48 protein-coding genes and 1 pseudogene (2 of these 49 running past the window's edge) are annotated in these 57,671 nt (G+C 71.2%); 22 read left to right on the top strand and 27 right to left on the bottom strand.

Annotation, left to right across the window (positions count from 1 at the left end; genetic code table 11):
- A protein-coding gene (gene hemE, locus ACFVT5_RS18940) for a uroporphyrinogen decarboxylase (protein WP_389888633.1) crosses the window boundary here: on the top strand, window positions 1–690 show its 3' portion. 387 nt of this gene lie to the left of the window's left edge; 690 of the gene's 1,077 nt are visible here — the last part of the coding sequence; the start codon falls outside the window, past its left edge; its stop codon occupies window positions 688–690.
- 162 nt (window positions 691–852) lie between these two features.
- Here the strand turns inward: hemE and ACFVT5_RS18935 are convergent, their stop codons facing one another.
- Window positions 853–2,253 (bottom strand): FAD-dependent oxidoreductase, encoded by a 1,401-nt coding sequence (locus ACFVT5_RS18935; protein WP_389888631.1) that lies wholly within the window; start codon window positions 2,251–2,253, stop codon window positions 853–855.
- Window positions 2,254–2,280: 27 nt separating this feature from the next.
- Window positions 2,281–3,405: a DUF4349 domain-containing protein gene (locus ACFVT5_RS18930; protein ID WP_389888628.1), complete on the bottom strand. Its 1,125-nt coding sequence runs from the start codon at window positions 3,403–3,405 to the stop codon at window positions 2,281–2,283.
- A 163-nt stretch (window positions 3,406–3,568) separates the two neighbouring features.
- Between ACFVT5_RS18930 and hemG the strand changes: the two genes are divergently transcribed.
- Both hemG and hemQ read left to right on the top strand, forming a co-directional pair.
- Complete coding sequence (gene hemG / locus ACFVT5_RS18925) at window positions 3,569–5,053, top strand: protoporphyrinogen oxidase (RefSeq protein WP_389888626.1); 1,485 nt, start codon at window positions 3,569–3,571, stop codon at window positions 5,051–5,053.
- 49 nt (window positions 5,054–5,102) lie between these two features.
- Window positions 5,103–5,822, top strand: a complete 720-nt coding sequence (gene hemQ / locus ACFVT5_RS18920) for a hydrogen peroxide-dependent heme synthase (RefSeq protein ID WP_389888623.1) — start codon at window positions 5,103–5,105, stop codon at window positions 5,820–5,822.
- Here the strand turns inward: hemQ and ACFVT5_RS18915 are convergent.
- The 5 genes from ACFVT5_RS18915 to ACFVT5_RS18895 all read right to left on the bottom strand — a co-directional run bounded on the left by ACFVT5_RS18915 (window position 5,771) and on the right by ACFVT5_RS18895 (window position 11,775).
- Window positions 5,771–7,405 (bottom strand): alpha/beta hydrolase, encoded by a 1,635-nt coding sequence (locus ACFVT5_RS18915; protein WP_389888620.1) that lies wholly within the window; start codon window positions 7,403–7,405, stop codon window positions 5,771–5,773. The genes hemQ and ACFVT5_RS18915 overlap by 52 nt on opposite strands.
- 102 nt (window positions 7,406–7,507) lie before the next feature.
- A complete protein-coding gene (locus tag ACFVT5_RS18910) occupies window positions 7,508–8,323 on the bottom strand; it encodes a TIGR04222 domain-containing membrane protein (protein ID WP_389888617.1) in 816 nt (271 codons plus the stop codon).
- A 10-nt stretch (window positions 8,324–8,333) separates the two neighbouring features.
- Window positions 8,334–9,770: a DUF692 domain-containing protein gene (locus ACFVT5_RS18905; protein WP_389888614.1), complete on the bottom strand. Its 1,437-nt coding sequence runs from the start codon at window positions 9,768–9,770 to the stop codon at window positions 8,334–8,336.
- A 234-nt stretch (window positions 9,771–10,004) separates the two neighbouring features.
- A complete protein-coding gene (locus ACFVT5_RS18900; protein WP_389889435.1) occupies window positions 10,005–10,769 on the bottom strand; it encodes a DUF4142 domain-containing protein in 765 nt (254 codons plus the stop codon).
- Between the two features lie 322 nt (window positions 10,770–11,091).
- Window positions 11,092–11,775, bottom strand: coding sequence for a hypothetical protein (locus ACFVT5_RS18895; protein ID WP_389888611.1), 684 nt, complete (start codon window positions 11,773–11,775; stop codon window positions 11,092–11,094).
- 228 nt (window positions 11,776–12,003) lie between these two features.
- Between ACFVT5_RS18895 and ACFVT5_RS18890 the strand changes: the two genes are divergently transcribed.
- The gene (locus tag ACFVT5_RS18890) at window positions 12,004–12,780 is read left to right on the top strand and encodes a PIG-L deacetylase family protein (protein WP_389888608.1); all 777 of its coding nucleotides are present in this window, start codon (window positions 12,004–12,006) and stop codon (window positions 12,778–12,780) included.
- A 53-nt stretch (window positions 12,781–12,833) separates the two neighbouring features.
- Here the strand turns inward: ACFVT5_RS18890 and ACFVT5_RS18885 are convergent, their stop codons facing one another.
- The 4 genes from ACFVT5_RS18885 to ACFVT5_RS18870 form a co-directional block, all read right to left on the bottom strand.
- Complete coding sequence (locus ACFVT5_RS18885) at window positions 12,834–13,580, bottom strand: peptidyl-tRNA hydrolase (protein ID WP_389888605.1); 747 nt, start codon at window positions 13,578–13,580, stop codon at window positions 12,834–12,836.
- Between the two features lie 214 nt (window positions 13,581–13,794).
- Window positions 13,795–15,618, bottom strand: coding sequence for a protein kinase (locus ACFVT5_RS18880; RefSeq protein WP_389888602.1), 1,824 nt, complete (start codon window positions 15,616–15,618; stop codon window positions 13,795–13,797).
- Between the two features lie 517 nt (window positions 15,619–16,135).
- Window positions 16,136–17,029 carry a polysaccharide deacetylase family protein gene (locus ACFVT5_RS18875; RefSeq protein ID WP_389888599.1) on the bottom strand — a complete coding sequence of 298 codons (894 nt, stop codon included), beginning with the start codon at window positions 17,027–17,029 and terminating at the stop codon, window positions 16,136–16,138.
- Window positions 17,030–17,129: 100 nt separating this feature from the next.
- A complete protein-coding gene (locus ACFVT5_RS18870) occupies window positions 17,130–17,819 on the bottom strand; it encodes an alpha/beta fold hydrolase (protein ID WP_389888596.1) in 690 nt (229 codons plus the stop codon).
- Between the two features lie 137 nt (window positions 17,820–17,956).
- On the opposite strand from ACFVT5_RS18870, the pseudogene ACFVT5_RS18865 reads away from it, so the two are divergent.
- Window positions 17,957–18,184 (top strand): annotated as a pseudogene (locus ACFVT5_RS18865) (hypothetical protein); the annotation flags it as partial.
- Window positions 18,185–18,356: 172 nt separating this feature from the next.
- Complete coding sequence (locus tag ACFVT5_RS18860) at window positions 18,357–18,851, top strand: DUF4265 domain-containing protein (RefSeq protein ID WP_389888593.1); 495 nt, start codon at window positions 18,357–18,359, stop codon at window positions 18,849–18,851.
- Between the two features lie 44 nt (window positions 18,852–18,895).
- On the opposite strand, the gene ACFVT5_RS18855 is transcribed toward ACFVT5_RS18860, so the two are convergent.
- The 5 genes from ACFVT5_RS18855 to zapE form a co-directional block, all read right to left on the bottom strand.
- Window positions 18,896–19,783, bottom strand: coding sequence for a PPK2 family polyphosphate kinase (locus ACFVT5_RS18855; RefSeq protein ID WP_389888590.1), 888 nt, complete (start codon window positions 19,781–19,783; stop codon window positions 18,896–18,898).
- Between the two features lie 68 nt (window positions 19,784–19,851).
- Window positions 19,852–21,273 carry an alkaline phosphatase PhoX gene (locus ACFVT5_RS18850; protein ID WP_389888588.1) on the bottom strand — a complete coding sequence of 474 codons (1,422 nt, stop codon included), beginning with the start codon at window positions 21,271–21,273 and terminating at the stop codon, window positions 19,852–19,854.
- Window positions 21,274–21,390: 117 nt separating this feature from the next.
- Window positions 21,391–22,992, bottom strand: coding sequence for a SulP family inorganic anion transporter (locus ACFVT5_RS18845; RefSeq protein ID WP_389888586.1), 1,602 nt, complete (start codon window positions 22,990–22,992; stop codon window positions 21,391–21,393).
- A 258-nt stretch (window positions 22,993–23,250) separates the two neighbouring features.
- Window positions 23,251–23,616, bottom strand: coding sequence for a hypothetical protein (locus ACFVT5_RS18840; protein ID WP_389888583.1), 366 nt, complete (start codon window positions 23,614–23,616; stop codon window positions 23,251–23,253).
- Window positions 23,617–23,929: 313 nt separating this feature from the next.
- Window positions 23,930–25,030, bottom strand: coding sequence for a cell division protein ZapE (gene zapE, locus ACFVT5_RS18835; RefSeq protein ID WP_389888580.1), 1,101 nt, complete (start codon window positions 25,028–25,030; stop codon window positions 23,930–23,932).
- Between the two features lie 37 nt (window positions 25,031–25,067).
- Here zapE and ACFVT5_RS18830 point away from each other — a divergent pair, with 37 nt between their 5' ends.
- The 4 genes from ACFVT5_RS18830 (at window position 25,068) to msrB (ending at window position 28,615) form a co-directional block, all read left to right on the top strand.
- On the top strand, window positions 25,068–25,865 hold the full coding sequence (locus tag ACFVT5_RS18830; protein ID WP_389888577.1) for a pyrimidine reductase family protein: 798 nt from the start codon (window positions 25,068–25,070) through the stop codon (window positions 25,863–25,865).
- Window positions 25,866–25,984: 119 nt separating this feature from the next.
- Window positions 25,985–26,458 carry an indole-3-glycerol phosphate synthase gene (locus ACFVT5_RS18825; protein WP_389888575.1) on the top strand — a complete coding sequence of 158 codons (474 nt, stop codon included), beginning with the start codon at window positions 25,985–25,987 and terminating at the stop codon, window positions 26,456–26,458.
- 315 nt (window positions 26,459–26,773) lie between these two features.
- Window positions 26,774–28,162 (top strand): UDP-N-acetylmuramate--L-alanine ligase, encoded by a 1,389-nt coding sequence (gene murC, locus ACFVT5_RS18820; protein ID WP_389888573.1) that lies wholly within the window; start codon window positions 26,774–26,776, stop codon window positions 28,160–28,162.
- A 45-nt stretch (window positions 28,163–28,207) separates the two neighbouring features.
- On the top strand, window positions 28,208–28,615 hold the full coding sequence (gene msrB, locus ACFVT5_RS18815; RefSeq protein WP_389888570.1) for a peptide-methionine (R)-S-oxide reductase MsrB: 408 nt from the start codon (window positions 28,208–28,210) through the stop codon (window positions 28,613–28,615).
- 30 nt (window positions 28,616–28,645) lie between these two features.
- Here msrB and ACFVT5_RS18810 read toward each other — a convergent pair whose 3' ends face one another.
- The 3 genes from ACFVT5_RS18810 to ACFVT5_RS18800 all read right to left on the bottom strand — a co-directional run bounded on the left by ACFVT5_RS18810 (window position 28,646) and on the right by ACFVT5_RS18800 (window position 32,425).
- On the bottom strand, window positions 28,646–29,626 hold the full coding sequence (locus ACFVT5_RS18810; RefSeq protein ID WP_389888567.1) for a lytic polysaccharide monooxygenase: 981 nt from the start codon (window positions 29,624–29,626) through the stop codon (window positions 28,646–28,648).
- A 134-nt stretch (window positions 29,627–29,760) separates the two neighbouring features.
- The gene (locus ACFVT5_RS18805) at window positions 29,761–31,734 is read right to left on the bottom strand and encodes an amino acid transporter (protein WP_389888564.1); all 1,974 of its coding nucleotides are present in this window, start codon (window positions 31,732–31,734) and stop codon (window positions 29,761–29,763) included.
- Window positions 31,735–31,816: 82 nt separating this feature from the next.
- Complete coding sequence (locus ACFVT5_RS18800) at window positions 31,817–32,425, bottom strand: hypothetical protein (protein ID WP_389888561.1); 609 nt, start codon at window positions 32,423–32,425, stop codon at window positions 31,817–31,819.
- 173 nt (window positions 32,426–32,598) lie between these two features.
- Here ACFVT5_RS18800 and ACFVT5_RS18795 point away from each other — a divergent pair, with 173 nt between their 5' ends.
- A complete protein-coding gene (locus tag ACFVT5_RS18795; RefSeq protein ID WP_389888558.1) occupies window positions 32,599–34,854 on the top strand; it encodes a germacradienol/geosmin synthase in 2,256 nt (751 codons plus the stop codon).
- A gap of 172 nt (window positions 34,855–35,026) precedes the next feature.
- Window positions 35,027–35,662 (top strand): PDZ domain-containing protein, encoded by a 636-nt coding sequence (locus ACFVT5_RS18790; RefSeq protein ID WP_389888555.1) that lies wholly within the window; start codon window positions 35,027–35,029, stop codon window positions 35,660–35,662.
- Here ACFVT5_RS18790 and ACFVT5_RS18785 read toward each other — a convergent pair.
- On the bottom strand, window positions 35,655–36,434 hold the full coding sequence (locus ACFVT5_RS18785) for a metallophosphoesterase (RefSeq protein ID WP_389888552.1): 780 nt from the start codon (window positions 36,432–36,434) through the stop codon (window positions 35,655–35,657). The genes ACFVT5_RS18790 and ACFVT5_RS18785 overlap by 8 nt on opposite strands.
- A 181-nt stretch (window positions 36,435–36,615) precedes the next feature.
- Between ACFVT5_RS18785 and ACFVT5_RS18780 the strand changes: the two genes are divergently transcribed.
- The 3 genes from ACFVT5_RS18780 (at window position 36,616) to ACFVT5_RS18770 (ending at window position 39,599) form a co-directional block, all read left to right on the top strand.
- Window positions 36,616–37,236 carry a LysE family translocator gene (locus tag ACFVT5_RS18780; RefSeq protein WP_389888549.1) on the top strand — a complete coding sequence of 207 codons (621 nt, stop codon included), beginning with the start codon at window positions 36,616–36,618 and terminating at the stop codon, window positions 37,234–37,236.
- Window positions 37,237–37,396: 160 nt separating this feature from the next.
- A complete protein-coding gene (locus ACFVT5_RS18775; RefSeq protein WP_389888546.1) occupies window positions 37,397–38,521 on the top strand; it encodes an aminopeptidase P family protein in 1,125 nt (374 codons plus the stop codon).
- Window positions 38,522–38,555: 34 nt separating this feature from the next.
- Window positions 38,556–39,599 (top strand): aminoglycoside phosphotransferase family protein, encoded by a 1,044-nt coding sequence (locus ACFVT5_RS18770; RefSeq protein WP_389888543.1) that lies wholly within the window; start codon window positions 38,556–38,558, stop codon window positions 39,597–39,599.
- Window positions 39,600–39,753: 154 nt separating this feature from the next.
- Here the strand turns inward: ACFVT5_RS18770 and ACFVT5_RS18765 are convergent, their stop codons facing one another.
- The 3 genes from ACFVT5_RS18765 to ACFVT5_RS18755 form a co-directional block, all read right to left on the bottom strand.
- Window positions 39,754–40,770: an aldo/keto reductase gene (locus ACFVT5_RS18765; RefSeq protein WP_389888540.1), complete on the bottom strand. Its 1,017-nt coding sequence runs from the start codon at window positions 40,768–40,770 to the stop codon at window positions 39,754–39,756.
- A 103-nt stretch (window positions 40,771–40,873) separates the two neighbouring features.
- Window positions 40,874–42,646, bottom strand: a complete 1,773-nt coding sequence (treZ, locus tag ACFVT5_RS18760; protein ID WP_389888537.1) for a malto-oligosyltrehalose trehalohydrolase — start codon at window positions 42,644–42,646, stop codon at window positions 40,874–40,876.
- A gap of 59 nt (window positions 42,647–42,705) precedes the next feature.
- Window positions 42,706–43,614, bottom strand: coding sequence for a GNAT family N-acetyltransferase (locus ACFVT5_RS18755; RefSeq protein ID WP_389888534.1), 909 nt, complete (start codon window positions 43,612–43,614; stop codon window positions 42,706–42,708).
- 145 nt (window positions 43,615–43,759) lie between these two features.
- On the opposite strand from ACFVT5_RS18755, the gene ACFVT5_RS18750 reads away from it, so the two are divergent.
- Window positions 43,760–44,311, top strand: a complete 552-nt coding sequence (locus ACFVT5_RS18750; protein ID WP_389888531.1) for an FHA domain-containing protein — start codon at window positions 43,760–43,762, stop codon at window positions 44,309–44,311.
- Between the two features lie 42 nt (window positions 44,312–44,353).
- On the opposite strand, the gene ACFVT5_RS18745 is transcribed toward ACFVT5_RS18750, so the two are convergent.
- The 3 genes from ACFVT5_RS18745 to glgX form a co-directional block, all read right to left on the bottom strand.
- Window positions 44,354–45,634: a M14 family zinc carboxypeptidase gene (locus ACFVT5_RS18745; protein WP_389888528.1), complete on the bottom strand. Its 1,281-nt coding sequence runs from the start codon at window positions 45,632–45,634 to the stop codon at window positions 44,354–44,356.
- Window positions 45,635–45,764: 130 nt separating this feature from the next.
- Window positions 45,765–48,182 (bottom strand): malto-oligosyltrehalose synthase, encoded by a 2,418-nt coding sequence (treY, locus tag ACFVT5_RS18740; protein WP_389888526.1) that lies wholly within the window; start codon window positions 48,180–48,182, stop codon window positions 45,765–45,767.
- A gap of 117 nt (window positions 48,183–48,299) precedes the next feature.
- Entirely contained in the window at window positions 48,300–50,450 is a 2,151-nt protein-coding gene (glgX, locus tag ACFVT5_RS18735) for a glycogen debranching protein GlgX (protein ID WP_389888523.1), read from the bottom strand.
- 160 nt (window positions 50,451–50,610) lie between these two features.
- Here glgX and ACFVT5_RS18730 point away from each other — a divergent pair, with 160 nt between their 5' ends.
- From ACFVT5_RS18730 to ACFVT5_RS18715, 4 genes are all read left to right on the top strand, one after another.
- Window positions 50,611–51,429, top strand: a complete 819-nt coding sequence (locus tag ACFVT5_RS18730) for a Tat pathway signal sequence domain protein (RefSeq protein ID WP_389888520.1) — start codon at window positions 50,611–50,613, stop codon at window positions 51,427–51,429.
- A 151-nt stretch (window positions 51,430–51,580) separates the two neighbouring features.
- A complete protein-coding gene (locus tag ACFVT5_RS18725; protein ID WP_389888517.1) occupies window positions 51,581–52,885 on the top strand; it encodes a copper amine oxidase in 1,305 nt (434 codons plus the stop codon).
- Between the two features lie 103 nt (window positions 52,886–52,988).
- A complete protein-coding gene (locus tag ACFVT5_RS18720) occupies window positions 52,989–54,230 on the top strand; it encodes an SAV2148 family HEPN domain-containing protein (protein WP_389888514.1) in 1,242 nt (413 codons plus the stop codon).
- Window positions 54,231–54,322: 92 nt separating this feature from the next.
- Entirely contained in the window at window positions 54,323–55,057 is a 735-nt protein-coding gene (locus tag ACFVT5_RS18715) for a 3'-5' exonuclease (protein ID WP_389888511.1), read from the top strand.
- 16 nt (window positions 55,058–55,073) lie between these two features.
- On the opposite strand, the gene ACFVT5_RS18710 is transcribed toward ACFVT5_RS18715, so the two are convergent.
- Window positions 55,074–55,943 carry a phosphotransferase enzyme family protein gene (locus tag ACFVT5_RS18710; RefSeq protein ID WP_389888508.1) on the bottom strand — a complete coding sequence of 290 codons (870 nt, stop codon included), beginning with the start codon at window positions 55,941–55,943 and terminating at the stop codon, window positions 55,074–55,076.
- A 187-nt stretch (window positions 55,944–56,130) separates the two neighbouring features.
- Here ACFVT5_RS18710 and ACFVT5_RS18705 point away from each other — a divergent pair, with 187 nt between their 5' ends.
- Both ACFVT5_RS18705 and ACFVT5_RS18700 read left to right on the top strand, forming a co-directional pair.
- Window positions 56,131–57,087, top strand: coding sequence for a carbohydrate ABC transporter permease (locus ACFVT5_RS18705; RefSeq protein ID WP_389888505.1), 957 nt, complete (start codon window positions 56,131–56,133; stop codon window positions 57,085–57,087).
- A protein-coding gene (locus ACFVT5_RS18700) for a carbohydrate ABC transporter permease (protein ID WP_389888502.1) crosses the window boundary here: on the top strand, window positions 57,084–57,671 show its 5' portion. 249 nt of this gene lie beyond the right edge of the window; the window shows 588 of its 837 coding nt (coding positions 1–588); it begins with the start codon at window positions 57,084–57,086; its stop codon lies beyond the right edge, outside the window. The genes ACFVT5_RS18705 and ACFVT5_RS18700 overlap by 4 nt, the downstream gene beginning before the upstream one ends.

Below are 57,671 nucleotides of genomic sequence, written 5' to 3'. Positions count from 1 at the left end.
CCGGACGACGTCTCGTACGTCACCGAGGCGATCGGCATGCTCACCGGTGAGCTGGGCGCCACCCCGCTGATCGGCTTCGCCGGGGCGCCGTTCACCCTGGCGAGCTACCTCGTGGAGGGCGGTCCGTCCCGCAACCACGAGCACACCAAGGCCCTCATGTACGGCGACCCGCAGCTCTGGGCCGACCTCCTGGACCGGCTCGCGGAGATCACCTCGGCGTTCCTGAAGGTGCAGATCGAGGCCGGTGCGAGCGCGGTGCAGCTCTTCGACTCCTGGGTCGGCGCGCTGGCCCCCGCGGACTACCGCAGGTCGGTCATGCCCGCGTCCCGGAAGGTCTTCGACGCGGTCGCCGGGTACGGGGTGCCGCGGATCCACTTCGGCGTCGGGACCGGTGAACTGCTCGGGCTGATGGGGGAGGCCGGGGCGGACGTCGTGGGCGTCGACTGGCGCGTCCCGCTGGACGAGGCCGCCCGCCGGGTCGGACCCGGCCGCACTCTCCAGGGGAACCTGGACCCGGCGGTGCTGTTCGCCACGCCCGAGGCGGTGGCCGCCAAGACGGACGAGGTCCTGGCGGCGGCACGCGACCTGGAGGGCCACATCTTCAACCTCGGCCACGGAGTCCTCCCGGACACCGACCCCGACGCCCTGACCCGCCTGGTCGACCACGTCCACACCCGGACACTCCGCTAATTCACGAGTCGGTTCGCCGGGAGTCCCCCTCCCCGCCCCAGGGACGGCCGCTTCCGCTCCGGCGGAGGCGGGGCCGCCCCTGGTCCGGCAGGACCACGTCCCGCCGATGCCGTGGCGCGCCACGGCGGTGAGGGTTCGGCGGAATGGAAGACGGCCGCTCGCCTACGCGTCGTTCAAAGCCTTTACGGCCTTACGGGCCGCCACCAGGATCGGGTCCCAGACCGGGGAGAACGGGGGCGCGTACCCGAGGTCGAGGGCGGTCATCTGGGCCACGGTGAACCCAGCGGTCAGCGCCACGGCCGCGATGTCGACCCGCTTGGCCGCACTCTCGCGCCCCACGATCTGCACCCCGAGCAACCGTCCGCTGCCGCGCTCCGCGAGCATCTTCACCGTCATCGACTGCGCCCCGGGGTAGTACCCGGCGCGACTCGTGGACTCGATGGTCGCCGTCACGAACTGGAGGCCCGCCGACCGCGCGTCCTTCTCGCGCAGCCCGGTCCGCGCGATCTCCAGATCGCACACCTTGCTGACCGCCGTACCGACCACACCGGGAAACGTCGCGTACCCGCCCCCGACATTGCTGCCGATGATCTGCCCGTGCTTGTTGGCGTGCGTGCCGAGGGCGACATGGCGTTCCCGTCCGGCCACCAGGTCGAGCACCTCGACGCAGTCGCCGCCCGCCCAGATGTTCTCGTGCCCCCGCACCCGCATCGACAGGTCCGTGAGCAGCCCGCCGTGGTCGCCTAGGGGCAGTCCGGCCGCGCGGGCGAGCGTGGTCTCCGGGCGGACGCCGATCCCGAGGACCACCACGTCCGCCGGGTACTCGGCGTCCTCGGTGGCCACGGCCCGTACCCGCCCGTCGTCCCCGGTGAGGATCTTGGTGACCTCGGTGTCGTTGACCATGGTGATCCCGAGCCAGGTCATCGCGTGGTGCACGAGCCGCCCCATGTCCGGGTCGAGCGTGGACATCGGCTCCCGGCCCCGGTTGAGGACCGTCACCTCGTAGCCCCGGTTGATCAGCGCCTCGGCCATCTCCACGCCGATGTACCCGGCGCCCACGACGACCGCGCGCCGCCCGGAGGTGGCCCGCAGGGTGTCGAGGAGGGCCTGGCCGTCGTCGAGGGTCTGCACCCCGTGCACCCCGGGCGCGTCGATGCCGGGCAGCGGCGGACGCACCGGGCGGGCACCGGTGGCGATCACGAGTTTGTCGTAGCCGGTCCACTCCTCGGCCCCGGACTCCAGGTCCCGGCTCCGCACCCGGCGCCCGGCGGTGTCGATCTCCGTCACCTCGGTCCGCAGCCGCAGATCGATCCCGCGCTCCCGGTGCTCGTCCGGCGTACGGGCGATGAGGTCGTCCCGCTCCGGCACGTCACCGCCGACCCAGTACGGGATCCCGCACGCCGAGTACGAGGTGAAGTGCCCCCGCTCGAAGGCGACGATCTCCAGTTCCTCCGGGCCCTTCAGCCTGCGCGCCTGCGACGCGGCGGACATGCCCGCCGCGTCGCCGCCGATGACGACCAGCCGTTCCCGCGTACCGTTCAGCCGCTCACTCGTACCGTCCATACGAACACGCTACGGGTGAGCCCCACTTCAGTCCCGCTCGCCCTGCTCCCGCAGGGGCGGCGCCACCGGCAGCGACCCGGGTGCCTGCGCCGGTACGGAGGCGGGTGCCGGCGGCGCGGCAGGCGCCGGTACGGTCGCGGCCCAGCGGTTCCTGAGCGGGCGCACCAGCTTCAGCCAGGCCAGGAACAGCACGGCACCGACCGCCAGGAACGGCAGTACCGCGCCGATCACCACGGAGAGCCACCGCAGCATGGTGAGGAACGCGCTCCAGCCGCCCGTGACCGCGTCCACGAACCCCGGGTCGTCGTCCTCCTTCGCGGGCGGCTTCGCCGCCGTCTCGGACAGGGTCAGGGTGATCGTGGCGAGGCTCGTACGGTCCTTGAGCGACGACTGCTGGGCGAGCAGCGACTCCAAGTCGGCCTGCCGGGTGCTCAGTTCGCCCTCAAGGGTCACCACGTCGCTGAGCTTGGTCGCCCGGTCCATCAGCTCTCGGATCCGCGCCACGCTGACCCGCTGCGACTTGATACGGCTGTCGACGTCGACCACCTCCTGGGTGACGTCCTCGGCGGACTCCTTCCGGCTGAGGAGAGTGCCGCTGCCCGAGAGGGCGTTCAGGACCTCCTTGTACCGGTCCTGCGGCACCCGCAGCACGACCCGCGACCGCTCGTGGCCACCGGAATCGCGGTCCGTCGACTCGCTGCCGACGATGCCTCCCGCGGTCTCGGCCGCGTCACGCGCCTCGTCGAGGGCCTTCAGTACGTCCTTGACCCGTACGGACACGCTCGCCGTGCGGATGATGTGCTGCTCGGCGAGCGGCGCCGAGGCTTTGGCGCCTGACTCGTCCTTCGCGGAGCCGGACCCGGTCTGAGCGCCCTCCGGCCCTGCCGCGTCGGCCGGGGCCTGCTCCTTGAGGTCCGCCGGCCCGTCGGCCGCCGAGCCCGCGGCGGACTTGTTGCCGCCGTCGTTCGCGCCGCATCCGGCGAGCGCGAGCGAGCCGGTGAGCAGGACGGCGGCGAGGAGTTGGGCGCGGCGCAGCGGTACGGACGGGCGGGCGCGGCCGGGCGCCCCCGGGTGCCGGGTCTGAGACGGGCCGGACGAGGTGCCGGACGAGGTGCCTGGCGTGGTACCGGACGAGGTGCTGGACGCGTGCATTTCGGAGTACCCCCGAGGAGTCGTGACGACGGACACTCCTTTGACGCCGGACGCCCCCGCCGCGATGTCGCCGCACGGTCCCGATGGCATCACGGTCCGGACTCGGCCCGCCGCCCCGGACCGGGCGGCGGGCGGCGCCCGGGGTTCTGAGAGAGTGGGAGACATGCACGCAGCGGACACATGGGCGGACTCAAGCACCGGTACGGGGACGGGCGCGGGCCCCCGGCGGATCGTCGTCGTCGGAGGCGGTATCGCCGGACTGGCCGCCGCCCACCGCCTGCTGACCCGGGACAGCGGCGGCCCCGCCCCCCGCGTCACCGTCCTGGAGGCGTCCGACCGCGTCGGCGGCAAACTGCTCGCCGGTGAGATCGAGGGCGCCCGGGTCGACCTCGGCGCCGAGTCGATGCTCGCGCGCCGCCCCGAAGCCGTGGGCCTCGCCCGTGAGGTCGGCCTCGGCGATCTGCTCCAGCCGCCCGCGACGGCCACCGCGTCCCTGTGGACCGGGGGCGCCCTGCGACCCATGCCCAAGGGCCATGTCATGGGCGTGCCCGGCGACCCGGCCGCGCTCTCCGGGGTGCTCTCCGCCGAGGCCCTGCGCCGGATCGAGCAGGACCGCGAACTGCCGCCCACCGCGATCGGCGAGGACGTGGCGGTCGGCCGGTATGTCGCCGACCGGCTCGGCCGCGAGGTCGTGGACCGCCTCGTGGAGCCCCTGCTCGGCGGGGTCTACGCGGGCGACGCCTACCGCATCTCGATGCGCGCGGCCGTCCCCCAGCTCTTCGACGCGGCCCGCGCCCACACCTCACTCCTGGAAGCGGTTCGCGACATCCAGGGCCGCGTCGCCGCGAACCCGGCGACCGGACCGGTGTTCCAGGGCATCGCGGGCGGCGTCGGCACCCTCCCGCTCGCCGTCGCCGACGCGGTACGCGCGCGGGGTGGCGAGATCCTGACCGGCACACCCGTCACGGAACTGCGCCGGGTCACGGACACACCGGACCCCGCGCCCGAGCCGCGCGCCCTCTGGCGCGTCGTCACCCCCGGCCGCGTCCTGCACGCGGACGCCGTCGTCCTCGCCGTCCCGGCCCCGGCAGCCGCCCGCCTGCTCACCGTGGAGGCCCCGGCAGCCGCCGCCGAACTCTCCGCCGTCGAGTACGCCTCCATGGCGCTGATCACCCTCGCCTACCGGCGCCCGGACGCCACGCTCCCCGAGGGCAGCGGATTCCTGGTGCCGCCCGTCGACGGACACACCATCAAGGCGTCCACCTTCGCCTCGCAGAAATGGGGCTGGATCGCCGAGGAGAACCCGGGCCTCCATGTCGTACGGACCTCGGTCGGGCGCTACGGCGACGAGCGGGACATCGGCCGCGAGGACGCCGAACTCGTCGCCCTGTCCCGGCACGACCTGCGCGCCGCCAGCGGCCTGAGCGCCGCCCCCGTCGCGGCCCGGGTCACCCGCTGGCACGACGGCCTCCCGCAGTACCCGGTCGGGCACCACGCGCGCGTGGCCCGCGTCCGCGAACACGTCGCCAAGCTCCCCGGACTCGCCGTCTGCGGCGCCGTCTACGAAGGCGTCGGCATCCCCGCGTGCGTGGCGAGCGCCTACGCGGCCGTCGACCTCATCGCCCCCGAGGGCGCGCCGGCGGGCTGAGGCGGGTACCCGGTGCTCGGCCCGCCGGGCGAAGCGGGAGAATGGCGGCATGAGTGACGACGCCCCCGCCAAGATCCCGAACATCGGCAAGAAGGCCAAGGACCTCAACGAGGTCATCCGCTACACCCTGTGGTCGGTCTTCAAACTCCGCGACGTGCTTCCCGAGGACCGCTCCGGGTACGCCGACGAGGTCCAGGAGCTGTTCGACCAGCTCGCCGCCAAGGACGTCACCGTCCGGGGCACCTACGACGTGTCCGGGCTGCGGGCCGACGCCGACGTCATGATCTGGTGGCACGCGGAGACCGCCGACGCGCTCCAGGAGGCGTACAACCTGTTCCGCCGCACCCGGCTCGGGCGCGCCCTGGAGCCGGTCTGGTCGAACATGGCGCTGCACCGCCCCGCCGAGTTCAACCGCTCCCACATCCCCGCGTTCCTCGCCGACGAGAACGCGCGCGACTACATCAGCGTGTACCCGTTCGTGCGCTCCTACGAGTGGTATCTGCTGCCCGACGAGGAGCGCCGCACCATGCTCGCGGACCACGGCAAGATGGCCCGCGGCTACCCGGACGTGCGGGCCAACACGGTCGCCTCGTTCTCGCTCGGCGACTACGAGTGGATCCTCGCCTTCGAGGCCGACGAACTGCACCGCATCGTCGACCTGATGCGTCATCTGCGCGCGTCCGAGGCCCGGATGCACGTCCGCGAGGAGGTGCCGTTCTACACGGGCCGCCGCAAGAGCGTCAGCGAACTGGTCTCCGGGCTGGCCTGACGGGACGCCTGAGCACCCTCGGCCGGTGACAGCGGCCTGGGCTCCGCGTGCGGGGCGCAGGCCGCTCGCCGTGCCGGCAGCGTGCCCTCCAGGACGTACGCGTCCAGATGGGCGTTGACGCAGGCGTTGGGTCCGCCGCCCACGCCGTGCTGCCCCGCGCCCCGCTCGGTCACCAGACGCGCGCCGCCGAGCCTGCGCTCCAGCTCCAGGGCGCCCTTGTACGGGGTGGCCGCGTCCCGTTCGGCGGCCAGGATCAGCGTCGGCGGCAGCACGCCGACAGCGGTCCGTACGTCGACCGGTTTCTGCCGGGGCGCAGGCCAGTAGGCGCACGGCAGGTTCGCCCAGGCGTTGTCCCAGCTCTCGAAGGGCGCCACGCGCGCGAGGCGGGTGGTGTCACGGTCCCAGGTCCGGAAGTCCGTCGGCCACGGCGCGTCGTTGCACTCGACGGCCGTGTACACGGCGTTCGCGTTCTCCGTCTCGGTGGCGGCCCGCGTGACCGGCGTCGCCTGCTGCACCAGCAACTCGGGCTGCCCGTTCAGGAACGCGGACAGGGCCGCCGCACGCATCGGCCAGTAGTCGTCGTAGTAGCCCGTCTTCAGGAACGTGGCCTGGAGTTCACCGGGGCCGACCAGTCCGCCCGCGGGCCGCTCGGCGACGGCCGCGCGGACCCTCTCGTAGCTGAGCTGGACCTCGTCGACCGTGCGGCCCAGGTGGTACACCTTGTCGTGCTTCGCGACCCACGCGCGGAAGTCCGTCCAGCGCCGCTCGAACGCGGCCGACTGGTCCAGGTTGTTCCGGTACCAGATCCGCTTCGGGTCCGGATCGACCGCCGAGTCGAGGACCATCCGCCGTACGTGCGACGGGAACAGGGTCGCGTACACCGCGCCGACATACGTCCCGTACGACGCGCCCATGAAGGTCAGCTTCGACTCGCCGAGCGCCGCGCGCAGCACTTCCAGGTCGCGCGCGTTGTTCAGCGTCGTGTAGTGCCGCAGCGCCGTCCCGGCCCGCCGCTCGCAGCCCCGCGCGTACGACTTCGCCTGCGCGATCCGCTCCTTCTTGTACGACTCCGACAGATGCGTCGGCGACTGGGTGGGCGCCTTCACGAACTGCCGGGGGTCCTGGCAGGACAGCGGCGCCGAACGTCCCACACCGCGCGGCGCGTAGCCGACCAGGTCGTACGCGGCGGCGATCCGCTTCCACTCGGGGAAGGCGCCGATCATCGGGAAGTACATGCCACTGGCGCCGGGGCCGCCCGGGTTGAACACGAAGGCGCCCTGCCGGGCTTCGCCCGTCGCCTTCACCTGGCTGACGGTGAGGCTGATCTGCCGGCCGTCGGGGTGCGCGTAGTCGAGGGGGACGCGGACCGTGCCGCACCGCACGGACTCCTCCAACTGCTCCTCGGCGGCGCACGGTCCGAAGCGGATGCCCCGGTCCGCCGCGCGCTGCGCCGCCTTCGCGGTGCCGACCGACTCCGGTGAGCCCGAGGAAGCGGAAGGAGCCGTCGCGCCGCCCGCGGGTACGGCCACGAGAGCGGAGAGAACCACGGACCCGGCGGTGCCCCAGAGGGCGGCTGCTCGCATCGCTCCTGCGTCCCTTTCCCACCATGACTATTCACATAATGACAAAAGGGATACTTCGTCCGGCGGTTGACGATGTAAAGCACCGGGCCACCGGTGTCGGGCTCAATGACCCCGTTGCGTGAAGGCGGACAGCAGCCCGGGGTCCCGCGCCGCGGCCACCCCGCCCACGGCCACCGCGGTCAGATAGGTACGGTCGTCGCCATCCCCGTACGTACGGTCGTCGCCGTCCCCTTGCGAACGGTCGTCGCCGTCCGCGCCCGTCGACAGACCGCCGAGCAGCCGCTGCCCGGACGGTGACGCCCACCGCGTGTACGGGTGGACCTCGACCCGCGCGATCAGCAGACAGCTCACCGTCAGCGTCAACGGCAGCGCGAACCACGCGAGGAACTGCCCGGAACCGCCCGGCGCCCCCTGACCCTGTCCCGGTGTCAGCAGTGCGACCGCCCCGAACACCAGGACCGCCACCAGCGCGCCCCGCACCTGGCGTACCGCGCCCGCGATCGTGCTCCGCGCGCTCTCCGGGACCGCGAGCCCGTCGGCGACAAGCCGTGCGGAGAGCGCCCGCACCGGCTCGGCGGCGGCGGTCGCGGCCCGTATCGGCGCTATCCGCGACTGGCCGGCCGGACCGATCGCGCCGAGCACCGAACGCTCCAGGTCGTCCCGGCCCCGTGGATCCACCACCGTTGCCCAGCCCGTGTGCGCGAGCAGCAGCCGCCGCTGACGCGCCATCGACACCAGCGCGACATCGGCGACCCGGTACGGACCGCCGGACAGGAACGCGGCCTCGTACACGGTCAGCCGGTGTCCGCGTCCCGCGGCCTTGTCGATGGCGGCGGCCCGGACGGTGGCGAGGGAGAGTCGACAGCAGGTGAAACCGGCGACCGCACACGCCATGAGCAGGAGAAGGAGCCAGAGCATGGCCCGAGTTCTATGCGACGTGCCGGGGGCGGCGCCACGGTTTGTTCACCATGCGGACGGGGTGTTGCCGAGGTGTGATGTCCGGGTGCAGCGCGAGCCTCGCGGCCCGGACCAGCCGGGCGACGCGGCGGCCCGACGGCGGCCGGGGACCCGACCGCTCCAGCCACCACGCCGTCAACCGCCGCCGTGCCGACGCGTCCTCGGGGCGCCCGGCGAGCAGCAGATGCTCGGCGAACGCCAGCGCGTCGTGCCGGTACCCGGCGGTCATCGGCCTGGTGTGCGCGTACGCGGTGAACTCGGCGCGGTACGCCTCGCCGATGATGTCCGGCAGTTCGGGCGCGACCTTGGCCACGACGTCCGCGCGCTTGGCGGCCAGCGCCCGGCCCTGCACCCCGAGCCGCACCCGGTCGAAGCCCTCGGGCACCGGGGTGCCCGCGACCAGGGCCGACAGGAGCGCGGCCTGGGCGAGGGCCACGCGTTGGCGGGCGGCGGCGGAGGCGGGGGTGATGGGGGTGATGGGGCTGTTGGGGGTACCGGGGTAGTCGGGGCTTTCGGGTGTGGAGTCGGTGGTGTGCGGTGCGGGTCGTTTCCGGACGGGTGCCGCGTCCGCCACCGTCACCGTCGTCCGGATCGCCATCAGTTCGCGCTCCAGCTCGGCCGGCTCGGGGAAGTTCTCGTCCCGCTCCAGGAGCACACCCGGCGGGCGTACCCGGGACGCGAGGTCGGCGAGGATGTCCAGGACCGGCTCCGGTACCGGGTGCGCGTGGCTGTCGTGCCAGACCCCGTCCCGCTCGAAACCGCCCGCGACATGTACGTACGCGATGGCCTCGACGGGGAGTTCGGCCAGCGCCTTCGCCGGGTCCTCGCCCCGGTTGACGTGGTTGGTGTGCAGATTCGCCACGTCGATCAGCAGCCGGACACCGGTACGATCCGCCAGCTCGTACAGGAACTGGCCCTCAGTCATCTCCTCGTGCGGCCAGGCGATCAGCGCCGCGATGTTCTCGACGGCGAGCGGTACGGGCAGCGCGTCCTGGGCGATACGGACGTTCTCGCAGAGCACGTCGAGCGCGTCGCGGGTCCGTGGCACCGGCAGCAGATGCCCGGCCTCCAGCAGGTCGGACGCGGTGAGCGGGCCCCCGGCCCGTACGAACGCGATGTGTTCCGTGACCAGCGGCGAACCCAGCGCTTCGGCGCGCGCGGCCAGTTCGGCGAGGCGTGCGTCGTCGGGCCGGTCGGCGCCGCCGAGGCCGAGGCTGACACCGTGCGGGACGACGGTCACGCCGCGCTCGCGCAGCCGCAGCAGGGAGTCGGGGAGATGGCCGGGGCAGAGGTTCTCGGCGACGGCCTCGACCCAATTGACGCCCGGCATCCGTTCCACCGCCTCGGCTATCTCCGGGCGCCAGCCGATGCCGATGCCGAGATGGATCGCGTTCCCCAGGTATGTCATGTCCCCCTCCTTCGCCGGTTCTTCCCCGGTCCTTCGCCGTGCCGTGGTGCCAGCGTGCCGCGGCGTCACCGGGTGCCGCTGCCCGTCTGTGGGTGGGCGCCGCCCGTTTCGGGGTACGCGCTGCCCGGTGCGTGACCGTGTGGTGCGTGACCGTGTCATGGCCCCGGTGCGCGCCGCCGAACCCGGAGGGGGGCATGTTCAGAGCTAGTTTTGAGGTTCGAGCGGTTGTTCCGGTCAGCCCTGGGGGTCGGGCCGGTCGGTGTTGACCTGTCCCGGTGTGGTCGCCGAGGGCCGTGACGTGGTGGAGATGTCACCGCCGGTCGGGCCGATGCCGGGCGCGGCCGGCGCCTGGCCGGCGGGCGGCGGGGGACCGGAGGGGCTGGCGGTCGCGGTGGCGGCGCCGTTGGCGATGGCGTCGAAGTCGACCAGGCCCGTGTTCTCCAGGACGGTGATGTGGTCGAGCACGGTCTGGTTCGCGTCCGTGGCCAGTTGCCGTACCAGGGTGTTGCGGGTGCTGTCGCGGACCTGGGCGACCAGTGCGAAGACCTTGCCGTGCGCCACCCGCAGCAGATTCGCGAAGTCCCGCTGGTACTGGTCGCCGGTGGCCGCGGTCAACTGCTGGAGCCAACCCTGCTGTTGGGCGTTGGGCTGGTTGGGCAGCTCGATGTTCAGCTGGGCGGCGACACTCCGTACCCGCTTGTCGAGGTCGGTGTGGCCGACGACCAGATGGTCGCCCGCCTCCTTGATCGCCTTGGTCGGCGCCCGTTCGATGGCCTGCTGTCCGGCGGGCAGTTCCCACAGCCCGGCGAGCCGGACCCGCACGATGAAGTCCCGGTCGGTCGCGGTGAGCGGGCCCCACTGCGTGGCCACGGTGCCCGCGGCGACATTGGCCTGCGGGGTCCCGGAGCGGTCCGCGTACGACCACACCGGGTACGCGAGCGCCCCGAGTGTGGCGACGAGCGCCGCGATGATGAGTGCCGTGCCGTTGATGCGCCGCAGCAAATGAGCCTCCCGGGGCGACCGTGCTTCGCGTGGTGCGTGAGCGGTGTGAAGCGGTATGGGGTGGGGTGGGGTCGGTGTGGAGCGGGGGTGGAGCGGGGGTGGAGCGGGTGTGGAGCCATGTGGAGCGGGTGTGTGGAGCGAATACCTGAATCAACCGCTGACCGAACGGCAGTTCAAGCTACTTCGCGGTATTGAGAGGTACGTAACCGGAGGCCGCGGTGTTCAACGGGCGGGCCGGGGTGTTCGACGGGCGCGGGATTGTGCCCGGGACTCGGGGAACGATGCCTCGGGTTCCTGGCGTGCCTGAGGTGCCTGGGGGTCAGCGCGGGAGGCAGATGCCCAGGTCGAGGATGGGGGGCAGACCGAGGCCGATGCAGATGCCTTTGCCCGGGGGCGGGGTCGTGGCGGGGGGCTCGGGGGTGCCGGGGGGTGGGGTGGTGCCGGGTGGGGTGGGGTGTGTGGGGGGCCGGGGCGAGGTGCCGCCGTTTCCGCCGCCTTCGGGTGCGCCGGTGCTGTTGCCGCCGGTGCCGGTGCCGGTGCCGGTACCCGTGCCGGGGGCGTTCGGGTCGGGTTTCGCCGGGGTGCTTCCGGGAGCCGTGGACGACCCCGTCCGGTCCGACCCGTCGTCGGTGCCCGTCGTGGAACTCGCCGGTGCGTCCGATTCGTTGAGGGAGTCGAGGCCGCCGGGTGCGGTGGGGTGACCCTGGTCGTTGCGGTGAGTCGATTCTCCCGGTGCGGGCGGCCGTACCGTGCGGTCGTCGCCGACCGTCGTGGGTGCCGAGCGGCCCCGGTCCCGCGTATCGCCGGAGCTGTCGTGGTCGAGGACCGGCAGCACGACGAGGGCTGCCGCCGCGGCGACCGCCGTACCGGCGAGGAGAGCGGCCCGGTGACCACCCGTGACCGTACGCGGCTGCGCGTGCAGCGGCGCGAGGTGCCGGCCCAGGGACCTCAACTGCCGCAGGAGCAGCAGGAACACCAGCCCCAGAGCGCAGAGCACGCTCACGAGCAGGACCTCTATCACCCAATTCCCCCAGAACGGCAGTCAGTTCACCGAATGCGCCGCGAATGCGTTGCGAATGCGCTGAATGCCGAGAATGCGGTCATGGATGGGGCGGCCGTGACCGGATCAACGGATCGTGACGGAACCGTGACGGTGTGCACTGGCCGCTTCGGTGCGTCGCCCCGGACGACATACGATCGGGGCCCCTTCGTGCTGGAAGGCGGTCCGTCCATGCCCGCGCCGAACCTGCTCGCGGTGTTCGCCCACCCGGACGACGAGTCGTTGTCGGCGGGCGGAGTCCTCGCCCGTCACGCGGCGGCGGGCGCGCGTACCGGGGTCGTCACGGCGACCTGGGCCGAGGGCACCCCGCGCGCCGCGGAGCTGGCCGAGGCGCTGCGGATCCTCGGCGCGGGCGAGCCGCGGATGCTCGGTTACGCCGACGCGCGGGTACCGCACTCGGCCCCGGGGTGCCCGCGATTCTGCGACGCGCCGCTCGACGACGCCGTGCGACGGCTGGTGGCGCACATCCGGGAGTTCCGCCCGGACATCATGGTCACCCATGACGGCTACGGCGGGCTGCCGGGCCACGAGGACCATGTGCACACCCATCGGGTGACCGTGCTCGCCGCCCACGCGGCCGGTCTTGAGCGGCTCTACCCGGATGCCGGTGCCCCATGGCAGCCGCGCGCCCTCTACCTGGCCACCCACCCGGAGTCGGCCGTGCCGGGGTTGTGGGACGTGATCGGTGCGCGCAAGACGGTGTACAGCGTTCCGGACGAGCAGGTCACGGCGACAGTCGACGTCACTCCCTGGCTGGAACGGAAGATCGCCGCCGTACTGGCGCATCGCTCCGAGGCCGAGCGAGGTGCCCTCCCGGGCCTGATCGCCGGTCTTCCTCCTGGTGAACGGGAACGGCTGCTCGGCACCGAGTGGTACATCCGCCACACTCCTGTGCCTGTGGCCGCGCGCGTGCCTGTCGTCGGGGTCGAGACGGAGCTGACCGCCTGACCTCGGCGGCGTCCGTCAACAGCGAGCGGCAGCCCCGGACCACCGTCAGCGGGTCAGGTCCGTGGTGGGTGCGGGAGCGGACCGACGCGGTGGTGCCCCTCGGCCACGACCGTGTCGCTGGGCGCGATCTCGGTGAAGCCCGCGTCCCGTACCACCGGTAGTCCGCTCGTGGTGAGTTCGCGCCAGCGGGCCGGCGCGGCGGTGCGTACCGAGAGCGGGAAGTCCGCGTCGCGCCATGCCGTGCGCTCCTCGTCCGACAGCTCCCACCACGCGAGTTGAGCGCCGTGCCCGGCCTGCGCCATCGCCTTGCCCGCGGTCATCGTGACCTCGGGGCTCATCCACAGTACGGGCGCCGTCGTGTCGGCCTCCGTGGGCTCCTCCGGGTCGTCGAGGTCGGTGCCGGACACCTGGAGCCGGGCGAGATCCTTGGGCCAGCCGTCCAACGGGACCGGCGGAAACACCCTCACCTCCGCCGACTTGCCGGTCACGGTGATTCCCGGCAGCGACTCCGCCCGCCGCCATTCGGCGCCCCGCGCCCGCCGCACGACCTTGCGGATCCGCGCGTCCTGCCAGTCCCGGATCGCCTCCGCCCATTCCCCGTCGTCCCGCGACCGCGGGTCGCTGAGGATCGCCAGCACCGCGCGGGCCGCGGTCTCCAGCGCGTCGGTACGGGCCGGGGGGTCCGACCGTTCGATCCGGACGACGAGCGGCAGCACGAACTGCGGTGCCTCGTCGCGTGCGATCGGTTCCGTACGGAACGGGCTGTCCTGAGGCGGTGGGGCGATGTCCTGGCTGCTCACCCGTCCAGTCTGCCAGGCGGAAGATTGGTACCGGTCCGGGTCTCAGGTGGAGATGACCACGTACGGACCCCAGGCGGTCGTGGAGACTGTCTCCTGTACTGCGGTCAATTCCAAGACCGGCTTCGGCTCGACATACCAGAAGGAATTCAGTGGTGGCGCTTCCAGAGATATCAGCCCTGTTGGGCGATCCCAGGTTCAACTGGTCGGATCCGGCTTAGTAGGGAACCGTCCCGCACCAGGTTTCAGCCCAGGCGGAGGCGCCGTACTTATTGGCCGCCCGCACCGCGACGCAGATCTCGTCACCGGAGTACGGGCCCTGGATCGTGTACGTGTTGTTGGCCGTCGAGTAGACGGTGTCGATGTCCTTCTTGGTGAAATTGCTGCCTTTGTTGGTGTAGTGGACGTCGTAGCGGGTCGCCCGGGACACCGCCGACCAGCTCACCTTGAGCGGCATGGAGCACGCGCCGACACAGGAGTTCGTGTACGCGATTTCGTAGCCCTTCATGGCGGGCGGCGCGGAACCGGTGGACGAGCCGCCGGAACCGGACGAACCTCCGCCGCCCGTGCCCGAGGACCCCGAGGACCCCGAGGACGAGCCGCCGGAGCCGGAAGAGCCCTTTGCGCCCGCGCCCGAGGAGCCGGACGACGAGTCGGCGGCTTCGGCTGAGCTGCTCCCTCCGGACGCCCCCGAACTGCCGCCGTCACTTTGCTCCTTGGGCTTGTCCTTGCCGTCCGTGTCGCCTTTGCCCTTCCCGTCCTCTCCCTTGGAAGGTGAACTGCTGGGCTTACTGGGCGAGTTACTGGCCTCGGAAGTGGGGCGCACGCTGCTTTCGGGTGACTGGGCGTGCACTCCGTCCCTGTCGGTGCTCCAGGGCTGGAGCACGGCCACCGTGCCTCCGCTGACGGTGAGAACGACGACAAAGGGCAGCGCGATGATCATCCGGCGCCGACGGGGGCGCCGGTCACGCTGCTCCTCCGTCTCGGAGTTGTTGCCCGCGTGGACGACGACGGGCGGCTCGGCCCCCGGGCGCAGGCCGATGGTCGCCCGGTCCGCGGGCTTCTCGCGCAGGGGCCGCACCTCGGCGTCCAGCAGCCGGGCGGCCTGCTGTGCGAGATGCGTGACCACGTCGGCGGGCAGCCACGTCCGCCCGGCGGTCGCCGGCCCGACCCGCTCGGGATCCGCCAACAGCTCGTCCACACCAGGTCGTTGCTCGGGGTCCTTGGTCAGACACCGCGCGATGAGCGACCGAAGAGCGGGATCCTGGACCCCCTTCAGATCCGGCTCTTCCTGCACGATCTGGTACATGACGGCGTGCTGGTTACTGGCCCCGTGCCCGAAGGGCAGCCGCCCCGACGCCGCGTATGTGAGCACGCACCCGACCGTGAACACATCACTCTCGGGCCCGGCACTCTCCCCGCGAATCTGCTCCGGCGACATGAAGCCGGGCGACCCGACGACCATCCCCGTGCTGGTCAGCAGCGACTCGACGGAGGTCTCAAGGGCCCGCGCGATCCCGAAGTCGATGACCTTGGTCCCGTCCACGGTCAGCATGACGTTCGAGGGCTTCAGGTCGCGGTGCACGATCCCCGCGTCATGGATGTCCTTCAGCGCGTGCAGCAGCCCGTCGGCGAGGGTGTGCAGCGACGCGGTGGGCAACGGCCCGTGCCGCCGCACGACTTGCTCCAGCGAGAGACCCGGCACATATCCGGTCACCACCCACGGGGGCTCTTCGTCCGGCCCGGCGTCGAGCACGGGCGCGGTGTACCGTTCGGCGACCCGCCCCGCCGCGTCGATCTCGCGCCGGAACCGCGCCCTGAACCGCTCGTCGGACACATGCTCCTCGTGCACCACCTTCACGGCGACGGTGCGTCCACTGTCCGAGCGCGCGAGGAACACCCGCCCCATGCCGCCGGCACCGAGCCGGCCAAGCAGCAGATACGGCCCGATGCGTGCCGGGTCCAAGGCGGTGAGCGGCTTGATGCCCCCGTCGAGGTAGTCCTCCTGCTCGCCGCGCCTGTCCCTGTTCGTACCGCTCATGCTGGTGTGGCTCCCCCGAACTTGTCACGCCTGGCCATCAATGCGACGCCGTTGAGAATAGGGGCCGTTGATGTTTCCGCTGAATCCGAGGACGTCCGGAACGGCCAGGACGGTTCTGCCCGCACGGGCGCGACCCTGTTGGCGGTGGCAGCGGTGGCAGCGGTGGCAGCGGTGGCAGCGGTGGCAGCGGTGACGGTGGCGTGCGCCTTCGGTTCGCGCCGCACCTGAGCGGGACCGGATGTCCGGTCAGCCGGAACAGGCGGTCCGCTGGGCTTCCTGCCACTCGCAGACCGGGCAGAGCGTGACGCCCTTGTGGGACTCCGGGTACTCGGTCGGCTCGCGGCACAGCACGCACTCGGCGAAGGGGGCTTCGGCCGGGACCGGGGCGGGTGGGCTTATTGGGCCGGCGCAGTTGTCGTCCATGGCGCCCAGGGTAGGACGAACGCGACGCACCGGCACGGATGGCCTCGTACGACTGCTGTTGGGTCGCGGGGAAGGGGCGCCCGCCTTACGCCCTCTAGTGCGCGCCCTTCCCCTTCTCCCCGCCGTGCTTACCGGCCTCGTCCCGCCGACTGTCACCGATCAGCTCCGACACCTTGACGAACTTGAAGCCCCGCTTACGGAGTTCCGGTACGACGGTTTGGATCGCCCGCTCGGTCGTCGGGGCCGCGCTGCGGGTGCAGTGCATGACGACGACGGAACCGGGCCGGACCCCTTCGAGCACCTGCTGGGCCACCGCGTCGGCGTCGGTGGCGAACGCGTCCCCGCTGACCACGTCCCACTGCACCGCCGTGACACCCGTCGGGGTGATCGCCTTCAGCGCACGGTCGTCGTAACAGCCGCCGGGGAAGCGGAAGTACGGCATCGGATTCGGCACCCCCGCCTTGCGGAGGGAGGTGTACGCGCGCTCGACGTCGGACCGCATGTCGTCGGCCGGAACAGTCGGCAGGCCGTAGCAGTCGGAGGTGAAGGCGTAGTGGCTGTAGGAGTGGTTCGCGATCTCGAACAGGGGATCGCGGCCGATGGACCGTGCCTGGTCCGGATACTCGTCGGCCCAGCGGCCCGTCATGAAGACGGTCGACGGAACCTTCAGCCGGCGCAGCGTCGCGATCAGCTCCGGGTTGTCGAAGTGTTCCCCGGCGGCGGCACGGTCGCCCTGGTCGGCGGTCATGTCGGCGTCGAAGGTGAGCGCGACGACCTTGCCCAGGTCGCGGGGTCCGTTCTGGAAGACCGGGGTCAGTCCGTGCGGACCGGGCGACAGGGTCGGGGGACGGGAGGCGGAGGCGTTCGGCGCCGCGGAGGCCCCCGACCCCTCCGGACGCACGGTCTGCGAGGCGCTGCCACCGCCGCACCCGGCGAGGGCGGCCCCCAGGGCACAGAGGGCGACTGCTTTGCGTACGGGAATGATCACCGAGTGACCATATCCTCGGATAAATAACAAATCACCCAGCGGCGATACGAGCCGGAAAACCGACCCCGCACGTCACCCGCTTACCGGGCACACTCATCCCTCATATCCACCCGTCGAGGGCTTGGAAGAACCCGTCGAAGTCGTCCCGGTGGAGGGTGTGCCCGGCCCCGGGGACGGTCCGTACGGTGAAGCCGCGCGCGGTGAGGTCGGTCTTGAGGGCGTCGGAGACGAGGGAGCCCCGGCCGGCGGCGACGACGAGCGAGGGCACGGCGGGCCCCTCCGGTATGCGGTCGGCGGCCCGCGCGCCGGTGACGCCGAACGCGGTGTCCGGGTCCCACGCCTGAAGGGTCGCCAGCTCGACGTCGACGTCGGCGTCCGCCCAGCCCGGGTTCAGCTCCACGACCATCTCGCGGGTCGCGTCCCGGAAGTCGACGAAGACGGCGGGCTCGACGGCCAGGGTGCCGAGGGCCCAGGCCGGATCGGCGTAAACGACACGGGCCGGCGCGAGCCGCTCGACGGCGAGCGAGACCGCGAGCCCGCCCAGCGAGTGCCCGATGACCAACTCGGCGCCCGTGGGCACCGTCTCGACCAGGTCGTCGGCGAACAACTCGGCGCCGTACTCCCCGCGCCCACTCGCCCCGTGCCCCCGCAGATCGACGCCGATGACCCGATACCCACGCGAGGCGAGCGCGGGCCCGACCCGCCACCAGGTCCGGTGATCGGACATGATCCCGTGCACCAACACAACGACCCGCTCCCCACACCCCCACTCCCGCCCCTGCAACAACACCGAACCACCCACCCCTTCCTCACCCGCCCAACTAACGTGCCCCACCCCCCTGTTCCCGGCCTGGACGCGATGCACCGCCCAGTGCCGCATACGACGCCATCGGAACGTCACCGTCATCGCGGACACCCCAACCGGTGACCACGGCCCGGACGGTCACCGCCGAAATCAAGGGCCAGGGCGTCAAGCGCCTGGTCAAGGTCACGGTCGACACGGACGCCAAGAAGGGCACGAAAACGGCGTCGGTGACGGCCACCGACGGACACCCCTTCTGGGTCCCAGGGTTGGACGAGTGGATCGACGCGACGGACTTGGAACCTGGCACGTGGCTCCGCACGAGCGCCGGCACCAAGGTCCAGATAACAGCAAGGGTAAGCGTGAGGTGATCGCGCAAAATAGGGGCGGTACGGGGTGCGACTGTTATGTGAATGTGAAGTTGTGAACGAGATGACTGGCAGTGCTCCGCCAGTGTCGGCGGCTCGGAGTTCGTGCGATCCCCTGTCGGTTGGAGGCTCACGGACTCAGGTGCACAATGATGCGGTGACGATCCCTGAGGGTGAAGTGAATGACAGGGTTCGAGTCGTGTTTCAACTCGAACAGAATGACGGATGGCCGCCTGTGGGCAGTGAGCGGTTGTGGGCCGTTCCGCTGGACGTCGGCCTGGTCCGAATTGATAACGTTCCGTGGTTTGTGCGCGATCTGTCACTGAATGACATTGTGCGGACACGGATACGTGCCGATGGAATCTCGGAGGCGACGGGGAAGGTGTCGTGGTCGGGAAACTGTACGGTTCGGATCATTCCCTACGGGTCGGGAAAATTCGCTGGTGATCCGCAGGGAATTGTCGACCTCTTCTCGGCTCTGAGTGTGCAGGCTGAAGCGATTGAACAATTTGGCATGGTTGCTCTGAATGTGCCGCGCTCGGCAGATGTTTCACGTGTCAAAGGTCTCCTGATTCGAGGAGCCGACGCTGAGTGGTGGGATTACGAGGAGTCCTGCGTCGGTGATGCTTGGGAGGACGCGAAACCTCGCTAGAGCTCTGCTTTGGTGACATCTGGACTCTGGCCGCGTACGTCGGTTCAGCCCTCCGTGAGGAGCTGATGGCGGGATTCCTCCACGTCGAAGTCTGCCTTTGGGTATTGCGGGTCCAGGGAAGTCAGGTGTTCCAGGAGTAGGGTGCTGATGGCCCAGTTTCTGTACCATTTGCGGTTTGATGGAATGACGTGCCACGGGGCGTGGGGGGTTGTGCAGCGTTCCAGGGCCAGTTCGTAGGATTCCTGGTACGCGGGCCACAGGGACCGTTCCGTGATGTCGCCCGGGTTGAATTTCCAGTGTTTGTCGGGGTTGGCCAGGCGTTGCAGGAGGCGGCGGCGCTGCTGTTCGTACGAGATGTGCAGGAAGCACTTGAGTACCGTGGTGCCGTCCTCCGTCAGGGACTGCTCGAAACGGTTGATCTGGCCATAGCGGCGACCGAGTTGGCTGCGCGGCACCAACTCCCGTACCCGCGCGATCAGTACGTCCTCGTAGTGTGAGCGGTCGAAGATGCCGATCTCGCCCGGTTCCGGCAGTGCCTTCGCGATCCGCCACAGGAACGGATGGTTCAGCTCCTCCCGCGTCGGTGCCTTGAACGCCCTGATCCGGCACCCCGACGGGTTGAACAGGCCGATCACATGTTTGACCGTGCCGCCCTTGCCGCTCGTGTCCATGCCCTGAAGCACCAGCAGGACGCGCCGTCGGTCACCGCCGGTGCTCGACGCCCAGAGGCGTTCCTGGAGGTCGCCCAGGCGTTCACCCATCAGGGCGGTCGCGGCGAGCCCGGCGGCCTTGTCGTGCGGGCCACCGGGCGTCGCCCCCGCGTCGTACGTGGACAGGTCCACGCGCTCACCCTCCGGAACACGTAATACGTCCCGGAGCAGCGGCGCGCGCCCTTCGCCCCGTTTCACCTTGTCCGACTTCGCCTTGCCCATCGCACACCTCTTCCGGTCTGCCCCTTCGATCCTGCGGGGCCCCGGAAAGGTCCGCTACTCGTGCGGCGTCACCGCCACGGTCCCGTCACCGCGAAGGTCGTGCCCGGCGTGTAGCAGTTCACGTACATCGTGTCCTGCCGGGGCGAGAAGGTGACCCCGGCGAACTCGCCCCACTCCGGCTCTTCCGGCGTGCCGATGTTCTGCCGGCCGCGCGCCACCGCGTACACCTCACCCCGGCGCGTCACCCCGAACACATGCTGCGCGCCCGCGCCGTCCTCACAGACCATGAGGCCGCCGCTCGGCGCCAGACAGATGTTGTCCGGCTCCGAACCCGGCAACTGCACATCCGTGTCGGGACCGAAGACGATCACCAGGGTGAGGCGGCGCCGGCCGGGGTCGTAGCGCCAGATCTGGCCGAAGTGGTCGCCGGCCGAGCCCTCGCGGCTGCGCGCGTACGACGACACGAAGTACACACAGCTCCCACCCCAGTAGCAGCCCTCCAGCTTCTGGGCGTGGGTGATGCCACGCGGGCCGAAGTCCTGGTTCCGGATGGGGGTGCGCACGGCCAGCGGATCGGGTACGTCGACCCACTCGACGCCGTCGAACTCCGCGCCCGGTTCCTGGACCGACGACAGGTCCGGTACGTCGGGGACCCGCATCGCCTGGAGCCGGCCGCCCGCGCGCAGCGAACCCCGGCCGCCCTCGGGTTTACGCGGCAGGAACCGGTAGAAGAGGCCGAACGGCCGGTCGAAGGCGTCCTCCGTCTCATAGACGATGCCGCGGGTCGGGTCGACCGCGACGGCCTCGTGCTGGAAGCGGCCCATCGCGGTGAGCGGGACGGCTCCGGTGCGGCGCGGGTCGACCGGGTCCACCTCGAAGACGAAGCCGTGGTCCTTGGTGTAGCCGTTCGTACCGGCCAGGTCCTCCGTCTCCTCGCAGGTCAGCCACGTACCCCAGGGAGTGGGGCCGCCCGCGCAGTTGACGGCGGTGCCGGCGATGGCGACGCGCTCGTCGAGTACGTCGCCCCGGTGGTCGAGGGTCAGGGCCGTACAGCCGCCCTTGCCCATCGGGTCATACGTCAGTTCGGGCACGGTCGGGACGGGGATCGCGGCCGTGACGCGGTTCTCGTGGTTGCGGACCAGATGGACGCGACCGCTGCGGCCGGCGAACGCGGCCATACCGTCGTGGTTGCTCGGCACCTGGCCCTCGCCGGAGCGCAGGGCGTCGCCCTCCCGCGAGAGGACCTTGTAGCGGAAGCCTCGCGGAAGGTCGAGCAGTCCGTTCGGGTCGGGGACGAGCGGGCCGTAACCGGACGCGCTGGATCCGTGGGCGGCTGCCGTCCCCGCGAACAGCTCGGAGAGGGTTCCCGCGAAGGCGATTCCGGCGCCCAACGCACCCGTACGTGCGAGGACTTGGCGACGCGAGGCCGTGGAGCCCGAAGTTCCCGAAGTTCCCGAAGGTTCCGAAGTTGCCGATGTGGAGTCTGACATGGGGTTACCTCCTGCTGGCGGACAGGAATGTGACCCGCACGTGTGTAGCACGCCCCCGGGGCCACGGGAACCACGCGCGCCCCGGGGAGACCCCCCTTTACCCCGTGACCGGCCGCGTCACTCCCGTACCTTTTCGGACACCGCTCCCGACCCTCCCGGCACCGCCCCCGGCGACTCTCCAGGAACCGTCCCCGACCCTCCCGCCGTCACCCGCCCCGTCGCCCCCGACATCACGGCCGACGTCACCTTCACGCGCTCCACCCCGGCCCCACCGTGCCGCGCCGCCCAGTTCTCCAGGGCCGTGCGGCAGGCGTGGTCCAGATGGTGCAGTCCGGACAGGTCCAGCTCCACGGGACGGTCGTGGGGCAGGGACTCCAGCGTGTCGAGGAGCCTCGGCAGCCGCAGGAACGTCGCGTTCCCGGACAGCCGCGCCTGTACGGGTCCCGCGCCCTTGTCCGTGACGTCGAGGCGGACGTGCGAGGCGTCCCAGGCCGTCTTGGCGACGGCGAGTGCGAGGCCGATCAGCACGCCCTCGAACATGCCGACGGCCACGATCGACACCGCCGTCACGGTCAGGACCAGCACCTCGCCCCGGTGGTCACGCCAGAGCGCGGTCAGCGCCCGTACGGGTACGAGCTTGCAGCCCGCGTGGACCAGCACGGCCGCGAGCGCCGGGAGGGGGATCACGGCGAGCGCGGCGGGCAGCAACGCGGCGAACAGGAGCAGCCAGACACCGTGCATGATCCGGGACGCCTTGGTACGGGCGCCCGCCTGGACGTTGGCCGCGCTGCGCACGATCACCGCGGTCATCGGCAGGGCACCGAGCAGCCCGCACAGCGTGTTGCCCGCGCCCTGCGCCATCAGTTCCTTGTCGTACTGCGTCCGCGGCCCGTCATGCAGCCGGTCGACGGCCGCCGCGCTGAACAGGGACTCGGCGGACGCGATCAGGGTGAACGCGAGGACCGTGCCGAGCACGCCGATTCCGGCGAGTTCGGCGAAGTCACCGGCCTGCGGCAGCCGTACGGAATCCAGCAGTCCGTGGACCTCGACCTTCGCCACCGGCAGGGCGAGTGCCGCCGACGCGAGAGTGGCGAGGGCGACCGCGCCGAGCGGCGCGGGCACGGCCCGTACCTGGCGCGGCAGCCGCTTCCACAGCACCAGGACGGCGATCGTGCCGGCGCCGAGCAGGAACGACGCCCGAGCGCCGGAGGAGCCGAACGCGTCGGCGAGCAGACCGGGCAGCCCGGCGAGCTTGGCGAGCCCCGTGTCGGGGGCCTCGGTGCCCGCCATGGAGTAGAGCTGACCGGCGATCAGGACCAGACCGATCCCGGCGAGCATGCCCTCGACCACCGACACCGAGATGGCCCGGAACCAGCGGCCCCAGCGCAGCGCGCCCATGAGGAGTTGGAGCAGGCCGGTGGCGAGCACGATGACACCGAGTACGGGCAGGCCGTAGGCGCGCACGGCCTCCAGGACGAGGACGGTCATCCCCGCGGCCGGACCTGACACCTGAAGGCTGCTGCCGGGCAGTGCTCCGGCGACGAGTCCGCCCACGATGCCGGTGACCAGGCCGAGTTCGGCCGGTACGCCGGACGCGACGGCGACGCCCACGCACAGCGGCAGGGCGACCAGAAAGACGACGAGGGACGCGGCGAAGTCCTGCCGCAGGGTGGGTGCTTTGAGGGTTTTGAGGGTGGGGGAGCGAAGGGTGGGGTGCATACCGGAATGCCTCCTGCGCGCGCCCGCACGGGCGCGTGGTTCTTACGCGTGGGGGAGTTGGTGCGGAGGGCGAGGCGGTGAGGAGCGCGCTCGGCCGTGCCGTACGCGCACAGAGGCGTACGGGGCACGGGCGTACGGGTACACGGGCGTACCGGTACGTCGGCGCGTGCTTGTCGGGGTCCTACGCGCGCGGGGCGGCCGTTTCGCACAGGGACGGCGCTGCGGCGGCCCGACGTGATGCCTGGCCCGGTGGCCGACTCAGCGGCGGAACACCTGGAGCACCGAGGGAAGGGTGGCCTCGGCGGGTCTTTGCCGGGCCGACGACGACCCGGCCGCGGGCACCGGCACGTGATGCCGCCCGGCCGTCACGCTGAGGGCGTCCCCGGTGTCACCGGAGGGCTCGGGTACGTAGTCCTCGCACCGGAGACTGACCCGCGCGCGGAAGCGCGGCGCGGACTCCACGGGCGGCTGGTGGTCACCGCACGTGACCACCTCGGCCGCGGCGAAAGCGATGGCCTGTTCGTGTGCGGATGCCAATGGCGCGGTCGGAGCGATGAGTTGTAACGCGAGCAGCACGACGGTGAGCACCGCGGGCAGCCCGCGCACCGTCGTCCCTGTCCACATGCGCTCGTCTCCCCGTCGCAGGGTACGTACCGATCGCCCAGAAACCCGGAACGGTGTCGTCCGATTCCCCGGACAACGTGTTCCCCTTGGCAATCAACCTGGGTAATCAATACGTTAACGCGGCGAGCGTCCTGTGTGGTTACCGGAACGTTGCGCGGAGATGGGTGACCGAAAGTGACCGTCTTCGTGCGAAGGACTGGCCGAAAGCGTCCCGGGATTCGTACACGAGATCGCCGCACTTCCACACCTGTTCGGGTGATGGCGATGGTGATGACGCGGCGACCTGTGACGCGGCGACCTATGCCGCATCGACCTATGACGCGTCGACCAGGTCCTTCGCGTCCCGTGCCAGCGCGGTCAGCCGCGAGATCGCCCGGAAGTACTTCTTCCGGTACCCGCCGTTGAGCATCTCCTCGCTGAACAGCCGGTCGAACGGCACTCCGGAGGCGAGCACCGGCACCTCGCGGTCGTAGAGCCGGTCGGCGAGTACGACCAGCCGCAGCGCCGTCGACTGGTCCGGCACGGCCTCGACCCCGGTGAGGCAGACGGCCTTCAGCCCGCTGGTCAGCGCGCCGTACCGGCTGGGGTGCACGCGCGCGAGGTGCGCCAGCAGATGCGGGAAGTCGTCGAGCGAGGCGCCTTCGGTGGCGTACGCCGTCTTGGTGACCCGCTCGTCCGAGAACGGGGCCGGAGCCTCGGGCAGACCCCGGTGGCGGTAGTCGTCGCCGTCGATGCGCAGGGCGCGGAAGCGGGCGGCCAGGCCCTGGATCTCGCGCAGGAAGTCGACCGAGGCGAACCGGCCCTCACCGAGCTTGCCCGGCAGCGTGTTCGAGGTCGCGGCCAGTGCGACGCCCGCGTCGACCAGCTTCCCGAGCAGCGTCGAGACCAGGACCGTGTCGCCCGGGTCGTCCAGTTCGAACTCGTCGATGCACAGCAGCCGGTGCCCGCTCAGCGTCCGCACGGTCTCCTGGAAGCCGAGCGCGCCGACCAGGTTGGTCAGCTCCACGAAGGTGCCGAACGCCTTCTGTTCGGGTGCGGCCGGTGTGGCGTGCCACAGGGATGCCAGGAGGTGGGTCTTGCCGACGCCGTAGCCGCCGTCCAGGTACACACCGCGCGGACCCGTGGGTGACGCGGCCTTCGCCCGGCCGCCGAACCAGCGGCGCCGGCCCTCGCCCGTGGGGTGCGCCCCGCCGAGTCCGGCCGCGAAGCCGCTGAGGATCTGGACCGCCTGCGTCTGACTGGGCCGGGCCGGATCCGGCACGTACGTCTCGAAGCGGACCGCGTCGAAGCGCGGCGGCGGCACCATCTCGGCGACCAGACGGTCCGCCGGGACATGGGGCTCGCGGGCGCACAGGGACAGCGGCGCCGGGTCGGCTATGGGGCTCTGGCCACGGGCGGCGATGGAGGACGACACGGTTCACCACTGTAAGCGCCGTGCGAGACTGCCAAGTATGCGACGCCTGTTCCCTGTGACCGACGAGACAGTGGCTGTGACCGGGGCGGCGTCCCCGGTGGGCCGTCAGTGGAGCCTGGACGAGCTGGCCGACGCGTACGCCTATCCGGTGGACGCGGAGGTCTGGCTGCGCGGCAACATGGTCTCCACGATCGACGGCGCCGCCCAGCACGACGGCCGCTCGCAGCCGATCTCCAGCGACACCGACATGCGGGTCTTCGGCACCCTGCGCGGTCTCGCGGACGCGGTGGTGGTGGGTGCGGAAACGGTACGCCAGGAGGGTTACGGACCCGCACGCGCGCGTGCCGCGTTCGCCGAGCGGCGGGCCGCCGCCGGCCAGGGACCGGCGCCCGCGATCGCGGTCGTCAGTGCGCGCCTCGACCTTGATTTCTCGCTTCCGCTTTTCACCGAACCCCTGGTGCCGACGCTCGTGGTGACCGGTTCGGGCGCCGCTGCCGACCGGGTGGCCGCCGCCCGGAAGGCCGGTGCCGAGGTGGTCTTCGCCGGTGACGGGGCTCGTGTGGACCCCACGCGCGCGGTACGTGAGCTGTCCGCGCGCGGGCTGCGCAGGCTGCTGACCGAGGGCGGCCCCAGACTGCTCGGGCAGTTCGTCGCCGCACGCGTGCTCGACGAACTCTGTCTGACCCTCTCGCCGATGCTCACGGCCGGGGACGCGCAGCGGATCGCGGGAGGGCCGACCCTGGCGGTGCCGGAACGATTCACCCTCGCCTCGCTCCTCGAAGAGGACGGCTATCTGTTCGGCCGCTACCACCGTGGTCGACATTCCGCGGAATGATTCGTTCCGGTTAGCTTCCTGTGGGCACACTGAATCTCGCAGACCCCGTGCGGTCACGGGGCAGGATGGTTTCCGCAGGGGGCCTGGCCACGGGCCCGAGGATGAGAAGGGCGCCTGTCGTGTTCACGAGCGTATTGATGATCGAGAAGGCCCTGACGTCCGCCGACGTGGAGTTCGTCACCACCTTGCACGGCGACGAGAACGTCGCCTTCCATGTGTTGCTACAGCCACGCGGGGACCAGGCGGACCGCCTGCTGCGCGCGATCGACGACGTAGCGATGGGAGAGCTGGACGAGGCGGCCCATGAACGGGAGACCCTGGAGGGCCCCGACGCGGCGGGCCCCGCCGAGCAGGCACTCCAGATCTCCCTCACCGCCCTGCATGCGGCGGGCTCCGAGGCGGACGGAAGACTGATCGAGGACCACCCGCTGGACGCACTCAAGAGCCTTGTCGAGGAGACCGAGGCCGACGAAGTCATCGTGCTGACCGATCCGCACTATGTGGAGGAGTTCTTCCATCGGGACTGGGCGTCCCGCGCCCGGCACAAGGTCGGCGTCCCGGTGCTGAAGCTGTTCTCGCACAGCAGGGTCTAGGACGCGGGCGCGGTGCGCACGAGTGAACGGGAGCCGGCGGGCGGGCGTCGCGCGCGTGGGGCCGGCGAGCGGACGCGAGGCGCCGCCTGTACGGCATAGGCTTGGCGCGCCCGGCCGTGGCACCACGGCCGGGCGACAGCCGTCACCGGCACCAGGGCGCCTCACGGCACGCGGACGTCCACGGCGCAACGGCACCCGACAACACCCACGACACAACGGCCCGTACGAGCAAGTACAGCGAGTACAGACAAGTACGAACAAGCAGTACGGCACCCACAGCACAACGGCGTCACGAGCACCAGGGGAGACACACACATGGCACCCGGCCTTCCACCCGCCATGGACCGACCTCACTTCATCGGCATCGGCGGCGCCGGAATGTCCGGTATCGCCAAGATCCTCGCGCAGCGCGGCGCCGATGTCGCCGGCAGCGACGCCAAGGACTCCGCGACCGTCGACGCCCTGCGCGCGCGCGGTGTCACCGTCCACATCGGGCATGCCGCCGAGCACCTCGCGGACGACGCGAGCTGTGTCGTCGTCTCCTCCGCGATCCGTGCCGACAATCCCGAACTGACGCGCGCCGCAGAGCTGGGCATCCCCGTCGTGCACCGGTCCGACGCGCTCGCCTCACTCATGGACGGGCTGCGCCCGATCGCGGTCGCGGGCACCCACGGCAAGACGACCACCACGTCCATGCTGGCCGTCTCCCTGTCGACCCTCGGCCTGCACCCGTCGTACGCCATCGGCGGCGACCTGGACGAGCCCGGATCGAACGCGGACCACGGTGACGGCGAGATCTTCGTCGCCGAGGCCGACGAGAGCGACCGCAGCTTCCACAAGTACGCGCCCGAGGTGGCGATCGTGCTCAACGTGGAGCTGGACCACCACGCCAACTACGCCTCGATGGACGAGATCTACGCGTCCTTCGAGACCTTCGCCGCGCGGATCGTCCCCGGCGGCACCCTGGTCGTCTCAGCGGACCACGAGGGCGCCCGCGAGCTGACCCGGCGGGTACGTCACCTCGCGCGCGTGGTGACGTACGGAGACGCCCCGGACGCCGATGTACGCGTCCTGTCGGTCGTCGCGCAGGGCCTCAAGAGCGAGGTCACCGTGCTGCTCGACGGCGAGGAGCTGACCTTCACGGTCTCCGTGCCGGGCCGCCACTACGCGCACAACGCCGTCGCCGCGCTCGCCGCCGGCGCCGCCCTCGGTATCCCGGCGGCGGACCTCGCGCCCGCCCTCGCCTCCTACACCGGCGTCAAGCGGCGCCTCCAGCTCAAGGGCGAGGAGGGTGGTGTCCAGGTCATCGACTCCTACGCGCATCACCCGACCGAGATGACCGCCGACCTGGAGGCCATGCGTGCCGCCGCCGGGGACGCGCGCATCCTCGTCCTCTTCCAGCCGCACCTGTTCTCACGCACCCAGGAACTCGGCAAGGAGATGGGCCAGGCCCTCACCCTCGCGGACGCGTCCGTGGTCCTCGACATCTATCCCGCGCGCGAGGACCCCATCGCCGGTGTGACCAGCGCCCTGATCATCGACGCGGCACGGGCGGCGGGAGCCGATGTCCAGGCCGTGCACGACAAGGCCACCGCGCCCGAGGTGCTCGCGGGAATGGCGAAGCCCGGTGATCTCGTTCTCACCATGGGCGCGGGTGACGTGACGGATCTCGGCCCGCGGATCCTGGACCGCCTCGCGCGGTGAGGCGTCTTTGACAGCGGTCCGCCGACTGAAGTGAGGACGATCTTCATGGCGTACGACATCGAAAAGCCCGACGAAGAGTGGCGCGCCGAGCTGAACCCGGCGGAGTACGCGGTGCTGCGCCAGGCGGGCACCGAGCCGGCGTTCACCGGTGAGTACACCGACACCAAGACCAAAGGCGTGTACTCCTGTCGCGCCTGTGGTGCCGAGCTGTTCACCTCGGACACCAAGTTCGAGTCGCACTGCGGCTGGCCTTCCTTCTACGACCCGAAGGACACGGACGCGGTCGAGATCGTGGAGGACCGCTCGCACGGCATGGTCCGTACCGAGGTCCGCTGCGCCCGCTGCGGCTCACACCTCGGACATGTCTTCGAGGGCGAGGGGTACGCGACTCCGACGGACCAGCGGTACTGCATCAACTCGATCTCCCTGAAGCTGGCGGCGGACGACAGCTGAGCCCCACGGGTGAGGGCCGGTCGCCCGGCGTCAGCGCCTGCGCCGGATCAGGACGGCGGCACCTGTGGTGAGGCCCAGGGCCGCCAGCCCCGCCGCGATCAGCGGCAGCGGGAGTCCCGGACCGGAGTCGGCGTCGCTGCCCGCCGCCGTGGCGGGCAGCGGGGAGTCGGGGATGGCCTGGGCGGTGGTTCCGGTGCTGGATTCCGGGGTGGCACCGGTGCTGGGTTCCGCAGTGGTTACGGCGCTGGGTTTCTCGGCGGTTCGGGTGGCTCCGGTGGCTCCAGGGACTTCGGCGGTCCTGGTGGCTTCGGCGGCCCCGGTGGCCTTCGGGGCGGTCGGGAAGACCACGTCCGAGCACGAGTAGTACGTGTCCGGTGTACTGGAGTTCCGCCAGATCGTGTAGAGGACCTGGCGCCCGGTCCGGTCGGACGGGAGCTTCGCCCTGATGCGGTAGGCGCCGTTCACGAGCGGCGGGTCGACCGCCGTGGCGAACGGCTTCGACGTTAGGTCCGACCAGGTCAGAGGGCGCGTCGGGTCGTACCCGTTCCGGGTCAGGTACAGCTCGAAGGTGCCCGTGTGCGCGATGGTCGACCGATAGGTGAACGTGAGCGCCGCGCCCGGCGCGAGACGCGTCGACGGCCAGTCTGCGCGCGCGAGATCGAGCCCCCGGAAGGCGTCGAGCCCGCCGCCGCACAGCCTTCCGTCCGGGACGGCCTGCCGGTCCCGGCCCCCGACATCGGCGACGCGCAGATTGTCCCAGTCGGCGAAGGCGTTGCCTCCGGCGGCGACGGCGGCCCGGCAGGCGGCGGACCGCGCGGCGGCGCCGCCCTCCGTCGAGCAGGCCACCGTACGGCTGACCGGATCGGTCGGCGCCCCGTGCGCGGCGGCCGGGCCCGCCGCGCTGAGCAGGCACAGGAGCGGGACGGCGGCTCCGGCCAGGGCGAGACCTGCTGCGGCGGTGCGGTGTGCGGGCCGGTGTGCGGTGCGGTGTGTGCTCGGGTGTGCGGTCATCCGGGCGTGGCCCTCCCTGCCGGTCGGCGCACCGCGCGACGCGGTACGCGCAGGGGTACGGGAGCGGGGCGCGGAGCGTTCAGCGCGCCCCGCCGTAAGGCGCAGGGTCACCGGGGTCACCGGGGTCACCGGGGTCACCCCACGTGGACCCGTGGCCGCCGTGCGGGATTCGGCTCCGCGCGCCGCAGGACCTCGCGGGCCACGGGTGCCACCTCGCCCTCGCCGAAGACGAGGAAGCGCAGGAAGTGGCTGACCGGGTGGCCCTCGGTCCAGTTGAAGTAGACGTGCGGGACCTGCCCTGTGCGGTCGCGTAGCTGGAGCAGGATCGCGGCGATCGTGTTCGGTACGACGGCACTGCCGACGCGGAGCCTGCGCACCCCGTGCTTCTCGTCGCCGTGCACGACCACGTCCTCCGTGAAGTCGGACGAGTCCTGGAGGAACACCTCCAGGAAGAGGACCGGCCCGCGCCGGGGGATATGCGTCTCCTGGCGCTGGCTGTGCTCCTTCGCGTGGTACTCCGCCTTGCTGTGCTCGCGCGGCTCGTTCGCGATGATCCGCAGCGGGCCCGCCCTGGCCACCTGGTCGATCAGCCGCATCGCCGTCTTGTCGAACGTGACGGAGTTGGTCCTCAGCTCGAAGGCGCGGTGCAGGCGTGAGCTGAACGAGGTGACCAGGATCGCGAAAATGAACAGTGCGGCGATCTTGATGCCGTCGGGCCGTTCGATGACGTTCGTGACCAGGGTGTACGCGAACACGGCGGTGATGAGACCGAATCCGACGGATGCGCGCGGCTGCCCCCGTTGGTGTGTGGCGACGGTCGACGCGAAGGACGCGGACAGCATCAGGACCAGCACACCGGTGGCGTACGCGCCGCTCTGGGCGTCGACATTGGCATCGAAGTACAGCGTCACGACGACCGCGATGCTCGTGAAGATGAACACGAGCGGGCGCACGGCACGGGTCCACTCCGGCGCCATGCCGTAGCGGGGCAGGAAGCGCGGTACGAGGTTCAGCAGCCCGGCCAGCGCGGAGGCGCCGGCGAACCAGAGGATGGCGATCGTCGACACGTCGTACACCGTGCCGAACGCCTGGCCGAGGTGTTCATGGGCGATATAGGCGAGCGCGCGCCCGTTCGCCGGGCCGCCCGCCTTGAAGTCGCTCTGCGGGATGAGGATCGTCGTCGCGAGACTCGAAAGGAGCAGGAAGCAGCTCATGATCAGGGCGGCCGTGGTGAGCAGCTTGCGCGTGTCCCGGATCCGCCCGACCGGCTTCTCGTACGTGTCCGTGGCACCGCCCCGCACCTGCGGCATCACCGCTACCCCGGTCTCGAAGCCGGACATGCCGAGCGCCAGTTTCGGGAAGACGAGGAGCGCCACACCGACCATCGCGAGCGGTGAGGAGTGCGACGCGGACAGGGCGTGCGTCCAGTCAGTGATTTGTACGGGCTGCGTCAGGATCTGCCAGGCCGAGGCCACCAGGACGACCACGTTCAGCGAGAGATACGTCGCGACGAGCACCACCGCGACGCCGATCGCCTCGCGGAACCCCTTGAGGAACACGGCGGCCAGGGCGGCGATCAGCGCGAGCGTGAGCCAGATGTTCTCACCGCTCAGCCAGTGCGGTGCAAACGGGTTCTCGACCGCGTGCGCCGCCGCGTCGGCCGCCGAGAGGGTGATCGTGATCATGAAGTCGGTGGCGGCGAAGCCGAGCAGGACCAGGACGAAGATCTTCCCCGACCACCACGGAAGGAGCCGTTCCAGCATGGCGATCGAGCCCTCGCCGTGCGGGCTCTCGCGCGCGACCCTGCGGTAGACGGGCAGTGCGCCCAACAGGGTGAGCGCGATCAGGACGAGCGTCGCGAGCGGTGACAGGAGTCCGGCGGCGAGCGCGGCGATACCGGGCTGGTAGCCGAGGGTGGAGAAGTAGTCCACACCGGTGAGGCACATGACGCGCCACCAGGCATGGCCTTCGTGTTCGGCCGAGGGGGTGGCGTGCGGGCCCTTGTGTTGCGCCGTCTCCGTACTCAGACCTTCGAGCAGCCAGGACCGCAGGCGCCCGATGCCCCGCTGCGGGGACTCCGGCTCATCGGCGGCGTGCGTGCCCGTCATGCGCACATCGTCGCCCGCCGGGCGGGCGGGGGCGACTCGCGTGCGCGGTCAGGCCGGTGACGGGCCGTCCGGCGGCGACCCGTCAGCTCTCCTCCTGCGCGGCTCCGTTCTCAGAGGTGTCGGGAGCTGCCTTCTCGGGGGCGTCGCCGGTGTCGGGTGAACTGTCGGAGTCGGAGCCGGGTCCCCGCGCGCGGACGCGGTGGACCGCCTCAAGGGAGTCCCGCAGCTCCGACAGCCAGTCGTCCTCATGACGTTGCACCAGCCGTACGCACCAGGCGAGCGCGTCGCTGCGGCTGCGGGCGACGCCGGCGGCGACGAGGGTGTCCAGGACCTGGCGCTCGGGCTGCCGCAGCCGTGTCATCACGGGCGCCGCGACATGGGTGAACAGGAATCGCTCGGAGCCGCACTCCACACCCCAGGACACCTTCCTGCGGTAGCGGTCCTCGGCCTCGCGTGCGACCGCGACGCGCTCGTCCCGGGTGCGCTCCCGGAACTCCTGGACGCGCCCTTCCACGGCGGCCCGCTTCTCGGCGTCCGACGCGCCGGCGGTGGTCCTGGGCTCGGGGACGCGGCCGATGACGGTGATCTCCTCACGGTCGACCGTCACGTCCAGCAGGGTCTCGAAGAGATCGTCGGGCAGGCGGCCGGCGAACCAGCCGCGGAGCTTCTCGCTCTGTTCTGATGTAATCATGTAAGCAACGTTACTCCCGTACGAGAGCGATGCAAGGACGATGCAAGGGTGAGTGGTGAGTAAGGGTGAGCGCCTTTCCCCGCCGGGGCGGACCTCATTCGTCGTTTCACGCGATGGTGCGATCATGCGCGGGGTCGTGGATGCCCCGTTCGGCCCATGGGTAGGGCCGGGCCATGACGCAGCCGTTTGAACTCCCGCGGTTCTACATGCCGTTTCCCGCGACCCTGAATCCGCATCTCGAAGAGGCCCGCGCCCACTCCCGGGAGTGGGCCCGTGAGATGGGGATGCTGGAGGGCTCCGGCATCTGGGAGCAGCACGACCTCGACGCCCATGACTACGCCCTGCTGTGCTCGTACACGCATCCGGACTGTGACGGTCCGACGCTGTCCCTGATCACCGACTGGTACGTGTGGGTGTTCTTCTTCGACGATCACTTCCTGGAGATCTTCAAGCGGAGCCAGGACCGCAAGGGCGGAAAGGAGTACCTGGACCGGCTGCCGCTGTTCATGCCGATGGACCTGTCCACGCCCGTGCCCGAGCCGACGAACCCGGTCGAGGCCGGACTCGCGGACCTCTGGGCGCGCACCGTGCCCGCGATGTCGCACGAGTGGCGCGAGCGCTTCGCGGTGAGCACCGAACACCTCCTCAACGAGTCGCTGTGGGAGCTGTCCAACATCAACGAAGGACGGGTGGCCAACCCCGTCGAGTACATCGAGATGCGGCGCAAGGTCGGCGGCGCGCCCTGGTCGGCCGGGCTTGTCGAGTACGCGACGGCGGAGGTCCCGGCGGCCGTCGCGCGGACCCGGCCGCTGCGGGTGCTCATGGAGACGTTCTCGGACGGAGTGCATCTGCGCAACGACCTATTCTCCTATCAGCGCGAGGTGGAGGAGGAGGGCGAGTTGAGCAACGGTGTGCTCGTCCTGGAGACCTTCTTCGGGTGCGGCACACAGGAGGCCGCCGATGCGGTCAACGACATCCTCACCTCGCGCCTGCACCAGTTCGAGCACACGGCGCTCACCGAGACGCCCGCGATCTGCGTCGAGAAGGGGCTCGACCCGGCGCAGTGCGCGGCGGTGGCGGCCTATGTGAAGGGCCTTCAGGACTGGCAGTCCGGCGGTCACGAGTGGCACATGCGGTCCAGTCGCTATATGAACGCGGGCGCACTGAAGGAGAGTTCCCCACTCGGCGGGCCGACCGGAATCGGTACCGCGTCGACCGATGTCGCCGCCTTGTTCGTCTCGGCCGCGGCCGAGAGGCTCCGCGCGCACGCGCACGTACCGCACCAGCGGGTGGGCCCGTCCCTGCTGCCGGACTTCGAACTGCCGTACAGGACCACGCTCAGCCCCCACCTGCCCACCGCGCGCGAGAACGTCGTCGACTGGTCGCGCGGGACGGGCCTGCTCGGCGAGGGGCTGTGGGACGAAGCCGCCCTGCGCCGCTACGACTTCGCGCTCTGCGCGGCGGGGCTGCACCCGGAGGGCTCGCAGGAGGACCTCGACCTGGAGTCGGCGTGGCTGGCGTGGGGCACATACGGGGACGACTGGTATCCGGCCGTGTACGGGCGCTCGCGGGATCTCCTCGGCGCCAAGGCGTGCACGGAACGCCTGAAGTCCCTGATGCCGCTGGACGGGGTCCCGGACGCGGGCCTTCCGGTCAACGGCCTGGAGCGTGGCCTGGTCGATCTGTGGACCCGTACGGCGGGGCCGATGGACACCGAGGCCCGCCAGTTGTTCCGCACATCGGTCGAGGTCATGCTCGACGCGTGGATGTGGGAGCTGGGGAACCAGGCGGCGCACCGCGTACCCGACCCCGTCGACTACATCGAGATGCGCCGGGCCACCTTCGGCTCCGACCTGACGATGAGCCTCTCGCGCATCTCCCGTGGAAAAACGGTTCCCCCGGAGATCTACGACAGCGGTCCGATGCGCTCCCTGGAGAACGCCGCCGCGGACTACGCCTGCCTGCTCAACGACCTGTTCTCGTACCAGAAGGAGATCGAGTACGAGGGCGAGGTGCACAACGCCGTCCTGGTCGTACAGAACTTCTTCGGCTGCGACTACCCGACGGGCGTCGCGATCGTGCACGACCTGATGAACGGCCGGTTGCGCCAGTTCCAGCACGTCGCCGAGCACGAACTGCCCATCCTGTACGACGACTTCGAACTCGGCGAGGACGCGCGGGAGATCCTGGCCGGCTATGTGAGGGAACTGGAGGACTGGCTGGCCGGCATCCTCACCTGGCACCGCGAGTGCGGGCGCTACCGCGAGGAGTATCTGGCCCACGGGACCGGGGTGCTGCGGGTGCCGGGGGCGATGCGAGGGGTGATGCCGGGGCTGGCTCCGGGGGCGGCGCCCGCACTGCCGTTCGCGTGGCGTGCCGGGTCGGTCGGTGCTTCCGCCGACGCGGGGTCGGTGGTGGCACTCGGGTAGCCGGCCGAGTCAGGGGCGTGGGTCGCCTCGGCGTGCTGCGGCGTGCTCGACGGCGACCCGCGCGAAGGCACGCACGGGAGTGGGTGAGGAGATGCTCGGTCACCTGTCCGTCACTCGTTCGGGGATCGTGGCGGGCGGGTGCGCCGGGTAGATCGTCTGCCGGAGGCGAGCCATGGAACAGACCGCGTTGCGTCCCAAGCCGATGCCCGGCACGTCCGGCAACGGCCCTACTTCCGGCTCCGGCCGTCGACAGCATGCCGCACGGCGGCGCGGAAGGCGGCTGGTCACCCTGCTGCTCGGGCTGCTGTTCGGCGTGGCCCTGCTGCTGTCCGGAGTCGGCCTCGGCACCGTCAGCGCCACCGTCATCGGCATGGGCAAACTCGCCGATCTCCAGAAGCAGGCGGGCGTCCGGACCCCCGGCGCCCGAAATCCCGGCGCGCAGCAACCCACCGCTGCGCCCGGCGCCGTCGAGTCCCGCACCAAGGGCGACACCACGGGCGACACCAAGGGGGGTACGGGTGTGGCCGATTCCGTCGGCGCCCGCGCGACCCTCGGCGTGGAAGCCGTCGACGCCCCGGACGGCGCGGGCGCGCTGCTCGTCGGCGTCCACGTCCCGGGGCCCGGCCACACGGCCGGTCTCGTACGGGGAGACGTCCTGCTGGCCCTCGGCGGGAGAGCCGTCGGATCGGCGGCCGACCTGGCAGCCGCCGTCGCCGCCGCACGCCCCGGCGCGAGCATCCCACTCCGGGTCCGGCACGGGAACGGCACCCGTCAGGTGCTCTCCGCGACCCCGGGCTTCGTCACGTGACACCGCCCGGCGCGGCACCGTCCGCCACCCTGAAATGCGTGGTCAACCGGCGCTCGTCGTCCAGGACATGGAAGGCGAAGCCGGGCGGCGCCGCACGGTCGGCGACATCCGCGCCCTCCCACGGCAGCCGCAACGTCCAGGTGACACCGGGACCGACGACCAGCGGCAGTCCGGCGAATACGGTCGAGGCCGGGGTGTGCGCGTGGCCGGTGATGATCCCGACGATCTCGGGCCGCCGTGCCAACAGGGCGGCCAGCGCCCGGGGTTGGCGCAACTGGTAGGAGTCCGGCAGCGGATGGTGCAGCGCCACCGGCGGATGGTGGAACGCGAGGAGTACGGGCACGTCGCCGTCAAGACCGTCGAGGGTGTCCTCCAGCCAGGCGTGGGTCTCCCCGTCGAGCAGCCCCTCGTCGGAGCCCGGCACGCTGGAGTCCAGCATCAGCACGGCGGCCCCGCCGACCCGGTGCGCGCTGTTCACCGGACCGTCCGAGGGCGCGGTGCGCAACAGGGCCTTGCGGTAGGGCCCTCGGCTGTCGTGGTTGCCGGGGCAGGTGAGCACCGGGAACGGCGATTCCGGGTCGTGCAGCCCGAGGATCCGCGCGGCCTCCTCGTACTCCGCCTCCGTCCCGTGGTCCGCGATGTCCCCCGTGACCAGCAGGGCGTCCACCCGCCCCGGCAGCGCCCGCAGACGGCGCATCACCCGTTCCGCGCGCTCCGTCGCGCGCTCGGTTCCGTCCAGGTGCAGGTCACTGATGTGCGCCAGTACCGGCATCGTCGTACGCCCTCCGTGTCCAGCGTCAAAGGACCACGGGACCATCGGCAACGGGCCCCTTTTAACGGTCTGCTGAGATCTAACCATTACTTCTAACGCCCCAGCGACGCGCGACCATTAGAGATGAGTACGGGAGGAAAACCGGTGGCCCCGCCCCGGCCCCGCGCCCCACGATGAGCCCATGCTGAGCACCCTCGCCGCCTTCCTCGGCGCCTGTCTGCTGATCGCCGCGTCCCCGGGACCGAGCACCGTACTGATCATCAAGCAGTCGCTGCGCAGCAAACGGTCGGGCTTTCTGACCGTGCTCGGCAACGAGACCGGCGTGTTCGTCTGGGGCGTCGTCGCCGCGCTCGGGCTCACCGCGTTGCTCGCCGCCTCGCAGATCGCCTATGACGTACTGCGGATCGTCGGCGCGGTCGTGCTCGTCGTCTTCGGCGCCCAGGCCCTGTGGAACGCGCGCCGTGCCAAGGGTGCGTCGGCGGGGAGCTGGGAGACGCCGGAGAAGTCCGGCTGGGCGAGCTACCGGGGCGGGCTGCTGCTCAACCTGGCCAACCCCAAGGCGGCGATCTTCGCTATGTCCTTCCTTCCGCAGTTCGTACCGGCGGGAGCGCCCCAACTGCCCACCATGGTCGGCCTCGCCGCCCTCTGGGCCGTATTCGAGATCGGCTACTACGGCCTGTACGTGTGGTTCGTGAGCCGACTCAAGGGAGTGCTGTCCCGTGCGGGAGTGCGACGCAGGCTGGAGCAGGTGTCCGGGGGAGTGCTGCTCCTGCTCGGTGCCCGCCTGGCACTGGAAGGCTGACCGTCCCCGCGAACACCCCTGCGGTCGGCTCGCGTCGGCCCCGGCGGCCCGGCAGGATGCTTCCCGTGGGCCGCGGGAGGCCCGAAGGGATCGAGACCCCATGAATGGAGACCCCACGGATGGAGAGCGGCCGGATGGAGAGCCCCCGGATGGAGACGCCATGAGCCGCGCGCCCGAGCCCTTCACCGCGGACGACTACCAGGCCCGTATGGACCGGGCCGCGCGGACGGCCGCCGACGCCGGGCTCGCCGGGCTGCTCGTCGCGCCGGGTCCCGATCTTGTCTGGCTCACCGGATATCAGCCCCCCGCCGCCACCGAGCGGCTGACCGCCCTCGTCCTCGTCCCCGGTCAGGACCCCGTCCTCGTGGTGCCCGCACTGGAGGCCCCCGACGCGGCGAGGTCGGCCGGCGCGCCCGCTCTCACCCTGCGCGACTGGACCGACGGCAACGACCCCTACGCCGCCACCGCGTCCCTGCTCGGCACCTCGGGCCGCTTCGGTATCAGCGACAACGCGTGGGCCCTGCACCTGCTCCGTATCCAAAGCACGCTCCCCGACACCTCCTATGTCTCCCTCACCGAAGCCCTGCCGATGCTCCGCGCCGTCAAGGACGCGGCCGAACTCGAACGCCTGGCGGCTGCCGGTGCCGCTGCTGACGCAACGTACGAGGAGATCAAGAAGGTTCCCTTCGCCGGCCGCAGGGAGATCGACCTGGCCGGCGATCTCGCCGATCTGCTGCGCCGGTTCGGGCATTCCCAGGTCGACTTCACCGTGGTCGGCTCCGGACCCAACGGCGCCAATCCGCACCACGAGGCGGGTGAACGCGTCATCGAGCGGGGCGACATGGTCGTCCTGGACTTCGGCGGCCTGATGCACGGATACGGCTCCGACACCTCCCGTACCGTCCACGTCGGTGAGCCCGGTGTCGCCGAGCAGCGGGTCCACGACATCGTCCGGGAGGCCCAGGAAGCGGGCGTCCGCGCGGTGCGGCCCGGAGTCGCCTGCCAGGAGGTCGACCGGGTGGCCCGCGCGGTCATCGCCGACGCCGGTTACGGGGACTTCTTCATCCACCGCACCGGACACGGCATCGGCGTCACCACGCATGAACCGCCTTACATGATCGAAGGCGAGGAGCAGCCCCTGGTGCCGGGCATGTGCTTCTCCGTGGAACCCGGCATCTATCTGCCCGGCCGCTTCGGCGTGCGGATCGAGGACATCGTCACCGTCACCGGGGACGGCGGCCGACGGCTCAACGACACCGCGCGCGAGATGGCGATCGTGCACTGACCGCGCGGCGGACCCACGCCCCTGGAAACGAGCGATGCAGCGACCTCCCGAACCCGACCGGCCGTCACCGGAGCCGCATCCCGGAACCGAGACCCGGGCCGAGGCCCGAATCGAAGCCGGAACCGAGACCCGAACCGGTATCGAAGCCCCCGCCGAGAAGGCCGTACGCCGGATCGTGCGCGCCGCGCTCGGCGGCGGCGACGTCGGCTCGGCGCCCCTGCCCGACCTGCGCCCCGTCGAGGAGGGCGGCGAGCACTTCTCCTGGTGGGTCGGTGCCCGGCATGTCCTGCGGCTGGCGCCCGACCGCGACGCCACCGTCCGGCAGCGCCGGGAGATCCGGCTCCGCGACCTCGTGCGCCCCTACGTGGGTGTGCCGGTGCCCGTCGGCGTCGCGTCCGGCACCTGGGGTTCCGGCCTCGGATACACCCTGGACCAGCGGCTGTTCGGTGCGTCGGGCGAGGAGCGGCCCGTCTCGGCCGCCGGTGAGCCCGACCTCGCGGGCCTCCTCTCCGGGCTGCGCTCCGTCCCCGTGCGGGAGGCCGCCGCGCTGGGTCTGCCGCACACTCCGCCGCGTTCCCTGGACCGGTTGCGCGCCGAGGCGGAGCGGCCCGCCCGACTGCTCGCCGCCGACGGTGAGTTCGACGCCGGACGGCTCGCCCGCCTCACCCCGCACGCCGCCGGACAGCTCACCCCGCGCGCGGAAGCCGTCGTCGTGCACCACGACCTCAAAGGCGAGCACCTGTTGGTGACCGATGACGGGCGCGTGTGCGGCGTACTCGACTGGACGGACGCGGTCGTCGGCGACCCGGCCGAGGACATCGGGGGCCTCGCCCTCTCGGTGGGCGGGCCGGCCGCCGTGCGCGCGGCGACCCTGGCGGGGTCCGTGCCGCGCGAATGTCTGCGCGGGTTGTGGCTCGCCCGCTGCGACACGGTGATCCGGCTCGCCGCCCGGCTGTACGGCACGGACGACAGCCCGCTGCCTCTGCTGCGGACACAACTCCAGCGCGCGTGGGAGCCGATTCTGCTGGAGCGCCTGGGGGACGTGGAACCGGAAGCACCGGATCCGACCGACGACTGACGGTACGTCATGATCCTTTCGTGCGGGAGGAGTTCGTCAGTGGTCCGTAGTGACGGGTCTTCCGTTGGACGGCGCGACCGTCCCGGACGGGTCTGGGCCGGCGGGCGACCGGTCCGGCCGACTGCTCCGGCCCGGCCCGGTCGCCCGCGCGGGCTCAGTCCTGGGGCTCGCGGTGCCGGAAGCGGTGCAGGACGTCGTACGGATACGGCAGCGGTCGTGCGCTGGCCTCCGTGAGCCGTCGCTCCTGCTCGGGGGTCAACTCCCAGCCCACCGCGCCGAGATTGTCGGTGAGCTGCTCCATGGTCCGCGCTCCGACGATCGGGGCGGTGACCCCGGGCCGCTGGAGCAGCCAGCGCAGCGCGATCTGCGCCGGGGTACGACCGGCTTCCTCGGCGACCGCGAACACGACGTCGACGACTCGCCAGGTGTCCTCGTTGTCGCGGTCCCGCCAGGTCTCACGGCCCTGCTGCTCCTGGGCCTGCGACTCGCGCGAACCGCTGGGCGCCGCCTCCATGCCACGGCGGTACTTGCCCGAGAGCCAGCCGCCCTGGAGCGGGCTCCAGGGGATGACGCCGACGCCCTCCGCCTCACTCAGCGGGAGGAGTTCCCACTCCACCTCGCGCGCGAGGAGGTTGTACAGCGGCTGAAGGCACACATAGGGCTCCCAGCCGTGCGCCCGTGCCACGTCGAGGGACTTCTGCAACTGCGACGCGGACACATTGCTCGCGCCGATGTAGCGCACCTTGCCCGCCTTGACGAGTGTGTCCAGCGCGCCCAGGGTCTCCTCGATCGGTGTGGGCGCGTCCCACACATGTGTCTGGTACAGGTCGATGTAGTCGGTGCCCAGGCGGCGCAGGCTGTCCTCGACCGCCGACAGGATGTGCTTACGGCTCAGGCCGCCCGCGTTCGGGGCGTCGCCCATCGTGCCGAACACCTTGGTGGCGATGACCAGGTCGTCCCGGCGCCGTCCCTTGAGCCAGCGGCCGAGCACCTCTTCGGACACGCCCTTGGTGTACACGTCGGCCGTGTCGATGAAGGTTCCGCCGGCCTCGGTGAACGCGTCGAGCATGCGGTGCGAGGTCGCCTCGTCCGCGCTCGCGCCGAACGTCATGGCGCCCAGGCACAGTTCACTGACGCGCAGTCCGGTGCCGCCCAGGAAACGCTGCTTCATGGTCTGGTCCTTTCGGTTCGTCTCCAGGGAACGCTAGGAGGTGAAGTGCGCTCAAAGGCAACTGATTTACCAGGTGGGTCGGGGCAGGCGGGATCAGGCGGGGTCACACCTGCCGCAGGACCGCACAGGACTCGCCCGGCACTCGCAGCACCCCGTCCGTGCCGGGCGGCTCCACGGGCTCCCAGGCGGCGAGTACGCGCGCGGGGCGGGTGCCGAACGGGATCGCGGCCGTGTCCTTCGCCAGATTGACGACGACCCGGATGTCCCCGCGCCGGAAGGCGATTCGGCGGGCGTCCGCGTCGTACGCGACCCGGACCGCGGCCAGATCCGGGTCCGCCAGATCGGGCTGCGCCTGCCGCAGCGACAGCAGTTCCCGGTACCAGGCGAGCACGCGCGCGTGGTGGCCGTCCGAGGACTCCGCCCAGTCGAGGCAGGAGCGGTCACGGGTGGCGGGGTCCTGCGGGTCCGGTACGTCCTCCTCGGCCCACCCGTGCGCCGCGAACTCCCGCCGCCTGCCGCGCCGTACGGCCTCGGCCAGCTCGGGATCCGTGTGGTCGGTGAAGAACTGCCAGGGCGTCCCCGCGGCCCACTCCTCGCCCATGAACAGCATCGGCGTGAACGGGGCGGTCAGCGTCAGCGTCGCGGCACACGCGAGCAGCCCCGGGGACAGGGTCGCGGCGAGACGGTCCCCCTGCGCGCGGTTGCCGATCTGGTCGTGCGTCTGCGAGTAGCCCAGGAGTCGGTGCGCCGAGGTGCGCGTACGGTCCAGGGGGCGTCCGTGGCCGCGTCCCCGGAAGCTCGAATAGGTGCCGTCGTGGAAGAAGCCGCCGGTGAGGGTCTTGGCGAGCGCGGCGAACGGAGCCTTCGCGAAGTCGCCGTAGTAGCCCTGCGACTCGTCGGTCAGGGTGGTGTGCAGGGCGTGATGGAAGTCGTCGTTCCACTGCGCGTCCAGGCCCAGACCGCCCTTCTCGCGCGTGGTGATGAGCCGCGGGTCGTTCAGGTCGGACTCGCCGATCAGGAACAGCGGCCTGCCCAGCTCGCCGGCGAGCCGGTCGACCGCCGCCGACAGTTCTTCCAGGAAGTGGCACGCGCGCGTGTCGCGCAGCGCGTGCACGGCGTCGAGCCGCAGCCCGTCGAACCGGTAGTCGCGCAGCCAGGCCAGCGCGCTGCCGACGAGATACGCGCGCACCTCGTCCGAGCCGGGCGCGTCCAGGTTCACGGCGGCGCCCCACGGCGTCTGGTGCGTCTCGGTGAAGTACGGCCCGAAGGCGGGCAGATGGTTGCCGGACGGGCCCAGGTGGTTGTGCACGACGTCCAGGACGACGCCGAGGCCCAGCGCGTGGGCGCGGTCCACGAACCGCTTCAGCGCGTCGGGGCCGCCGTACGGCTCGTGCACCGCCCACAGCGACACGCCCTCGTACCCCCAGCCGTGGCGGCCGGGGAACGGACAGACGGGCATCAGCTCTACATGGGTGACGCCCAGGCTCGACAGATGCTCCAGACGTCCGGCCGCCGCGTCGAACGTGCCCTCGCGCGTGAAGGTGCCCACGTGCAGCTCGTACAGGACGGCCCCCGGCAGCCCGCGCCCCGGCCACGGGGTATGCCAGGTGTGGCGTCCATGGTCGACGACGGCGCTGAGGCCGTCGGGGCCGTCCGGCTGGCGGCGGGAGCGCGGGTCGGGCAGGACGGGCCCGTCACCGCCACCCTCGCCGCCGTCGTCGGCGCCCAGGGAGTACCCGTAGCGTGCCCCGTCGTGGGCCTCCGCCTCGGCCGACCACCACCCCGGGCGGTCGTCGTCGCGGTCCAATGCGCGCGTGGCGCCCTCCAGGTGGAGTGCGACGCGGTCGGCCTCTGGTGCCCACACCTCGAACAGCACGGACGGTATCCCCTCGTCTCCCGACAGTGACCTCGTGTCCATGGTGGGGCACGCGTGCGTCAGACGAGATTGATTCGCTTCTCCGTCACGGGATATCCGGCCCGGGTGAAGTTCGCCGCCATCGGAACGTTTCCGTCGTCGGTGGCCCCCGCGATGAACTCGGCGCCCTCCTCGACCAGGAAGTGCGTGGCCTCCGCGAGCAGGTCGTACGCGTATCCGTGGCCGCGCTGCTCGGGTACGACGCCGATGAAGCCGATGCAGGGCCCGCCGGGGTTGTGCGCGGGGACCTCGATGCCGACGAGTTCACCCTCCGGTGTGTACGCCAACCGCAGCCACGCGCGCGGGGACGGGCACCAGTGGAAGAAGTCCAGCTCCTCCTGCGCGGCGGCCTCCAGACCCGACGCGGCGGTGGTGCGCAGGGCGTGTGCGTCCAGCGTCGCCGAGTGGACCCGCTTCAGCACCTCCAGGACCACCGCGTCGTCCGGCTCGGGGCGGAAGACGAGCCGGCTCGGGCGCTCCGGCAGCCCCAGGTCCGGGGTCCAGCGGTACCGCAGGCGCTCCACGAGGAACTTCATGCCCGCCCGCTCCGCGGCCCTGATCCGTGCCTCGCCCGCCTCCCGCGCTTCGGGCCGTTCACGCCAGTCGGCGGGCAGGATCAACTCGTACTCGCCGTCGAAGGGGGCACGGCGGAGCAGTTCCACCGCGGCGTCCTCCTCGCCGTCGGCGAAGTCGAACCAGTTCAGGAGCACGGGCTTCGTGTCGTCGGCGCCGCCCCACCAAGCGGCCCGTGCGACGACACGGCCCTCGATCAGGGCCACCCAGGTCCATTCGGGGCGGTAGTCGCCGCCCTGGGCGACGGTGCGGTAGTCGGTGCCGGTGATGATCCGGCCGACGAGACCGGGGTCGTCGAGTGTGTGGAAGAGATCGGCGTCGGACTCGGTGAGCGCGCGGACGACCAGTGCGGTCAAAGTGATGGTGTCCCCTCGGGGCGTCGGTGTGGAGCGTCGGATACGGGCGCCACGTCACCGTGGCCGGGTGACGGTAACAGCGGAGGTTCGCGCGCCCCCAACGGTTTTCTGGACACCCGGCGCGCGCTGTCCGACAATCGCGAACGTGACCTCACCCGAGTTCTCCACGTACCCCGCTCGGCGGCTTTCCGACGCCGAACGCGACCGGGCGTTACGGATACTCAGGGAGGGCGTCGCCGAGGGCAGGCTGTCGCACGACACGTACGTACGGCGCATGGAGCTGGTGTTCGCCGCCCGCCGGAGCGAGGAACTCGTCGTTCTCACCGCCGATCTGCGGACCGAGGGACGCTGGGCACGGGCCGTGTTCGGCACGGTCGAGGCGGTCTCCGGGTTCACGGTCCGGCTGCGCCGGGCCTGGCAGGCGGAGCGGCTGCCGAAGCTGATGCTGCCGTCGCTCGTGGGCGCGTATCCGCTGCGGATCGGCCGTGACCCGGCGAACGGGCTCTGCCTCAGCCACGAGACGGTGTCCCGAGTGCACGCCGAGCTGACCCGCCAGGGCGGCCTGTGGGTGCTGCGCGACCTCGGCTCGACCAACGGCACCTCGGTCAACGGCCGCCGCGTCATCGGGGCGGCCATAGTCCAGGCCGGCGACCAGGTCAGCTTCGGCCACCTGCTCTTCCGCCTCTCGGCGAACTGACGGCTGGGAACTGACGGCCGGGTACTGACTGCCGCATGCGGCCTACGCGTGGCCCTGTCGGCCCACCTCGCGCGCGTGCCGGGCCGCCGCCAGGACCGTGCGGGTCTGGTGTTCGACCTGGTGTTCCAGCGGGACCCAGCGGGCGCGGAAGTGGGTCGCGAAGGACGTGCACCAGTCCGTCACCAGGGCCTCCAGGCGGGGAGCCGCCGCGTCGTCCAGGTTGTCGAGTACGCGGAGCAGCATCGCGGCGGCCCGAAGCGGCAGACGTCTGCCGTAGGCGTCGATGCTGCCGACGAACGCCACGGTCGTCTCGGGCGGCGGCGGTTGCCCCCAGTCATTGGCGAGGCCCGGGACCAGGGCCAGGGCCCAGCGGGTGGCCCGCAGGAGCGCACCCTCCGCCAGGAGCCCGTCCTTCGCGCGCGGGAGGCGGGGTGTCACCTCCCTGAGGATCTCCTCGACGCGGTGCGTGTCCTGCCGCAGCCGCAGCGACAGACGGCGCATCTCGTCGGCGGGGGCGGGATGCGGAGCCGGATCGTCCACGATGTCGCTCGCCCACATCGGCACCTCGATGATCGCGGTAAGACCGCCGTACTGGTGCGCGTAGTGCCAGGTGCTCAGCCGGGCGTCGTCCGGCAGGCTCGGGAACGCCACGTCCGAACCCGGCGCGGGCATCACATGGACACCGGGGCCCGAGGCCGGCCAGCCCGCCGCGTCCGACGCGCCCGTCTCGACCGGGATGTGCAGCTCCGCCGCCGACTTGGCGAAAGGTTCCGCCAGACCGGGCACGTCCTTCGTCAACTGCACCCAACTGCCCCCGAGATCGGTGCCGTGCAGGGACACCTGGAGATACGGCCGCACCTCGTCGATGACCGATGTCAACGCGCGCGTCTCCGGCGGCAGCCGGTCGGGCGGCAGCACGGAGGGTGACCACTCGGGCTGTTCGGGGCCCGCCGGACGGAAGAAGTGCCGGTGGTAGTCGAACAGGGTGCGGGGCGCCGGGGTGCGGTGCAGATGGGCACCCTCCGGATCGGCACACAGCAGGAAGTGCCAGGACGTGTCGGCCCGCAACACCGGTTCGTGCAGGGTTCGTTCGGCCAGGTGCAGCACCGTGGAGCCGCCGACGGGCTCATTGGCGTGGGCGCCCGCGACGACCAGGACGGCGGCGGGCGCGTGACCGATGGACAGGAGGTGGAGGGGGCGCCCCGCGCGTGAGGTGCCGACCTGTCTCAAGGTGCCGAGATCGGGGCGCAGGGCCGTCAACGTCCGGGCGGCCGACACCAGTTCCGCCACTGTGGGGTAGCGCTGTTCCGTCAGGTGACTCACCCCCGTCCGGTCCGCCCGGCGTCACCTTCCGCAGTACTCCACGGACGGCGGCCCCTGTCAAGGAGTTGCCCCGGTATGCCCGAGAGGCAAGAGAGGCGGATTCTTTGTCCTGACCCGTCATTCAGCCCCCTCATTCGCCCGTACGAGAGGCGTGCCGGAGGAGGACGACGGGCTGCTCCGAGAAGAGGTCCGCCAGCCGCACGCCGCCCGTGAACTCCCGCCCCGGCGTGAGCACATCGCTCCAGACACCCGCCGGCAGCTCCAGTGCCGTTTCACCCCAGCCGCCCGACTCCTCCAGACGCAGCGAGAGGCGCGTGACGGCCACCAGGACGCTCCCGGAACGCGCGTAGGCCACACAGTGCCCGGCGGCCGTCCCGGAGGCGTACAGCGGCTCGTACGTCGCCGCGTCGCCGAACACCTCGGGCCGCTGTCGACGCAGCTCCAGCGCGGCTGCCGTCAGGGCCGTCTTCTCGGCCGACAGATCCCGCCTTCCCGCGCCCTCCCGGGCCTCCTCCAGGAGCTTCGGCACGAACCGCGCGGGGCGCCGGTTGTCCGGGTCGACCAGCGCGCGGTACTCACGCTCCGTGCCCTGATACAGATCGGGCACCCCCGGCATCGTCAGATGCAGCAGCGCGGCCCCGAGCACGGTGGCCCGCACATGGGGCGCGAGGGCGGACGCGAACTCGGCGACGGTGTACAGCGACGGCCCGTTCGGCCCGGCCTCCACGTACTCCGTCACGAGCCGCTCGTACGCCGGGTCCTGCTCCGTCCACGACGTGTGCAGCCCCGCCTCGCGCACCTGCTTGAGCAGCGCCTCGCGCAGCCGCTCACCGGACGGGAAACCGAAGGCGACGGCGGTCTGCCACACCACCCACACCGCCTGCGGATCCGGCGCCCGCACGCCCGCGAGCCCGGCCGTCCCGGCGGTGACGTCGGCCAGCAGGGCCGCCCAGCGCCCGGGACACTCCGTGAGCACGGCGATCCCGGCCCGCAGATCCGCGCTGCGCTTCGTGTCGTGCGTCGACAGGGCCGTACCGGTGAGCGGCCAGTCGCGCTGCACGCGCGCGCAGAAGGCGTGGAAGTCCTCGGGCGTCACCGAGGGGCTGCCGGGGTTCCCGCCGACCTCCGTGGCCGACAGGAGCGGCGTGTAGCGGTAGAACGCCGTGTCCTCGACGGACTTGGCGTGCAGCGCGGACGCGGTCTGCCCGAAGCGTGCGCGGAACCCGTCCTGATCGGGACCGTGCCCGTACCCGCCGGTCAGGAAATCCCGGACGACATCGACGGCCGCCGCCTCCTCGGGCACCGCGAAGGCACCCTTCGCCTCCCGCGCGGCCCGCTCGGTCAGCACCCGCGCGGCGTCCCCGGCGCCGTACGGCCGGTACACCGTCAGACGCACCATCAGCTCCCGGATCGCGGTGCGCAGGGCCCACGGCGCGTGGTCGCGCAGCGCCGGGTCCGCCGCGCACAGGCGGTGGCACGCGCGCGTGAGGCGGTCCACCTCGGTGGCCAGCTCATGCGTGACGACCTTGTACGACGCCCGCCGCACCGTCGCCTCCCACTCGCCGCCCCGGTCGGCGGGCTGCCCGGCGAAACGCCGGTACTGGCCCAGGAGTTCACCCGCCCCCGCCGGATCCGTGAAGAGCCCGTCGATCTGCCGCAGCGCGTCATAGCCCGTCGTGCCGGCGACCGGCCACGAAGCGGGCAGCCGTTCCCCGTCGGTGAGGATCTTCTCGACCACCGTCCAGCGCCCGCCGCTCGCCTCGTGCAGCCGCTGGAGATACCCGCCCGGGTCCGCGAGGCCGTCCGGGTGGTCGATCCGCAGTCCGTCCACGACGCCGTCCCGCACCAGCTCGACGATCTTCGCGTGGGTCGCGTCGAACACCTCCGGGTCCTCGACGCGGACCGCGATCAGCTCCGAAATGGTGAAGAAGCGCCGGTAGTTCAGCTCGGTCCTGGCCAGCCGCCACCAGCCGAGCCGGTACCACTGGGCGTCCAGAAGCGCCGGCAGCGGCAGGTCCTCGGTGCCCTTCCGCAGCGGGAACGCGTGCTCGTGGTACCGCAGGACGTCCCCGTCGACCCGCAGCGCCGACAACTCGTCGCCGACGCGGTGTCCGAGCACCGGAAGGAGCACCTGTCCGTCGCCCGCCTCCCAGTCGATGTCGAACCAGCGCGCGTAGGGCGAGCCGGGCCCCTCGCGCAAGGTCTCCCACAGCGGCCGGTTCAGCCGGGACAGCGCCGCCATGTGGTTCGGCACGATGTCCACGACCAGACCGAGACCGTGCGCCCGCGCGGTGCGCGCCAGCGACCGCAGCCCCTCCTCACCGCCCAGCTCGTCCCGTACGCGCGCGTGGTCGACGACGTCGTAGCCGTGCGTGGACCCCGGTACCGCTTCGAGCACCGGCGACAGATGCAGATGCGACACGCCGAGCGCGGCCAGATAGGGCACGGCGGCCTCGGCAGCGGCGAACGGGAAGGCGGGCTGGAGCTGAAGCCGGTAGGTCGCGGTGGGCGGTACGGGGAGCACGGGCTCGGCGGGCGCAGACGTCATACGGATGTACGTACCCGGATGGCCGTGTTTCGTTGCATCGGCGTGGGCAGGTGGCGCATCTCGTGGGTGTGGGCAGGTGGCGCACCGGAAGCCACCCGCCCTTCGACAAGGCCCCCGTCAGGCCGGGCGCTGCAACACCGTCAGGCTCCGGTCGAGCAGCGTCAGACGGTCACCGGCGGCCACCTTCTGGCCCGTGCCCGGCCGCACCCCCTCGGGGCGCGCGGTGTCGACGACCACCTGCCACTGCCGGCCGTGATTGACCGGGATCACGAACTCCAGCGGCTCCGACGACGCGTTGAACATCAGCAGGAACGAGTCGTCCGCGATGCGCTCCCCGCGCGGGCCCGGCTCCGAGATCGCGTTCCCGTTCAGGAACACCGTCAGCGCGCGTGCCTGCGCCGCGCTCCAGTCGCGCTGTGCCATCTCGCCGCCCTCGGGTGTGAACCAGGCGATGTCCGACAGCTCGTCGTGGGTGCCCTCCACCGGCCGGCCGTGGAAGAAGCGCCTCCTGCGGAACACGGGATGATCCCGCCGCAGCCACACCATCGCGCGCGTGAACGCCAGCCGCCGCGCCGCCGCGCCCGCGTCGGGCTCCTTGTCGGAGGCGGTCGCCCTGCCCTTGTCGGGCCAGCTCACCCAGGACAGCTCACTGTCCTGGCAGTAGGCGTTGTTGTTGCCGCGCTGGGTGCGCGCGAACTCGTCGCCGTGACTGAGCATCGGCACGCCCTGCGACAGCATCAGCGTGGCGATGAAGTTGCGCATCTGCCGTTCCCGCAGATCGAGGACGTCCGGATCGTCCGTGTCGCCCTCCGCACCGCAGTTCCACGACCGGTTGTGGCTCTCGCCGTCCCGGTTGTCCTCGCCATTGGCCTCGTTGTGCTTGTCGTTGTACGCGACCAGGTCGTTCAGCGTGAAACCGTCATGACAGGTGACGAAGTTGATGGACGCCAGCGGGCGCCGCCCGTCGTCCTGGTAGAGGTCCGACGAGCCCGTCAGACGGGACGCGAACTCCGCGAGGGTACGGGGCTCGCCGCGCCACAGATCACGCACGGTGTCCCGGTACTTGCCGTTCCACTCCGTCCACAGGGGCGGGAAGTTGCCCACCTGGTAGCCGCCCTCGCCGACGTCCCACGGCTCCGCGATCAGCTTCACCTGGGACACCACCGGATCCTGCTGCACCAGGTCGAAGAACGACGACAGCCGGTCCACCTCGTGGAACTGCCGGGCCAGCGTCGCCGCCAGATCGAACCGGAACCCGTCGACATGCATGTCGGTGACCCAGTACCGCAGCGAGTCCATGATCAGTTGCAGCACGTGCGGGGACCGCATCAGCAGCGAGTTCCCGGTGCCCGTGGTGTCCATGTAGTACCGGGGATTGTCCGCGAGCCGGTAGTACGAGGGGTTGTCGAGGCCCCGGAAGGACAGCGTCGGACCCAGGTGGTTGCCCTCCGCCGTGTGGTTGTAGACGACGTCCAGGATCACCTCGATCCCGGCCTCGTGCAGTGCCCGCACCGCCGACTTGAACTCCAGGACCTGCTGTCCCCGGTCGCCCCAGGACGCGTACGCGTTGTGCGGCGCGAAGAAACCGATGGTGTTGTAGCCCCAGTAGTTGTTGAGGCCCATCTCGACCAGCCGGTGGTCGTTGACGAACTGATGGACCGGCATCAGCTCCAGGGCGGTCACGCCCAGCTCCGTGAGGTGCTCCAGGATCGCCGGGTGCGCCAGGGCCGCGTAGGTGCCCCGCAGCTCGTCAGGGAGCGCCGGATGCCGCATCGTGAGGCCCTTCACATGGGCCTCGTAGATCACCGTGCGGTGATAGTCCGTCCGGGGCGGTCGGTCGTCGCCCCAGTCGAAGTACGGATTCACCACGACGGACGTCATCGTGTGCGGCGCCGAGTCCAGGTCATTGCGTTTGTCGGGCGCGCCGAAGTGGTAGCCGTACACCTCCTCACCCCACTCCACACGGCCGCTCACCGCGCGCGCGTACGGGTCGAGGAGCAGCTTCGCCGAGTTGCAGCGCAGCCCCCGCTCGGGCGTGTACGGGCCGTGCACACGGAAGCCGTACCGCTGCCCCGGCATGACGCCGGGCAGATACGCGTGACGCACAAAGGCGTCCGTCTCGCGCAGCTCGACGGCCGTCTCCGAGCCGTCGTCGTGCAGCAGACACAGCTCGACGCGGTGCGCGGCCTCCGAGAAGACCGCGAAATTCGTGCCGGCGCCGTCGTACGTGGCACCTAGGGGATACGCCTGTCCAGGCCAGACCTGCATGGATACGACTCTTCCATTTCCGGCCCGTGGTCTGGGGGCCACTGGGGGCAGAGTCTCCCGGAAAGTGAGTGAACCTCCTAGGACTTCGGTCCGTCCTACTGGGTGACCACACATACTCGGTATGCCCATACACCGGGCACAGGGGACTTTGGGGGAAGAAGTGCGTCAATGGGCCAGACGCCATCTGGGGAAGGTGGTGGCCGGCGGGGCGCTCGCCGTGGCCGGCACCGCCCTGATGGTCGCGGTGACCCTGCCGGGGACGGCGGGAGCGGGGGAAACCAACGACAACGGGGGCGCGGCGGCGTCCGGCACGGCCGCCGCCGGATCCGCGCAGCGGGACGCGGTGCCGCCGGAGGGCGTCGTCGAGGACGCGCCGGAGGAAGGCGAGCGCGGCACGGGCTCCGACCCGCTCACCGACGACGAACTCCGGCGCGCCGAACAGATCGCCATGGCCGGGGGACTGCGGGCGAGCGCCCGGGACGTCGAGGGCGACCGGGGACCGCAGCGGCTCTCCACGAACCTCGGCGAGCCCGACCCGTCCGACGCGGCGGGCACGAACGGACACCGGCGCGCCGAGATCGTCCTGTACGACTACAAAAGCGACGCCGTCATCACCAGGACCGTCGATCTGACCACCGGCAAGATCGAGGACTCCACCACCGCGCGCGGTGTGCAGCCGCCGCCGAGCCAGGGTGAGCTGACCGAGGCCGCGCGCCTGCTCATCGGGGACCGGCTCGGCAAGGACCTCAAGGACGACTACCGGCACGCGACCGGCAAGCAGCTCACCGACCCGGGCCAACTGGAACTCAGCGGCATGGTGTTCCGCAAGGAGACCGTCCAGCGGGTGCCGGCGGCCCTCGCGGACTGCGGCACCCACCGGTGCCTGCGGATCGTCGCCAAGGTCAAGAAAGGTCCGTGGATCGACACGCGCGCGATGGTCATCGACCTCAGCGCACGCACCGTCGGCCGCCTCGGCTGAGCGCTCCGCTGGAAGTACCGCGCTGTGCAGTCGGTCGTCCACGGCGCCGTCGTGGCTGGTCGCGCAGTTCCCCGCGCCCCTTCGGGGCGCTGCCGAGCCGCAGCCTGCTTCCTTCTCCGCTTTTCTTCTCTCTCCAAGGGAGTCACACCGCATGCACGTCCACCGACTGTCGCGCGCCCGCAAGGCGGCCGGAACGGCCCTCGCCGTCACCGCGCTCCTCGGCACCGCAGCCGCCGCGGGACCGGCACAGGCCGCGCCCGCGGCCCCGCCGGGCGCCCCGGCCCCCGCGGCCGACTGCAGCGCCGCCTACCGCATCGAGCAGACCCTCGACGGCGGCACCACCTGGCGCATGTGCTGGCACTACAACACCCTGTCCGGGCTCGTCCTCGACAAGGTCACGTACCAGCCCAAGGGTGAGCCCAAGCCCATCCGGGTCCTCAACAGCGCCCGCCTCGCCCAGGTCCACGTGCCCTACGACGACGGTGAGAACGAGTACGACGACATCACCGGCACCGACTTCGGGTACGCCCTCCAGGACCTGAAGCCCGCCGAGTGCCCCGGCGGCACCGTCAAGACCGTCAAGGTTCCCGACCGGGGCAACGTCAAGGGCCTGTGCACCACCACCCGCGCGCGGGGCCACGCCTACCGTCTCGCCAACGACGAGGGCACCAAGGTCTGGCAGGCCCAGGGCAAGGACCTGCTCGTGTACAGCGTCAACAAGGCGTCCTGGTACGAGTACATCACCGAGTGGCGGTTCTCCTCGGACGGCACCATCACCTCCAACGTCGGCGCCACCGGCAGCCTCTCGCCCTACGACTACAACGGCGGCGACAGCCGCGGCTGGCCCATCGGCAAAGGCGCACGCGACTACGCCGAGAGCCACAGCCACAACGTCTTCTGGCGGCTCGACTTCGGCCTCGACGGCTCCACCAAGAACAAGGTCGAGCAGTACGACTCGACGGTGACCCCGCCGAGCGGCAACGGCAGCCCCAAGACGAAGACGACCCGCACCGCCGTCAAGAAGGAACTCGCCGGCGATGCCAAGGCGCTGCGCTGGTGGCGCGTCGTCAGCACCGCCGGCAAGAACAAGGACGGCCACCCGCGCTCGTACGAGATCGTCCCCGGGCACACCGCCAAGTTCTCCGGGCGCCCGTACACCAAGCACGACGTGTACTTCACGCAGTACGCCAAGTGCGAGAAGTACGCGAGCAACAACCCGACCTGTGCCACCGGAGCCCCCACCAGCGTCGACAAGTGGGTGAACGGACAGACCCTCACCCACCCCATCACCTGGGTCAACATCGGGTTCCACCACATAGCCCGGGACGAGGACCAGCAGCCCATGCCGGTGCACTGGCAGGGCTTCTCGCTCGCCCCACGGGACGTGACCGCTATGAATCCGCTCACTCCCGCCGATCTCGCCGACCAGAACGGCAGGCCGCGGGAGGGGAGTTGAGAAACGACCCTGGCCATCCGGCTGCACCGCCGACCGCTCCCGGAGTACCCTTCCTTGATCGTTGACTGGGGGAGTGCGCAGGGGTGCGGAAGGCGGTGCGCGGGTGAGCGCGGGAGGGCTGGAGCTGCCCCCTGGTGACGGTGGTCACGAGGAGGGTTCCGCAGACGTCCCACCCGGAACGGTCTCCCTCGCCCGGCCGATGGAGATGGGATCGCAGATCGGACCCGAACTGGACTGGGGCACCGACGCCTGGAGCGAGGTGCGCACCCGCGCGCGGCGCGCCGGGCGGGCCTACATCTGGCTGAACCTGGTCGAGCAGCGGCTCCGCGCGGTCGTCGCCGCCGTGCTGCGCCCGGTGTACGAACCGGTGCACGGCGACGACTGGGTGGTCGCCGCCGCCGGTCCCGCCGGACAGGAGTGGGTCCAGCGGGCCGTCGCCGTACGGGAGGTCAGCCGCCGCAAGGGGTACCTCCTGGACCCGGCCGACGACAACGTCCTGAGCTTCCTGACGCTTCCGCAGCTGCGGGAGCTGATGGTGCAGCACTGGCCGTGCTTCGAGCCCTACTTCGACGACCGGCGTGACGTCGAACTCGCCCTGGACGAGCTGGAGGTCACCCGGAACGTCGTCTCGCGCAATCGCGCGCTGTCCGAGGCCGTCCTCGCCCAGGCCGAGCGCGCGTCGGCCCGCCTCCTGGAGATACTCGCCACGGGCTCGGACGTGCCGTCGGCGCGCCGGCTGCCCGTCGACGCCGTCGAGGACCTGGTCGGCGACCGGTTCGCGGACGTGGTGGGGGTCCATCCGGACCGGGTACGGCTGCTGCGCCAGTTCCCCGCCGAGGACATCTTCGGCGGCGCCCGCCGGGTCGACGCCATCGGGATCGGTCTCAATGTGCTCGTGCAGAACTTCTCCGGGCGGCGGCTGATACGCCTGGCCGAGTCGGGCTGCCGGGTGCGGCTGCTGTTCCTCAACCCGGCGTCCAGCGCCGTCAAGCGGCGGGAGCGGGAACTGGGGCTGAAGCGGGGTGAGTTGAGCCGCTCGGTGGAGATGAACATCCTGCACATGCGGCGCGTGCGGGCACGGCTGCGCGACCCGGGGGCGTTCGAGATCCAGGTCTTCGACGAGACCCCGCGCTTCACGGCCTATCTGGTCGACGGGGACGGGCCCGACGGGATCGCCGTCGTGCAGAGCTATCTGCGCCGGACGCGGGGCATGGAGGCGCCCGTGCTCGTGCTGCGGGGCGGTGGCCGGGTCGTGAAGGCGGGCGAGCTGGGCGAGGGCGGGCTCTTCGAGACCTACCGCGAGGAGTTCGAGTCGGCGTGGGCCGACTCACGGCCGGTGTCCTAGCGGAGGCCAAGCGGAACGTGGTCGTCGGATTGTCAGTGGCCCGTGGCAGGGTGGTGGTCATCGGGGGAACGCACCACGAAGGAGGGCGCCGCATGGGGTGGCACCAGGAGCTGCTGATCGGCTTCGACCTGGAGACGACCGGGACGGATCCGCGCGAGGCGCGCATCGTCACGGGAGCCGTGATCGAGGTGAGGGCGGGTCAGCAACTGGGGCGGCGGGAGTGGCTGGCCGATCCGGGGGTTCCGATTCCGGCGGACGCGGTCGCGGTGCACGGCATATCGAACGAGAAGGCGGCGACCGAGGGCAGACCGGCCGACCAGGTGGCCGACGCCATCGCGGACGTCCTCGTGACCTACTGGAAGACGGGCGTGCCGGTCGTCGCGTACAACGCCGCCTTCGATCTGACACTGCTCTCGGCCGAGCTGGTGCGGCACGGACTGCCGTCCCTGCGTGACCGGTTGGGCGGCCGGGACCCCGCCCCGGTCATCGACCCGTACACCATCGACCGGACCGTCGAGCGGTACCGCAGGGGAAAACGGAATCTGGAGGCGGTCTGCGGGGAGTACGGTGTGGTGCTGGAGACCGCGCATGACGCGTCGGCCGACGCCCTGGCTGCGGCCCGCCTCGCCTGCGCGATAGCGGTCCGCCACGCCAAGGTCGCCGACATAGGCCCGGCCGAACTGCACCGCCGCCAGATCGAGTGGTACGCGGAATGGGCCACCGACTTCCAGAGCTTCCTGCGCCGCCAGGGCAACGAAACGGCGGTGGTGGACGCGTCATGGCCGCTCCGGGATCCCGTGCCGGGGGCCGACCGGGTAAGCGGCTGACCGGGGTTTCCCCGCGTCAGAACGGGTACCAGCGGGTGGTCTCGTCCGCTGTCCGCAAGGACAGGACGCGGCGCCGGAATTCCGCCAGGGCCTTCGGGTTGCTCGGGGCGTGCTGGGCGACCCAGGCGCAGCTCGCCGTCTCGCGGGCACCGCGGAGCACCGCGCACCCCTCCCACGCGCGGACATCCCAGCCATAGGCGTCCGTGAACGCGTCGTACGCCTCGTCGGGCAGTCCGTACCGGTCGTGGGAGAGGGCCATGACCACCAGGTCGTGTTCCCGGAAGTCCCCGGAGAAGGTCTCCAGGTCGACGAGGACCGGACCGTCCGGGCCGACGTGCACATTGCGGGGCAGCGCGTCCCCGTGGATCGGACCCGGCGGCAGATGAGGCGTCAGCGCCGCGGCGGCTGCCGCGAATCCGTCCCGGCGCTCCCTCAGGAACGCCGCGTCGGCCGGGTCGACGGCGTCCCCCGCGAGCCGTAGCCAGCGTTCGACACCGCCGAGGAGTTCACGGCGGGGCAGTTCGACCTCCGGCGACGGCAGGGCATGCACCAGGCGCAACAGCCGGGCCAGATCGCGGGGTTCGGCTGGCCGCACGGCGTCCGGCATCCGCTGCCACACCGTCACCGGATGGCCGTCCACCAGCAGCGCGTCCGGCTCGGCCGCCCGTACCGCGGGGACGCCCGAAGCGGCCAGCCACAGCGCGACACCCACCTCGCGGCGCGCCCGGTCGAGGAGGTCCGCGCCCCGGCCGACCTTGACGACCCGGTCGCCGACCGCGAACACGGCGTTCTCACCCAGCGCCAGCAACTCCGCGCCGGACGCCCCGGCGGGCAGGACGTCCCGCGCCACGCCGGCCAGCACCTCCCGTGCCCGCACCTCGTCCATGCCGTGCCACCCCGCCTTTTCCACTCCCGTACCCGTACCCGTTCGTCGGTCAGTGTCGCATTCGTACTGGTCGGGCCCGTCACAAGGGCGTGCGCGGTGCCTTGACGGCGGGAAGGTCCGTCAGCACGATGACGGAGGTCGCCGGGGCGGCAGGCCCTGGATCTGCCACCCAGAAGGAGCCGATGCAGTGACCTGGGCGACCGCGACGACGCGGCCGAGGAAGTTACCGACCACACCGGGAACCGCACCCGGCGCCGGGCCCGGCCGGGACCGGAAGCTCGTGGACCACGGCGCCTGGTTCCTGGTGCTGCCCGCGCTGATCCCGATCCTCGTCCTGAGCGTCGGACCCCTGCTGTACGGCATCGCGCTGGCGTTCACCGACGCGCAGTCGGGCCGGACACAGCCCACGCGGTGGATCGGGCTGCTGAACTTCCGGGACCTGCTGCACGACACCCTGTTCTGGGACTCGTTCCGGATCGGGCTGCTGTGGGCGGTGGGGGTCACGGTGCCGCAGTTCCTGCTGGCACTCGGACTGGCGCTGCTGCTCAACCAGAACCTCCGGTTCCGCTGGCTGGCGCGGGCTTTGGCGATCGTGCCGTGGGCGATGCCCGAGGTCGTCGTCGGCATCATGTGGCGCCTCGTCTACAACCCGGACGCGGGCGTACTCAACGAAACCCTCCGCAACCTCGGCCTCGGGGACGGCCGCGACTGGCTGACCGGCCTCGGTACCGCACTGCCCGCCGTGATAGTCGTCGGGATCTGGGCGGGCATGCCGCAGACCACGGTCGCGCTGCTCGCCGGGCTCCAGAACACCCCGCGTGAACTGCACGAGGCGGCGGCGATGGACGGCGCGGGCGCCTGGCGGCGGTTCCGGACGGTCACCTGGCCCGCGATACGGCCCGTGGCCCTGGCCATCTCGGCGCTCAACCTGATCTGGAACTTCAACGCCTTCGCCCTGGTCTACGTCCTCACCAACGGCGGGCCCGGCGGCCGGACCCGACTGCCGATGCTGTTCGCGTACGAAGAGGCGTTCCGTTACGGCCAGTTCGGCTACGCGGCGGCGATGGGGTGCGTGATGGTCGCCGTGATCTCGGTGTTCCTGGCCTGCTTCCTGGTCGGGCGACTCAGGGGAGGCGACGCATGACCACACCGCGACCCGTGGCCCGCACCGGGCAGTACCTCGCGCTGCTCGCGTATCTCGTCTTCCTCGCCTTCCCGTTCCTGTGGCTGATCTCGACGGCCTTCAAACCGCCGCGTGAGCTGGGCAGTTTGCATCCGACATGGATCCCGAGGGACCCGACGTTCGCCAACTTCCGGCAGGCGTTCAACGAGCAGCCGCTGCTGCACGCCGCGCTGAACTCCCTGCTCGCGGCCCTCGGCGCGGCCGTCGTCGCCGTGGTGATCGCCACCCCGATGGCGTATGTGATGGCCCGCCGCAGGACCCTGTTCGCACGGGCGGCCACCGGCTGGGTCGTGGTCAGCCAGGCGTTCCCCTTCGTCCTGATCATCATCCCGCTGTTCCTCGTCCTGAAGAACCTCCGGCTGATCAACTCCGTACCCGGACTGATCATGGTGTACGTGGTCTGGGCGCTGCCCTTCGCGCTGTGGATGCTCGTGGGCTACGTACGCGCGGTGCCGGTCGAGTTGGAGGAGGCGGCGGCGGTCGACGGGGCCGGGCGGCTGCGGACGCTGCTGTCGATCACCGCGCCGCTGCTCGCGCCGGGCATC

It is taken from the genome of Streptomyces sp. NPDC058001 (genome assembly GCF_042886315.1).
Classification (GTDB): domain Bacteria; phylum Actinomycetota; class Actinomycetes; order Streptomycetales; family Streptomycetaceae; genus Streptomyces.
This window is presented reverse-complemented; position numbering and strand designations above follow the sequence as displayed.

Coding starts and splice junctions, on each gene's coding strand:
- ACFVT5_RS18855 (WP_389888590.1), bottom strand. CDS start 19,783: ATGGGCAAGGCGAAGTCGGACAAGGTGAAACGGGGCGAAGGGCGCGCG.
- ACFVT5_RS18790 (WP_389888555.1), top strand. CDS start 35,027: ATGGAACAGACCGCGTTGCGTCCCAAGCCGATGCCCGGCACGTCCGGC.
- treY (WP_389888526.1), bottom strand. CDS start 48,182: ATGACGTCTGCGCCCGCCGAGCCCGTGCTCCCCGTACCGCCCACCGCG.
- ACFVT5_RS18845 (WP_389888586.1), bottom strand. CDS start 22,992: ATGCACCCCACCCTTCGCTCCCCCACCCTCAAAACCCTCAAAGCACCC.
- ACFVT5_RS18935 (WP_389888631.1), bottom strand. CDS start 2,253: ATGGACGGTACGAGTGAGCGGCTGAACGGTACGCGGGAACGGCTGGTC.
- ACFVT5_RS18905 (WP_389888614.1), bottom strand. CDS start 9,770: ATGACATACCTGGGGAACGCGATCCATCTCGGCATCGGCATCGGCTGG.
- ACFVT5_RS18765 (WP_389888540.1), bottom strand. CDS start 40,770: ATGAAGCAGCGTTTCCTGGGCGGCACCGGACTGCGCGTCAGTGAACTG.
- ACFVT5_RS18770 (WP_389888543.1), top strand. CDS start 38,556: ATGCAGCGACCTCCCGAACCCGACCGGCCGTCACCGGAGCCGCATCCC.
- ACFVT5_RS18805 (WP_389888564.1), bottom strand. CDS start 31,734: ATGACGGGCACGCACGCCGCCGATGAGCCGGAGTCCCCGCAGCGGGGC.
- ACFVT5_RS18785 (WP_389888552.1), bottom strand. CDS start 36,434: ATGCCGGTACTGGCGCACATCAGTGACCTGCACCTGGACGGAACCGAG.
- ACFVT5_RS18780 (WP_389888549.1), top strand. CDS start 36,616: ATGCTGAGCACCCTCGCCGCCTTCCTCGGCGCCTGTCTGCTGATCGCC.
- ACFVT5_RS18725 (WP_389888517.1), top strand. CDS start 51,581: ATGCACGTCCACCGACTGTCGCGCGCCCGCAAGGCGGCCGGAACGGCC.
- ACFVT5_RS18810 (WP_389888567.1), bottom strand. CDS start 29,626: ATGACCGCACACCCGAGCACACACCGCACCGCACACCGGCCCGCACAC.
- ACFVT5_RS18910 (WP_389888617.1), bottom strand. CDS start 8,323: ATGCTCTGGCTCCTTCTCCTGCTCATGGCGTGTGCGGTCGCCGGTTTC.
- ACFVT5_RS18850 (WP_389888588.1), bottom strand. CDS start 21,273: ATGTCAGACTCCACATCGGCAACTTCGGAACCTTCGGGAACTTCGGGA.
- glgX (WP_389888523.1), bottom strand. CDS start 50,450: ATGCAGGTCTGGCCTGGACAGGCGTATCCCCTAGGTGCCACGTACGAC.
- ACFVT5_RS18715 (WP_389888511.1), top strand. CDS start 54,323: ATGGGGTGGCACCAGGAGCTGCTGATCGGCTTCGACCTGGAGACGACC.
- murC (WP_389888573.1), top strand. CDS start 26,774: ATGGCACCCGGCCTTCCACCCGCCATGGACCGACCTCACTTCATCGGC.
- ACFVT5_RS18710 (WP_389888508.1), bottom strand. CDS start 55,943: ATGGACGAGGTGCGGGCACGGGAGGTGCTGGCCGGCGTGGCGCGGGAC.
- ACFVT5_RS18890 (WP_389888608.1), top strand. CDS start 12,004: ATGCCCGCGCCGAACCTGCTCGCGGTGTTCGCCCACCCGGACGACGAG.
- hemG (WP_389888626.1), top strand. CDS start 3,569: ATGCACGCAGCGGACACATGGGCGGACTCAAGCACCGGTACGGGGACG.
- ACFVT5_RS18840 (WP_389888583.1), bottom strand. CDS start 23,616: ATGTGGACAGGGACGACGGTGCGCGGGCTGCCCGCGGTGCTCACCGTC.
- ACFVT5_RS18915 (WP_389888620.1), bottom strand. CDS start 7,405: ATGCGAGCAGCCGCCCTCTGGGGCACCGCCGGGTCCGTGGTTCTCTCC.
- ACFVT5_RS18830 (WP_389888577.1), top strand. CDS start 25,068: ATGCGACGCCTGTTCCCTGTGACCGACGAGACAGTGGCTGTGACCGGG.
- ACFVT5_RS18880 (WP_389888602.1), bottom strand. CDS start 15,618: ATGAGCGGTACGAACAGGGACAGGCGCGGCGAGCAGGAGGACTACCTC.
- hemQ (WP_389888623.1), top strand. CDS start 5,103: ATGAGTGACGACGCCCCCGCCAAGATCCCGAACATCGGCAAGAAGGCC.
- ACFVT5_RS18930 (WP_389888628.1), bottom strand. CDS start 3,405: ATGCACGCGTCCAGCACCTCGTCCGGTACCACGCCAGGCACCTCGTCC.
- ACFVT5_RS18775 (WP_389888546.1), top strand. CDS start 37,397: ATGAGCCGCGCGCCCGAGCCCTTCACCGCGGACGACTACCAGGCCCGT.
- ACFVT5_RS18795 (WP_389888558.1), top strand. CDS start 32,599: ATGACGCAGCCGTTTGAACTCCCGCGGTTCTACATGCCGTTTCCCGCG.
- ACFVT5_RS18800 (WP_389888561.1), bottom strand. CDS start 32,425: ATGATTACATCAGAACAGAGCGAGAAGCTCCGCGGCTGGTTCGCCGGC.
- msrB (WP_389888570.1), top strand. CDS start 28,208: ATGGCGTACGACATCGAAAAGCCCGACGAAGAGTGGCGCGCCGAGCTG.